This window comes from Pseudomonas sp. S2_A02 (assembly GCF_054668495.1).
Genome location: NZ_CP162776.1, coordinates 1,947,247 through 2,004,498, shown reverse-complemented (window position 1 = coordinate 2,004,498; position 57,252 = coordinate 1,947,247). Strand labels below are relative to the sequence as shown.

The window sequence follows — 57,252 nt, the reverse complement described above, 5'->3', positions numbered from 1 at the left end:
CGGCGCGCGAGCAAATGGGTGAGTTGCTGGCCGAAGCGGCGAAGCTGCAACACAATGATGTGTCCGAGGCCTTGCTGGACAAGGCGCGCAACGGCCCGTTGCGTGCGCCGCTGGTAGTTGTGGTGATTGCGCGTTTGCAGGAGCACGACAAGTATCCCAAGTCCGAGCAACTATTGGCGGCAGGCTGTGCAGCTCACGGGATTTTGCTGGCGGCCTATGCGCAAGGCATTGGCGCGGTGTGGCGCACCGGTGAGCTGGCTTATTCAGCGCATGTGGCTAAAGGCTTGGGGTTGGCGGAAGGGGAAGAGGTGATTGCGTTTCTTTACCTTGGCACGCCGCAGAAAGAACCACGGGTTGCGGAGAAGGTTGATCTGACCGAATTTGTCAGCGCCTGGCCTGGCAAGTCCTGAAGACGCCGATTTAATGTGGGAGCGAGCCTGCTCGCGAAAGCGTCGTATCATTCAATATCTCTGTTGAATGTTAAACCGCCTTCGCGAGCAGGCTCGCTCCCACAGGGTTCAGGGTTGGACGACGGCCCCCGGCACCAACGGCAATTCCAGGCTGGCAATAAACCCGCCCTCCGGATGATTGGCCAGCACCAGACTCCCTCCATGCCGTTCCGCCGCACGGCGCGCAATGGCCAGCCCCAGGCCATGCCCGGCCGCTGTTTGCCCCGGTGCCCGATAGAACGGTTCAGCCAGCTGATTCAAATGCTCGGCCTCTACGCCGGGGCCGTGGTCGCGCACGCTGACCACAATCCTGTCGCCCTGACGCAACGCCTGCATTTCGATCGGTTGCCCGACCGGGTTAAAGCGCTGGGCATTGCGCAGCAGGTTATCCACGGCGCGCTCGATCATGGTCGGCCAGCCTTTGAGGTTCAGTTGCGGCTCGGCCTCAAGGCGCACGTTCTGCTCGGGCGAGCCCAGCTGCGCATCTTTTTGCAGGGTATTGAGCAGCGCGTTTAGATCGACTTCTTCGGCGCTGGCATTGTCGGCATCGACGCGCGCCAGTACCAGGATTTCGCTGATCAGCGCTTCCAGTCGATCGCATTCACGGGTCAGGCGTGGCCAGAGTTTTTCCCGCTCCTCAGGATTGGCCCGTTCGGCCAGCGCCAAGGCAATGCGTAGTCGGGCCAAGGGTGAACGCAACTCGTGAGACACGTCCCGCAGTAGTTGCCGCTGGCTGCCGATCAGGCTTTGCAGGCGCGCGCCCATGCGGTTGAAGTCGTTGGCCAGCACGCCGAACTCATCGCGGCGGTTGGCCAGCTGCGCCAGGCTGTTCTGTTGATACGTCGTCTGCCCCAGGTCATGCACCGCACCGCGCAAACGGCTCAGCGGTCGGGTGATGGAAAAGGTCACCAGCAGGCTGAACAGGGTCAGCACCACCAGCGCGATACCCAGCGCACTCAACGGCCAGAGCAGGCTTTCACGGTGCCAGGCATCCAGTTCCGGATGCGGAATGCGGTAGATCAGCAGGTAGGTGTCGCCTGTCTTGGCGCTGGTGTATTCATCGGTCAGACGCCGCCATGGCAGGCGTCGATCATTATCGTTCTGTCTCGCTTCGAAGGCCGCCGCCCGCCGGGGGAAGGTGCCGCGTACCACCGGGTCACCGGCCTCGTTGAGCACCTGAACATCGATGTGATACTGGCGCTTGCGCTGCTCCAGAATGTCCTGGGCAGCGTCTTCGCCCTGGCTTTCGTAGGTTTGCGTCCACTGTTCGGCCAGCGTGTTCAGGCCCGGATGGCGGCTGAGAATCCACGCGTCCTGGTTGAGCATGTGCCCGAGCAGAATGGAAAGGCCCGCAACCAGAGCAATGGCCAGCCAGAAGCTGGCCAGGATACGCCAGAACAATGAGCGCACAGAAAATCCTCAACTAGCGCAAATCCATGTGGGAGCGAGCTTGCTCGCGATAGCGTCGGCACATTCAACATCAACGTGACTGAAAGGACGCCATCGCGAGCAGGCTCGCTCCCACATTAAAATCGAGTGGCAACAGACCCAACGGGGTTTAGCCGTTGGGTCCAGGGTTAGCGCATTATTGCGCTTTTTGCGCTTGCTGCGCTTTCCAGGCCTTGAACTCGGCCCATTCGGCGCGACGCTCAGCCTGTTTCTTCTGGATCTCGTCGAATTGTTTCTGTTGATCCGGTTTCAGCAGTGCGCGAACGTCGGCTTCGGCTTTCTTGTGTTTGGCCTCCATCTCGTCTTTCAGGGCTTTCTGATCGGCTGGCGAGAGTTTTTCCAGGTACTTGTCGACCAATTGCTGACGCTCATGCATCTGCTCGCCCATGATCTTGCGGATCTGCTCGCGCTGTTCGCGGCTCAGGTCCAGCTGGCTGTAAGGGCCTTTACCGTGCATGCCGTGCATCTGACCGCCGTGGCGTGAGCCATCCATGTGGTCACCCATCGGACCTGCGCCTTCAGGCATGGCCATCGCAACGGTCGGCAGGGCGGCAGCAAACATCAAAGCGATAAGAGTCTTGCGCATGGTGTATCTCCTTGTCTCGTTCCCGGTACGTTCCGGATGTGTGCAGATTACGGAGATCAAGGTCAGCGGCAGTCAGCGGAGCGTAAAGCTTGGGTAAAGACGATTTTCTACCTTGCTGACAATTCCACGATGTATCACGGTCCCGCGTAGATACCGTCTTAAACCTCACCGAGCAAGCGCAAGTTTCGGGTCATAAGGCTGGCCCGATTTGAGCACGCCATAAACGAAGTGCAGCAGCTTGCGCATCGCGGCACAAATGATCTGCTTGGGGGCCTTGCCGTTGGCCTTCAAGCGATCCTTCATGGCCATGATCGCCTTGTTGTGCTGCAGCGCCACCAGGCCGGGCATGTAAAGGCCTGCCCGCACGCGCGCTGAGCCGATTTTTGAGATCACAGTACGGCCTTTGAGCAGTCCCGAATCCTGCAGCTTGGGGTTCAACCCAGCAGCAGCAACCAGCTTGCGAGGATCGTCATATTTACGCAGGTCGCCCAGCTCGGCCAGCAGCCGCTCAAGCGTTTTCTGCCCGATACCGTCGATGGTCACGATCAAGTCGCGCATTTGACGCATATCCGGGTCGTCATCGATGTGTTTTTTGATCGCTTTGTGCGTTTCAGCGATCTCTTTTTCGATATGGTGCAGCACGGAGTTAATTGAGGCTTTGACCTTTTCGTCAGATACCCCCAGACGATTGAGCTCCATTTGCTGCATTTCCTGAAGGTCATCCAGGCGGCGAACCAAGGCTTTCAACTGGCGATACTTCAGAGGCTCCGGCGCCCATGGCTGAAGCTTTTCATCCTTTTCCCGGGCGAAGTCCGCGATCAGCTTGGCGTCGCTTTTATCGGTTTTGATCCGGCGTAACTCACTGCCGGCGTAGGCATGGGTCGTGGCCGGATTCACCACGCAAACCCGGTAACCCTTGTTGTAGACGAACTCGGCGAGCGCCAGGTGATAGACACTGGTGGCCTCCATCACGATCAGTGCCGAAGGTTCGACCTGCTTGTGCAGCCAGGCTTCAAACTCTTTGAATCCTTTGGCGTCGTTCGCCAGTTTGGCTTTGGTTTTATGCTTGCCATTCGGCAGGTGTGTAGCGATATCAAAGGTGTTTTTAGCGACATCGACGCCGACGAAACTGGACATGTCTTCTCCCAATCAGATCAGTTGCGATCATCACTACACTCTGTCCAACCTTGTGAATGCGGGCTCTCGCCAGAGACGGGCCCAAGATACCGTTCGAACTGTACGAGTGAGTGTGGAGGGTTGGAGCACGATCTACGTCACAGGCAAAAAGCCTAAGGAGCTGCACGGCTTCCAGGTCCCTCCCTCGATGATCAGTCGAGAACTATCGCTCCTGATGGAGCAATAGTCGAGATACAAGGAGCTGCCGAAGGCCGCGATCTTTTGATCTTGGCCGGTAAAAGCAAGATCAAAAGATCGGGCCTTCGACAGCTCCTACAGGGCGTGCGTTTGGCAGACCCCATGGGGCGATCGTGTTCGGATTCAGAGGCTGTAGTAGTAACCGCGACTGCGCAGAGCAACGATGCGTGGGCGACCGTCGGGGTGCGGGCCGATTTTTTTGCGCAGGTTGCTCACGTGCATGTCCAGGCTACGGTCGTACAGGGTCAGTTTGCGACCGAGGGCGATTTGCGCCAGTTCCTGTTTATCCAGCGGTTCACCGGGCTGCTTGAGCAGGGCTTCGAGCAGACGGCTTTCGGAGACGGTGAGGGTGAACTCCTGTTCATTGATGCTGACCACACCACGCACCGGGCTGAAGCACAAGTCGCCCAATTCGAGCTGGCTGGAGACTGCCGTCGGATGACTGCGGCGCAATACCGCGCGCAGACGCGCTGTCAGTTCTCGTGGATCGCACGGTTTGGCCAGGTAATCATCGGCACCGAGTTCCAGGCCGAGGATGCGGTCCAGCGGTTCGCCACGGGCCGAAAGCATCAGCACCGGCAAATCCGGATGGTCACTGCGCAGTTGCTTGAGCAGTTCCAGGCCGCTGCCATCCGGCAGCATCACGTCCAGCACCACGGCCGCGGGGGATGTTTCAGCCAGCGCGCGACGAGCACTCTGGCCGTCGTGGCAGGCGCGGACCTGAAAGCCTTCCTGGCTCAGCCAACTGCTCAGGAGCTCACACAGCTCCTGGTCATCATCAATTAATAACAGCTCGCTCATGACTCACTCAATTTAGCCATTGCCGACGTTTTCTGGTTGCACCACTGGCGAAGATACCGCAGAGCAGGGCCGATAGCGCTACTGCGGCACCGATAACAAACCACTGTTGCTGATCTGTCAGCAGGCGCGGCAACGGGCTGCTGGCCTGGGCTTCTTTGAGTTGCAGCTTCAGGCGCTGATTCTCTTGGCGCAACCGGCTCAGCTGGGCGCTTTCGCGTTCGCCATCGGTATTTTGCAGTTGTTTGCTCAATTCTTCTCGTTGCTGTTCGCTTGCCTTCAAGCGCTGCTGCAACTCGGTGATCTGGCTGCCGGCGCTCAAGGACAGCGGCGTCGAACTACCGCCATTGGCGCTTTCTTCACCATGGGCGGGCGCCATGATCGACAACGTCACCAACATCAGACACAACGGACCTTTGCGCATCGCAACTCCTGATTCCAATACGAGTATTGGGCAGGTTGTCGGCCGATAAACGAGAATAATGAGCGATTGAACGCGCGATGAACCGACAAGACTCATCGCGCGGGAGAACTTTACGGGAGGACTTGCTTGAACGGCTTGACCGAAACGTTGGCGTAGACGCCTGCGGCAATGTACGGATCGGCGTCGGCCCAGGCCTGTGCGGCGCTCAGCGAATCGAATTCGGCGACGATCAGGCTGCCGGTGAAACCCGCAGCGCCCGGATCATTGCTGTCGACCGCCGGGTGCGGACCGGCCAATACGATACGACCTTCACCTTTAAGCACTTGCAGGCGCTCAAGGTGCGCAGGCCGTGCGGCCAGGCGGGCTTCCAGGGAGTTGGCGACGTCTGTGGCAATGATTGCGTAAAGCATGTCAGTCCTCGGTTTTTGGCGTTGTGGTGTCGGCATCGTGCAGGTGGCGGGACAGGTAAATGCCCTGGGCGACCAGGAACAGCAACGTCATCCCCAGGCTGCCGAAGACTTTGAAGTCGACCCAGTAGTTCTGGAACGTGAATGCAACGAACAGGTTGGCGGCGCCGCAAAACAGGAAAAACCCGATCCAGGCGATGTTCAGACGGGTCCAGACCGGCTCCGGCAGAGTCAGTGCGTGGCCCATGATGCGTTTGATCAGCAACTGGTCACCGACGAAGTGGCTGCCGATGAATGCGAGGGCGAACAGCCAGTTGACCACCGGAGCTTTCCATTTCAGGAAGGTCTCGCTGTGGAACGCCAGGGTCAGGCTGCCGAAGACCAGGCAGGCGATAAGGGTCAGCCACTGGCTCTTCTCCAGCTTGCGCTGCTTGATGAACAGCGTGCCGTAAACCACCAGGGAACTGATGATCAGCATCGCGGTGGCACTGTAAATACCACCGACAGTCAGTTGATGACCGCCAATGTCGACGACCCGTGGATCGATTTTGAAGACGATGAAAAACAGTAGAAGCGGGATGAAGTCGATGAATTGTTTCACAGTGGCAGCCAGAAGCAGGATGTGGCGGCATAATAACAAACATATTGACGCGCGATAGCGTCAGCTGATTTGAGGTTACACAGTCCTGTGAATGTTGATTTGCACTGCCATAGCACGGCTTCCGATGGCGCCCTGGCGCCTGCGGTACTGGTTGCGCGTGCGTTCGAGAAAGGCGTGCGAGTCCTGGCCTTGACCGATCACGACACCCTTGAAGGCCTCGACGAGGCCCGCAGCGCAGCGACGGCGCTGGGGATGCAACTGGTTAATGGCGTGGAATTGTCCTGCACCTGGGGCGGGGCGACCATTCACGTTTTGGGCTACGGTTTCGACGTCAATGCGCCGCCGTTGGTCGAGGCCATCGCAAAATTGCACGATGGCCGCTGGTTACGGTCCGAAGAAATAAGCCGCAAGTTGGCGTTGAAAGGCATGCCGGGGGCGCTTGACGGCGCCCGGGCCATTCAACAGGAGCTGGGCGACAGCGGTAATGCGCCGGCCCGTCCGCATTTCGCCGACTGGATGGTGCGCGAAGGTTTCGTCAAGGATCGCGCCGAAGCGTTCCGCAAATGGCTGGGCGCCGGCAAACTGGGAGACGTCAAACAACACTGGCCGACCCTGGAAGACACCGTCGAAACCCTGCGCGCCGCAGGTGCCTGGGTCAGCCTGGCGCACCCTTGGCACTACGATTTCACTCGCAGCAAGCGTCGTCGCCTGATTGCCGACTATATTCAAGCAGGGGGCCACGCGATAGAAGTGGTCAATGGCCATCAACCCGCCGAACAGGTGGGCAGCCTGGCGATTCTAGCCCGCGAGTTTGGTCTGCTGGTCAGCGCCGGCAGTGATTTTCATGGCCCTGGAGGCTGGTCCGAGATCGGTGAATACCGCCCGCTCCCGGAGGATCTGCCACCACTGTGGTGTCGATTCAAACATGACCCAATTATTGCCGTCGTCTGAACAGGTAGAGAATGTGAGTCAATTTTTCCAGATTCATCCGGAAAACCCGCAAGCGCGCCTGATCAAACAGGCTGTCGAGATCATCCGCAACGGCGGGGTGGTGATTTATCCCACAGACTCTTCCTACGCCATTGGTTGCCAAATTGGCGACAAGAACGCCGTGGAGCGCGTGCGTCGGCTGCGTCAGCTGGATGAGAAGCACAACTTCGCGCTGATTTGCAGCGACCTGTCGCAGTTGGGGCTGTTTGCCAAGATCGACACCGGCACTTTCCGTGTGCTCAAGGCTCATTTGCCTGGCCCTTACACCTTCATTCTCAACGCCACCCGCGAAGTCCCGCGGCTGTTGCTGCACCCGAAAAAACGCACCATCGGCCTGCGTGTGCCAAGCCATCCGATTGCCCTGGCATTGCTGGAAGAACTCGGCGAGCCGCTGATGAGTGTGACCCTGATCATGCCTGGCGATACCGACCCGCTGACCGATCCTTACGAAATGCGCCAGTTGCTCGAGCATCAGGTCGACCTGATCATCGACGGCGGTTTCGGTGGGATCAAGGCATCCACCGTGATCAGCCTCGCCGACGGCGAACCGGAAGTCATCCGCGTCGGTTGCGGCGACCCTACGCCTTTCATGGCCGAGGCCTAGATGTCTGCAGTAGAACCCGTCGACAGCCAGGCCGGCGCCCAGCAAGAACTGCCTTTCGCCATGGTCTATGGCCAGGCGGTCATGGAAATGCCGCTGGACCTGTACATCCCGCCGGATGCGCTCGAGGTTTTTCTTGAGGCCTTCGAAGGCCCGCTCGACTTGCTGCTGTACCTGATCCGCAAACAGAACATCAACATCCTCGACATCCCGGTGGCGGAAATCACCCGTCAGTACATGGGCTATGTCGAGTTGATGCAGTCGGTGCGCCTGGAGCTGGCCGCCGAGTACCTGGTGATGGCCGCAATGCTGGCCGAGATCAAGTCGCGGATGCTGTTGCCCCGTGCCGAAACGATCGAAGACGAAGAAGACGATCCTCGCGCCGAGTTGATTCGTCGCTTGCAGGAGTACGAGCGCTTCAAGGCTGCTGCCGAAGGCATCGATGGCCTGAGCCGCGTCGGCCGCGACGTGGTAGTGCCCAAGCTCGATGCCCCGGAAGCCCGGGCGCGCAAACTGTTGCCGGATGTGAGGCTGGAAGAGTTGCTGATGTCCATGGCCGAGGTCTTGCGCCGTGGCGACATGTTCGAAAGCCATCAGGTCAGCCGTGAAGCGCTGTCCACCCGCGAGCGCATGAGCGATGTGCTGGAACGGCTCAAGGGCGGTGGTTTTGTGCCCTTTGTCGAGTTGTTCACCGCTGAAGAAGGGCGCCTGGGGGTGGTGGTGACCTTTATGGCGATCCTCGAACTGGTCAAGGAATCCTTGGTCGAGCTGGTGCAGAATGAGCCGTTCGCGGCGATCCATGTCCGGGCCCGAGCCGAATAACGAGTTGAATCATGAACCTGACTGAACCCCGCGAGCTGGCGCCACTGCTTGAAGCCTTTCTGCTGGCCTCGGGAAAACCGCAATCGCTTGAACGCCTGTTCGAACTCTTCGAAGAAGGCGAGCGGCCCGAGCCCCCTGTTTTCAAGAAAGCGCTGACGATTCTGGCCAAGTCCTGCGACGGCCGTGCTTTCGAGTTGAAGGAAGTCGCCTCCGGGTATCGCCTGCAGATCCGCGAAAAGTTCGCGCCGTGGGTCGGACGTTTGTGGGAAGAGCGGCCGCAACGCTATTCCCGCGCCATGCTCGAAACCATGGCGCTGATCGCCTATCGCCAGCCGATCACCCGGGGCGAGATCGAAGACGTGCGCGGCGTGGCAGTCAACAGCCATATCGTGAAAACCCTGCTGGAACGTGAGTGGATCCGCATCGTCGGTTACCGCGACGTCCCCGGCAAACCCGCGATGTTCGCCACCACCAAGGCGTTTCTCGATCACTTCAACCTGAAAAACCTCGACGACCTGCCGCCGCTCGCCGAGTTGCGTGAGCTGGAGCCTGATCCCGTCCTCGATTTCGACGACGCGCCGGTTCCGCAAGGCTTGCAGGAACTGGCCGATGCCAGCGCTGAACCGGAGGAGCCCAAGGAAGAAACCAGTTTCCACACACTGTTGCTGGAACTGGACACCATGGAAGAAGGGCTCAAGACCGATTTCGACGATTTGTTGCGGGATGGGGCGGTGACCGAGACTGAAGGGGAGTTGGCGGAGCCTGAGCCTGAAACCGAAGTTGAACCTCAGGTCGAGGCTGAAGCTGAATCCGAACCAGAACCAGAACCAGAACCAGAACCAGAACCAGAACCAGAACCAGAACAGGAAGATGACATTCTTGGCGTTGCCGAAGCTCGCGAAAAACTCTTGGCCGCCGTCGCTGCCCTTGAACAGCCAAAACCCGAGCCCGAGTTGACCGACGAAGAAGCCGAAGCCCAAGCCCTCGCCGAAGCGATCGAAAGCGAACGCCGCCAGTTCGACGATTGACACAAATCCTGTGGGAGCGAGCCTGCTCGCGATGAGGGAGTGTCAGTCGACATCAATGTTGTCTGATACACCGCTATCGCGGTCAGGCTCGCTCCCACATTGGTTCAGTGTCGTGGTTGAGCAAACCCGGCACCACCGGTCGGCGGAAAATCAAGTAAGTCTTCATTGATCAGCTAGTCTCTGATGCGCGAACGTCTCCATGAGCGTATGATTCGCGACCCTTCGGCGATCGCTTCGCCCAAGCGCTTCAAAAAAGTACCCAGATTTACATCGCTTCAGGCAAAAGCCTGAACAGACCACACCGGGAGGTGCCCAGATGAGTATCAACGACCAGAAAGACGACCAGGAAATCGGCCCCGCAGGCGAAAAGCTGCAGAAAGTCCTCGCCCGTATCGGCGTCGGCTCGCGCCGTGACGTAGAAGCCTGGATCAGCCACGGCCGCATCAAGGTCAATGGCAAAGATGCCACCCTCGGCCAGCGTGTCGACATGCACGACGCCATCACTATCGATGGCCGGGTGATCAAGCGCGAAGAAGCCGCCGAGTCGGTACGCCGCGTGATCATGTACAACAAACCCGACGGTGAAATCTGCACCCGTGTCGACCCGGAAGGCCGTCCGACCGTGTTCGACAAGATGCCGCGCCCGAAAGAAGGTCGCTGGATCAACATCGGTCGTCTGGACATCAACACCACCGGTTTGCTGATGTTCACCACCGACGGTGAATTGGCCAACCGCCTGATGCACCCATCCTACGAAATGGACCGTGAATATGCGGTACGTGTACGTGGCGAAGTCGACGACGAGATGATTGAACGCCTGAAAGCAGGCGTGGTGCTCGAAGACGGCCCGGCCAAGTTCACCGACATCAAACAGGCTCCGGGTGGCGAAGGTTTCAACCACTGGTACCACTGCGTGGTGATGGAAGGTCGTAACCGCGAAGTCCGTCGTCTGTGGGAATCCCAGGGTCTGGTGGTTAGCCGCTTGAAGCGCGTGCGTTTCGGTCCGGTATTCCTCAACTCCGACCTGCCGATGGGCCGCTGGCGCGAAATGAGCCAGTACGAAGTCGACATTCTCAGTGCTGAAGTCGGCCTGACGCCGGTGGCGATGCCGCAGATGAACGCCAAGAGCAAAGACAAGCTCGATCGGATGCAGCGTAAATCGTCGCGTCCGATGGGCAAGACCGAGCGCGTGCGTACGTTGCGTCCAGCTGCTGGCAACCAGACAGCGGCTACTCCACGTGATACTCGTGAACCGCATATCGAAGGCGAGCGTCCAGCCCGCAAACCAGCAGCACCTCGTGCTGACGGCGAGCGCGGTCCACGTACGCCACGTCCGGCCAACGGTCGCACTGAACGTGGCGAAGGCCGTGGTGCTCCGTCCGGTGGTCGTAGCGATCGCGGCGCGCCTGCCGGTCGTGGTACGCCCGTGGCAGATCGCCCGGCCGATACCAAGCGCCCGGCCAAGCCAGCGCCGAAGAAACGCCCTGGCATCGTGCTGGTCGACCGTGACGCGCCATCGGGCAAACGCCGCGGCGCACCAGCCGGCTCCGGCCAGCGTCCGGGCTTCGGTCGTCGCAAGCCTGAGTAATCGGTAAGCGCTGCATGAAAAACGCCATCCCTCGGGATGGCGTTTTTTTTGGGTCTGCTTTTGATCGTTCCCACGCTCCGCGTGGGAATGCAGCCCGTGACGCTCCGCGTCACCTCTCGAAAGCGGACGCGGAGCGTCCATTGATGCATTCCCACGCGGAGCATGGGAACGATCAGCTAGAAGACAAACCGCCCGTTAAACACCGGGTCATCATCCAGCGCCAACACGCCACCGGAGAAGATCAGGTCCAAATGATGGCTGCCCTTGGCGCCACCGCCCAGCCCAAGGTGCAAGCCGCAATGGCGCTCCTCGAACCCGGCATTGCGCGCATACAAATCTTTCACGCCTTCATTGGTGCCGATCCCCAACTCCTCGATTCGCCGATTGGACGGATTGGCGTCCAGGTACTTGTTGAAGTCATGTTCCAGCCCCGGCACATCGGTCGCGATTTTGCTGATGGTCGAGTTCTCGATCCACAACTCCAGGGGTGACGCCAATACGCCGTACTTGCGGGCAAATGGAATCGTACTGAGGAAAGTCCCCATAAACTTTACCCGGCCATTAATGGCCTCGCTATGAGTAGCGATCTCGCCGGGCGCCAGGTCGAAGTTGCCGATACCGTTGATGTCGGTCCACTTCTTGATACTGCTCAAGGGTGTTTCGAACCACGACCCGTGATCATCTTTGAAGCTCAGGGTGGTGGCGTGGGACATACGCTGGATCAAGTGGCTGTTCAACCCGGCAATTCGCTGCGGGGTGACACTGAAGGTGTCGTAGAAGTAATCGCCGTAATCCTTGAACAACAATGACTTCTTCCAGTTCTCCGCCATCACGCCTTGCAGCGCACGGACAAAGTCCGGGCCGTCGGGACGCGGGTTGGGCAGGGTGGAAGAATCGTAGAAGAAAATGTACAGATCGCTGTCGGTAATCGCCTGGGTCAGCAATTGCGTGGGTTCGAGGTCCAGACGCATCGCGCTGAAGCTGAACTGTGGGCTGTTACCGACCTGTTCGGCGATGGCGCCGGTCAGTGCCTCGTAATCAGCGGTATGGCCGAGCAAGACCTTCGCCGGGTTGATACCGGCAACGGCAGGGTGATGTTCGAGGTAGTAAAGGAAATGCGAGATGGCGCGTTGCTTATCCATGTAGTCCTCCCTGACAAACCGAGAATGTGGCAGGCACGACCGGCCGGATCGTGCCTGACGGGATGTCTTACAGAGGCCACATCGCCGTGCCGAACGGAACAACCGCGTCGGCTTGCATCATTTCGACGGCGGCATCATGGGTCGGTGCTTCAAACCAATCGTCCAGTTGCAGTTCAGTGTCCAAGTCTTTGTCCAGTGCTTGCATGGTGAATCTCCTAGATGATTTCTTCGGTAAGAACAGCTTCGGTAAGAACACTTTTGATAAGAGCAGTGGCGTGCTTTTCACTCGTTGAAGAGCGCGTCAACGTGCCGGTCGATGCGGCTCGGCAAGTCGCTGAAAACCTAGTTCACAGGTTTTTAAAATGCAAAAAAATAATTAAACAATTTTAATTTGAACTATTTATTCCATTTTTAGAAAGCCAGTTTTCTTAATAAAAAACAGAAAACTAAGCAGGACATTTCCTTAGGAAGCTTCCTATCGTCAATTTACAGTCAGTGGTCTTCTGAATCTGATTTGGAAAACTTGCGTTACGCCTTGTAAATAAAACGTTACGAAAACCCGTCTCAAACCCCATGGAATGCTGCCGAGGAAAGGTCTGTAAGGAAAAGCTTCCGCCAACCGCCGGGTTTGTAGTCTTCAAGGGCTCTGGCACGCTTGTTTCAGCAGCGTATGAAGGGTGAGATGCGCCCCATGCCTGTCGTGCAGGTGCATAACAAGAAGGAGGCGCAATGAACGCCGTGACTCATCTCCATCTCTCCCCAAAGGGCGATTTTTCCGCTGCCCTTATCAATGACCTGCAAAGGTCTGACTCAATTTTTGCAGTCGCCCGAGACCCTCGAGGCGGACACAGGCAATCCCGGCAACCGACGCGCTGATCCAGCGGTGTCTGGCAGCAGGGGGTTACAGGTGTACAATGCGCCGCGTTTTAACTGTGACCTTCTGCGCAATCGCGCAAACCTCAAGGCTATCCGCCTTGTTCACTCCGCCGCGTCACGAGCGTGTCGGGTTCGATTTCGTCACAGATAAAAACAAACAGGTGACGCATGACTGTCGTAAAAACGCTGAACTCCTGGTGCCTGCGCTGGGGTTTGATCGGCGCTGCTTGAAATCGCAACTGAGCAGCAACGTCTACTGAACATCATCAAACCTTGCGTGAGACCTTTTTCATGAGTGGACAAAACTCGCATTCAGGCGAGCTGAAACGCGGCCTGAAAAATCGCCATATTCAACTGATCGCCCTCGGTGGCGCGATCGGTACCGGGTTGTTCCTCGGCTCGGCCGGCGTGCTCAAATCCGCCGGCCCGTCGATGATCCTCGGCTACGCCATCTGCGGCTTCATCGCTTTCATGATCATGCGCCAACTCGGCGAAATGATTGTCGAAGAGCCGGTCGCTGGTTCATTCAGCCACTTCGCCCACAAGTACTGGGGCGGTTTTGCCGGCTTCCTGTCGGGTTGGAACTGCTGGATTCTGTACATTCTGGTGGGCATGTCGGAGCTGACCGCGGTCGGCAAATACATCCACTACTGGGCGCCGGATATCCCGACTTGGGTATCGGCAGCCGGGTTCTTCGTATTGATCAACCTGATCAACCTGGCCAACGTCAAAGTCTTCGGTGAGGCTGAGTTCTGGTTCGCGATCATCAAGGTTGTGGCGATTGTCGGCATGATTGCCCTGGGCAGCTATCTGCTGGTCAGCGGCCATGGCGGCCCGCAAGCCTCGGTGACCAACCTGTGGTCTCACGGTGGCTTCTTCCCGAACGGTGTCAGCGGACTGGTGATGGCCATGGCGATCATCATGTTCTCCTTCGGCGGCCTGGAAATGCTCGGTTTCACCGCCGCTGAAGCCGACAAGCCGAAAACCGTGATCCCGAAAGCCATCAATCAGGTGATCTACCGGATCCTGATTTTCTACATCGGTGCGCTGGTGGTCCTGCTGTCGCTGACCCCTTGGGACAGTCTGTTGGCAACCCTGAATGCTTCCGGCGACGCGTATAGCGGCAGCCCGTTCGTGCAGGTGTTCTCGATGCTCGGCAGCAACACCGCCGCGCACATCCTCAACTTTGTGGTCCTGACCGCGGCGCTGTCGGTGTACAACAGCGGCACCTACTGCAACAGCCGTATGCTGCTGGGCATGGCCGAGCAGGGCGATGCGCCGAAGGTTTTGTCGAAGATCGACAAGCGTGGTGTGCCAGTGCGTTCGATCCTGGCGTCGGCCGCTGTGACTTTGATCGCGGTATTGCTGAACTACCTGATCCCGCAAAACGCGCTGGAACTGTTGATGTCGCTGGTGGTGGCCACCCTGGTGATCAACTGGGCGATGATCAGCTTCTCGCACTTCAAGTTCCGTCAACACATGAACAAGACCAAACAGACGCCGCTGTTCAAGGCCCTGTGGTACCCGTACGGCAACTATGTTTGCCTGGCGTTCGTGGTGTTCATCCTTGGCGTGATGCTGCTGATTCCGGGCATCCAGATCTCGGTGTATGCGATTCCGGTGTGGGTCGCGTTCATGTGGATCTGCTACGGCATCAAGAACAAGCGCAGCGCCCAGCAGGCGTTGCAGGCTGCGGGTTCCGCTGCCAAGTAAGTGCCAAGCGCAGAAACAACAAACCCGGCCATGTGCCGGGTTTGTCATTTATGGGTTCCCTACAAACTCCTGTGGGAGCGTGGCTTGCCCGCGATGAACGATAACGCGGTATGCCTGATGAACCGCGGCGCCTGAATCGCGGGCAAGCCACGCTCCCACAGGGGCCGCATTCCTTCTGTCTATTCGCGGTATCCTGCTTGCTCTGAATACGGACTTTTTTCCATGCTGGTGATTTCCAACAATGTGCATCTGCCGGATGCGGAGATCGAGTTGACGGCCATTCGTGCGCAAGGCGCCGGTGGGCAGAACGTCAACAAGGTCTCCAGCGCCGTGCACTTGCGCTTCGATATTCCGGCCTCGTCCTTGCCCGAGTTCTACAAGGAACGGCTGCTGGCGCTGCGTGACAGCCGCATCACCAGTGAAGGTGTGTTGATTATCAAGGCCCAGCAATACCGTACGCAGGAAGCCAATCGCGCCGATGCGCTGGAGCGGTTGACCGAGTTGATCCTCAGCGCCACCAAGGTTGAAAAGAAACGCCGCCCGACCAAGCCGACCCTCGGTTCGAAGAAGCGTCGGCTGGAATCCAAGACCAAACGCGGCAGCATCAAGGCAGGGCGTGGCAAGGTGGATTTCTAACGGGCGTCGTGTTCTTCGCGGTGTTTTTCATTAAGGTGCTTTGGCGCTTGTCGGTACAAATAGATGCTCAGTGCCAAACCGCTTAGAGCGGCCAACGCGGCAAACAGGAAGATCGAGGCAAAGCCAAATCCAGCCGCAATCGCACCCGCCAGCGGACCGGTAATCCCCAGCGACAAATCGATGAACAGCGAGTACGCCCCAACCGCCGCGCCACGGCTGGAGGCGGGCACCAGGTTGACCGCTTCCACGCCCAATGCCGGGAACACCAGTGAGAAGCCGAAACCGCTCAGCGCCGCGCCGGCCAGTGCCCAATGGGCATCGGGTGCCAGCCACAGTAGCAGTAACCCGAGGGTTTCAACCGAGAGGCAGGCAATCGCCACGCGAAAGCCGCCGAGGCGGTTGATCAGGTTACCGAACAGCAATCGCGCACCGATGAAACTGGCGCCGAACAGGCTCAGGCACAGCACCGCGTTGGACCAGTGCTGAGTGGCGTAATACAGGGTAATGAATGTGGCGATGGTGCCAAAGCCGATGGAGCCCAAGGCCAGACCGCAGCCGTGAGGCAGCACGCGCCCCAGCACATGCATGAACGGCAGGCGTTCGCCGACAACGATCGGTGCAGCGGTCTTTGGCCAGGCCAGCGCCAGGCCCAGAACGGCCAGCAGCACGATGCTCACGCCCATGCTCCACAAACCCAGTTGACTCACCAGCAGCACCCCCAACGGCGCGCCGACCGCCAGCGCGCCGTAACTGGCGATGCCGTTCCAGGAGATGACCTTGGCGGTGTTCGCTGCACCGACCCGGCCGATCCCCCAGCCGATCGATCCGGAACCGACCAGGCTTTCTGCGCTGCCGAGTACCAGTCGGCCGATCAACAGGCTGATCAGGCTCAACATCGGCAGGCTTTGCGTCCAGGCCGAAATCAACATGAACACACCGCTCAAACCACAGCCGGCGAGACCGTACATCACCGCCAGTTTGCTGCCCTTGTTATCGATGATGCGCCCGGCGTAAGGGCGGCTGAGCAGGGTGGCCAGGTATTGCACACTGATTACCAGCCCGGCGATCACGGCGCCGAAACCGAGGTCGCTGTGGACATAGCCCGGCAATACGGCCAGGGGAATGCCGATATTCAAGTAACCGATGAACGTGAACAGGACGATGGAAACGACTTGCAGCGTGACCGCCATGGGGCGCTGGGTTTCTGACATGGGTAAAGGTCCACGGGGCAGCAGGATAGATAGGCTGCTTATGATAACGGCGTGGGCGGTCGCGGGTCGTGAAAAAGTAAAACTATTTGCCGGATGGGGAAAATCAGGATTTTGCGGGGGCAACCAGTTGCGTCGTGACCAGGGCGGCCAAGGCGTTTTCTTCACTGCCGAAGCGTGCCAGCAACGCGGCTCGTTTCTCGGGGGAAAGGCGGTTCCAGATCTCGATCATCTTCTCGGCGGTGCCGATCAGGACGCTGGCCTGAGCTTCGTTGAATGTGACGCTGGATTCATCGGTCATGGGAAAGCTCAAGGTTCAGGCGGTGTGGAAAGCGCATATTAGCGCTTTCCACACGGTCTGGTCGTGCAGGTATCAGTCTTCGCTGTCGGCCTGGCGGCGTTCAGGTGCTTCTTTCGTCTCGGGCTGTTGGGCACCGGCTTGTTGCGTGGTTGTCTGCTCAGTTTCGTGCAGGCTTGGGAAGGGGAGATTAGGGATCTCGTGCATGTCGCGCTCCTCGCTAAGTCTGTTGATAGATCTGGTAGATCCGCGCTTTTAAAAAGCCTGGGCAGGATACAGCAGGAGAAATGACAAAAAGACTTTTATATCCAATTGTTGCGACGGATGGGATTGTCTAGACAGGTCAGCAAGAGAGGGCGACACCATTGAAATGTGGGAGCGGGCTTGCTCGCGAAAGCGGTGTGTCAGGCAACGATGATGTCGACTGACACTCCGCTTTCGCGAGCAAGCCCACTCCCACAAAGTGACTTGCAGTGCTTGATGGTTACTTGCAGACGTCAGCGATAGCTTCGGCCAGCAAGTCCAGACGTGTCGCATCAATCCCCGCCACGTTAGCCCGGCCCGAGCTGACCATGTACACGCTGTGATGCTCGCGCAGTTGCTTGACCTGTTCCGGCGACAAACCGGTGTAGGAAAACATCCCGCGTTGCACACCAATGTGCGCAAATCGCTCGCGCAAGCCATGGGGTTCAAGCGCTTCGACCAGACCGCTGCGCAACTGGGCGATACGCAAGCGCATGGCTTCCACTTCGTCGGCCCAGCGGCTTTTCAGCTCTGGATCGCCGAGGATGGTCGCAACCACGGCGGCGCCATGATCCGGTGGCGTCGACCACAGGTTACGGGCGATGTTGGCCAGTTGGCTGCGGATATCCACCAGTTTGTCGGCGGTTTGTGCGCAGACAATCAGTGCGCCGGTGCGGTCGCAGTACAGGCCGAAGTTCTTCGAGCAGGAACTGGTGATCAGCACTTCCGGCAACTCGGCGGCGAACAGCCGGGTCGACCAGGCATCTTGCTCCAGGCCGTCGCCGAAGCCTTGATAGGCGAAGTCGATCAGTGGCAGCAAATCGCGACTGCGCACCACGTCCAGCACTCGACGCCAATCGTCATGGGACAGATCGAAACCGGTCGGGTTGTGGCAGCAGGCATGCAGCAGAACCACATCGCCTTTGGGGGCTTCATTGAGCACCGCCAGCATCGCTTCCACATCGAGACGGTTATCGCTGCCCACGTACGGGTAATGACTGACCTTGACCCCGGCCGCCGCGAAAATGGTTTCGTGAATCGGCCAGGTCGGGTTGCTCAACCACACGCCACGGCCCGGCAAGCATTGGGCGATGAAGTCGGCGCTCAAACGCAGCGCACCGGTACCGCCCGGCGTTTGAGTAGCGCCGGCCCGTTGTTCAGCGATCAGCGCCGAGTCAGCGCCAAGCACCAACTCGTTGATGACCTTGCCGAACGCTACATTGCCGTGGCCGCCGATGTAGGTCTTGGTGGATTGACGCTCCACCAAGTGCTGCTCGGCGAGCTTCACCGCTTCAGGGATTGGCGTCAGGCCCTGGGCGTCTTTATAGACACCCACGCCGAGGTCGAATTTGCGCGGGTTAGGGTCCAGCGCATAGGCCTCCATCAGGCCGAGAATCGGGTCGCCGGGTACTCGACCGATGGCGTCGAAATGCATTATTTGCGGCCCTCGGCGTTCTTCGCCACTTCGTCAGTGCGCGCGGCCATGATGAAGTCGTTGCGGTGCAGGCCTTTGATGGAGTGGCTCCACCAAGTCACGGTGACTTTGCCCCATTCGGTCAGCAGGCCCGGGTGGTGACCTTCGGCCTCGGAGATTTCACCGACGGCGTTGGTGAATGCCAGCGCGTGTTTGAAATTCTTGAACAGGAAAACTTTTTCCAGCTGCATCACGCTGTCGCGGACTTCGATGTTCCAGTCAGGGATTTGCTTGATCAGGATCGGCAATTCTTCGTCGCTGACCTGAGGGGCATCGGCGCGGCAGGCTTCGCAATGGGCTTGGTTCAGAGCGTTCATGGTGTATTCCTGAATTCGATTCTTGTTGGAAATTACTATCTTTGCGCGCAAGTCGCGAGCGGGATCTGCTCAGGCCGCTTTGGGCTTTGGCGGAAATTTCGGCGTGTGCAACCCCAGCTGCATACCTTGCTTGACCATGCCCATGATGTCTTCGTGGGCCAGATCGAACAGGCGCTTGAGGTTCGGCAGAACAAAGTACAACGGTTGCAAGATGTCGATGCGGTACGGCGTGCGCATGCATTCCAGCGGGTCGAACGCCTGATGCTCAGGCTCGTCCGACAGGCAGTAAACGGTTTCTTTTGGCGAGGACAAAATACCGCCACCGTAGATGCGCAGGCCTTGCGGGGTGTCGACCAGACCGAACTCGATGGTCATCCAGTACAGGCGCGCCAGGTACACGCGTTCTTCCTTGGAAGCCTGTAGGCCAAGTTTGCCGTAGGTGTGGGTGAATTCGGCGAACCAGGGGTTGGTCAGCAACGGACAGTGGCCAAAGATCTCGTGGAAAATGTCCGGTTCTTGCAGGTAATCCAGCTCTTCACGGGTACGAATAAACGTCGCCACCGGGAACTGCTTGTTTGCCAGCAATTCGAAAAAGGTCTGGAAGGGAATCAGCGCGGGGACTCGGGCAACCTGCCAACCGGTGGTTTCACCGAGGACCTTGTTGATTTCACCGAGTTGCGGAATGCGGTCGTGGGGCAGACCGAGTTTTTCGATACCGTCCAGGTATTCCTGGCACGCACGGCCCTCGACCACTTTCAGCTGGCGAGTGATCAGCGTGTTCCACACCGCGTGTTCTTCGGCGGGGTAGTCGATAAAACCTTGCGCATCGGGCTCACGAGCCACGTATTGCGTCTGCTTCATGCTGCTCTCCTGCTAGGGGATTCGTTCTTGTTGTGTGTACAGCTATAGACCTAGAAATACCCGAAGGAGTGCGGTGTTGCAGCAGGTGATTGTCGTTGCATGTAGGAAAAATCTGCGCTTTTCGTAAAGTATTCGTTACGGATTGATCGCTATGGCGCAAGTATTGAGTTTTCCGGGTTTGAAAAGCGTTCTGCCTGTCACATAATCTTGACGACTAACTGAGCCGCTCGGCAAAAAAATACCTCCGAGTGCACTGCGAATACCCTGTTGTGCGACATCAACCTCACTCACCGCTGTTACGGGCCTTTATATGCGTATCAAAGTTCACTGCCAGAACCGCATCGGTATCCTGCGCGACATTCTCAATCTGCTGGTCGAGTACGGGATCAACGTCGCCCGCGGCGAAGTGGGTGGTGAGCACGGCAATGCGATCTATCTGCACTGCCCGAACCTGATCAATATTCAGTTCCAGGCGTTGCGTCCGAAGTTCGAGGCGATTGGCGGGGTATTCGGCGTCAAGCGCGTAGGGCTGATGCCCAGCGAGCGTCGGCACATGGAACTCAATGCCTTGCTCGGTGCCTTGGAGTTTCCGGTGCTGTCGATCGACATGGGCGGCTCCATCGTCGCGGCCAACCGTGCGGCGGCGCAGTTGCTCGGGGTGCGGGTGGACGAGGTGCCGGGGATTCCACTGTCGCGGTACGCCGAGGATTTCGATTTGCCGGAGCTGGTGCGCGCCAACAAGTCGCGGATCAACGGCTTGCGGGTAAAGGTCAAGGGTGACGTGTTTCTCGCCGACATCGCGCCGCTGCAATCGGAGCATGACGAAAGCGAGGCCATGGCCGGCGCGGTGTTGACGTTGCACCGGGCGGATCGGGTGGGCGAGCGCATCTATAACGTGCGCAAGCAGGAGTTGCGCGGCTTCGACAGCATTTTCCAGAGCTCGAAAGTGATGGCGGCGGTGGTGCGCGAAGCGCGGCGCATGGCACCACTGGATGCGCCGCTATTGATAGAAGGCGAAACCGGCACCGGCAAAGAGTTGTTGGCGCGGGCCTGTCACTTGGCGAGCCCGCGTGGGCAATCACCGCTGATGGCGCTCAACTGCGCCGGTCTGCCGGAGTCCATGGCCGAGACCGAACTGTTCGGCTACGGTCCCGGTGCTTTCGAAGGGGCGCGGGCCGAAGGCAAGCTTGGGCTGTTGGAGCTGACGGCGGGCGGTACGTTGTTCCTCGACGGCGTCGGCGAAATGAGCCCGCGCTTGCAGGTGAAATTGCTGCGCTTTCTGCAGGACGGTTGCTTCCGTCGTGTTGGCAGTGATGAAGAGGTTTATCTGGATGTGCGGGTGATCTGCGCAACGCAAGTGGACTTGTCCGAGCTGTGCGCTCGCGGTGAGTTTCGCCAGGACTTGTACCACCGCTTGAATGTGCTTTCGTTGCACATCCCGCCGCTGCGCGAATGCCTCGACGGACTGGCGCCGCTGGTAGAACACTTCCTCGATCAGGCCAGTCGGCAGATCGGTTGTCCGTTGCCGAAACTGGCGCCGGCGGCGATGGAGCGGCTCAGTCACTATCACTGGCCGGGTAATGTGCGGCAGTTGGAAAACGTACTGTTCCAGGCAGTTTCCCTATGCGACGGCGGCACCGTCAAAGCTGAGCACATTCGTCTGCCGGACTACGGGGTGCGTCAGCCACTTGGCGATTTTTCCCTTGAGGGCGGCTTGGACGAGATTGTCGGGCGCTTTGAGAAGGCGGTGCTGGAGCGGTTGTATTCCGAGCATCCGAGCAGTCGGCAACTGGGCAAGCGGCTGGGGGTTTCGCATACGACCATTGCCAATAAGTTGCGTGACTATGAAGTTGGCAAAACGTGAGCGTTAACGTTGTTCAATAGCGAATTAATACAATAAGAATGGTTGTTGGCTGGTAGTTATTATCTAGTGCTTCTAAATCGTATTTGAAACGTTTTCTCTTTACCGTTGATCCGATTCGTGGAAGTTACCAGGTTGGTCATCTAGGCTGAACTCAACGTTTGGCAGGAGCGATAACCATGCCATCAATGGATGACCCTACCCAGCGAGTGCGCAAAGAAACTCGTCTGTTCCTTTTTCTGATTGTTGTTCTTTTTCCATTGCTGTCGGTGGCGATAGTGGGTGGTTACGGTTTCTTTGTCTGGTTTCTGCAAATGCTGCTTGGCCCTCCTGGCCCACCTCATTGATTGTTGTCCATCTTTGCAACAAGACGGGGAGTACTGGTCATGGAAATGACGCTGCATATTGTCAGTCTGGTGGTGCTTGCCCGTCCTGAGTTGTTCGAGGCGGTGAAAGCCAACTTGCGATTGCTCAATGGCGTTGAACTGCATCAGGAAAGTCCTGCCGGCAAACTGGTGGTTGTGCTGGAGATGGAAGAAGAAAGCGAGATTTCTCAGTGCATCGGTCAGATCAACAGCTTGCCCGGTGTGCTCAATGCCTCCCTCGTTTATCACGAAATTCTCGATGTGACGGGAGAAAACACATGCCTATGACTCGGCGAGAGTTTGTCAAAGCCCACGCTGCCGGGATCGCCGCAGCGGCGGCGGGGCTCCCGGTGTTTACGTCTGCCAGCAACCTGATCACCGAAGAAGACCGGGTGGCGCTGGATTGGAATAAAGCACCTTGCCGCTTTTGCGGTACCGGGTGCAGCGTCATGGTGGCGACCAAGGACAATCGGGTGGTCGCCACTCATGGTGATGTGAAAGCCGAGGTCAATCGCGGGTTGAACTGCGTCAAAGGCTACTTTTTATCGAAGATTATGTACGGCGTTGATCGCCTGACTCAGCCTTTGTTGCGCATGACCAACGGGCACTATGACAAACAAGGCGAGTTTCAACCGGTGTCCTGGAATCAGGCTTTTGATGTCATGGAGTTGAAGTTTAAGGAGGCGCTGAAAAACAAGGGGGCCGAGTCCGTCGCAATGTTCGGTTCAGGTCAGTGGACCATTTGGGAAGGTTATGCGGCCAACAAGTTGATGAAGGCGGGATTTCGCACGAATAACATTGACCCCAATGCGCGTCATTGCATGGCCTCTGCGGTCATGGGGTTTATGCGTACGTTTGGTATCGATGAGCCGATGGGGTGTTATGACGATATCGAAGTTACCGATGCGTTCGTTTTGTGGGGTTCAAACATGGCGGAGATGCATCCGATTCTTTGGAGCCGGGTGGCGGATCGCCGATTAAGTCAGCCCAGCGTCAAGGTTGCGGTACTGTCGACATTCGAGCATCGCAGTTTTGAGTTGGCCGACATTCCCATGGTGTTCAAGCCACAGACTGACCTGTTTATTCTCAATTACATTGCCAACCACATCATTGAAAGCGGCTCGGTCAACAAAGATTTTGTCAGCAAACACACCAGGTTCGCCAAAGGTACGGATGACATCGGATACGGCCTGCGTGCCGATAACCCGCTGGAGATGAAGGCCCGCAATGCCGCCAAGGCGAACACCTGGACCGACATCGACTTTGAGCAATTTGCAGCTTTCGTGAAACCTTACACCCTTGAGCGTACCGCCAGGGAAACCGGCGTGCCGGCCGAGCGTCTCAAGGCATTAGCCGAACTGTATGCCGACCCGAAGCGCAAGGTGGTCTCATTCTGGACCATGGGTTTTAACCAGCACACGCGGGGCGTCTGGGCTAATAACCTGATTTACAACATCCACCTGCTGACCGGAAAAATCAGCGAGCCGGGCAACAGCCCGTTCTCCCTGACGGGCCAGCCTTCGGCCTGCGGGACGGCGCGTGAAGTGGGAACGTTCTCCCATCGCTTGCCGGCCGACCTGGTGGTCACCAACCCGACGCATCGCGCCAAGGCAGAGCAAATCTGGAAAGTGCCGCCGGGCACCATCAATGAAAAGGTCGGTTTTCATGCCGTGCAGCAGAGCCGCATGCTCAAAGATGGTGTGCTCAATGTGTATTGGACGATGGCCAGCAACAACATGCAGGCCGGCCCGAACATCATGCAGGAAGTGCTGCCGGGGTGGCGCAATCCTGAGAACTTTGTGGTGGTCTCGGATGTGTATCCCACCGTGTCCGCCCAGGCGGCCGATCTGATTCTGCCCACCGCGATGTGGGTCGAGAAAGAAGGTGCTTACGGCAATGCCGAACGTCGTACGCAGTTCTGGCATCAATTGGTCTCGGCGCCGGGTGACGCCAAATCGGATCTCTGGCAACTGGTCGAGTTTTCCAAGCGCTTTAAAACGGACGAGGTCTGGCCCGAGGAATTGTTGTCCGCCTCACCGCAGTACAAGGGTAAAACCCTGTATGAGGTGTTGTTCAAGAACGGTCAGGTCGATCAATTCCCGCTTGATCAGATGGAGGCGGGCTATCAAAACGACGAGGCCCGGGAGTTTGGTTTTTACCTGCAAAAAGGGTTGTTCGAAGAGTATGCCCAATTCGGCCGTGGGCACGGTCATGACCTGGCCCCATTTGATCGCTACCACACCGAGCGCGGGTTGCGATGGCCCGTCGTCGAGGGCAAGGAAACACGTTGGCGTTTCCGGGAAGGGTATGACCCCTATGTGGAGAAGGGGAGTGGTGTGCAGTTTTACGGCTATCCCGACAAGAAGGCGATCATCTTCGCGCTCCCCTACGAGCCACCTGCGGAATCCCCCGACGCGGACTTTCCATTCTGGTTGAGTACCGGCCGGGTACTTGAACATTGGCACACCGGGACTATGACTCAGCGGGTCGAGGAACTTTATAAGGCGGTTCCCGACGCGTTGGTCTACATGCACCCGGCCGATGCCCAAGCCTTGAATGCCCGTCGAGGCAGTGAAGTGAAGCTGATCAGTCGACGCGGTGAGATGCGTGCGCGCATCGAAACCCGAGGGCGCAACAAACCACCACAAGGCCTGGTCTTTGTACCGTTTTTCGATGCCAACAAGCTGATCAACAAGGTCACGCTTGATGCGACGGACCCCATCTCCAAACAAACTGATTACAAAAAATGTGCGATCAGGATTGAGTTGATCAAGACGGCATAAGGAGAGCTCAGATGAAGAGTCGTTCGCTGTCCTTGCTTGCCGCTCTGTTGGCTTGGATGCCCGCGGCATTCGCGACGGAGCCCGCTTACCCGCTGAATGCTCCTGCACCGGATGGCCGGCGAGCCGGAGGGACCTTGACCCAGGAGTTGCCGGCTCCGCCGATTGTTGATGACGAGAACAAGGACCTCAAGCGCGAGCGCAATTATCCCGAACAGCCGCCCACTATCCCGCACAGTATTCGGGGGTATCACATCGACAAGAACAGTAACAAGTGTCTGTCCTGTCACAGCCGCGCAAACAGCGCACGTACTCAGGCGCCGATGATCAGTATCACCCACTACATGGACCGTGATGGTCAGGCGCTGGCAGCCGTTTCGCCACGTCGGTATTTCTGCAATCAGTGTCACGTGCCACAGAAAGACGTTAAGCCACTGGTGGGCAATAGCTTCAAGAACATTGACCAGGTGCTGCAAGACGAAATCAACGGCCAACAGAAACCTTGAGGAGAGGCCATGAAATCCTTGCTTGTCCTGCTCAAAGACTATTGGGGGATTCTGCGTCGACCCAGTGTGCATTACAGCCTGGGTTTTCTGACGCTCGGCGGGTTTGTTGCCGGGGTGATTTTCTGGGGTGGTTTCAACACCGCGCTGGAAGCGACCAATACCGAGAAGTTCTGCATTTCCTGCCATGAAATGCGCGACAACGTTTTTGTCGAACTGCAGGAAACCATTCACTACACCAATCGCTCTGGCGTACGAGCTACCTGTCCGGACTGTCACGTCCCCCATGAGTGGACTCATAAGATTGCCCGCAAGATGCAGGCTTCCAAAGAGGTATGGGGAAAGGTGTTCGGAACGATTGATAGCCGCGAAAAGTTTGTCGGTATGCGGCGTGAGCTGGCCGAGCACGAGTGGGGACGGCTCAAGGCAAACGACTCCCGAGAGTGCCGCAATTGCCATAACTTCGAATTCATGGATTTCACCCGTCAGGGCAAACGCGCCGCCAATATGCATTCCACGTCACTGGCCTCGGGTCAAGCCACCTGTATCGACTGTCATAAGGGCATTGCTCACAAGTTACCCGACATGAGCGGGGTCAAAGGCTGGTAGCCGATTCGGCCCCAGCGTTCTCTGTGTTGCCGCCAAACGGCATGATCGCGCCGGTTTTTCGTCTTCGACACATTCCCCCAATCCTCTCTGAATCCCTCAAGTCCTTTGTTTGCCGGGCCCTGTGCCGCCAGAAAAAAGTTGGTCTGCAAATTGCTTATGGCTCAGCAGTACAGCGGTGGGCGGCAAACGTCCGGCATGCAGAGGAAAGAGTGTGGACAAGTACCTTTATGTGGCAATGACCGGCGCCAGCCAGAATGCACTGGCGCAGAAGGCTCATGCGAACAACCTGGCGAACATCTCTACAAACGGTTTTCAGAAGGACCTGGAACAGGCCCGTTCGATGCCGGTGTTTGGTGACAGCTTTCCGGCGCGTGCATTTGCCATGAGCGAACGTCCTGCCACCGACTTCTCTGCGGGCTCGCTGGTGCAAACCGGTCGCGACCTCGATGTCGCGGTGCAAGGCAACGGCTGGATCGCCGTGCAGAACCCCGATGGCGGTGAAAGCTACGTGCGCACCGGCAGCCTCAACGTTGACGCGCTGGGCGTGCTACGTGCCGGCAACGGTATGCCGGTGGTAGGCAATGGCGGGCCGATTGCCGTGCCGCCAGAGCAGCAAATCGAAGTCGGCGAAGACGGCACCATCAGCATCCGTGCGATGGGTGAAGGTCCCCGCGTGATGGCCGAAGTCGACCGTATCAAACTGGTCAACCCAGACTTCAAGAACATGACTAAAGGCCTGGACGGTTCGATCCATACCAAGGACGGCAAGCCGGCGCAGGCCGATGCCAACGTCAAACTGGTGTCCGGGTTCCTTGAGTCGAGCAACGTCAATGCCGTGGAAGAAATGACCTCGGTGCTGGCGCTGGCCAAGCAGTTCGAGCTGCACATCAAGATGATGAACACCGCCAAAGACGATGACCAGGCCATGGCTCGGGTCTTGCAGATCAGCTAATTATCAGAACGTCGCGCCGTAAAACAGGCGCACGAGGAGAATCGAATGCTTCCGGCTCTATGGGTTGCCAAAACAGGTCTGTCCGCACAGGACACCAACCTCACCACCATTTCCAACAACCTGGCGAACGTATCGACCACGGGTTTCAAACGTGACCGCGCCGAGTTCCAGGATTTGCTGTATCAGATCAAGCGTCAGCCAGGCGCCCAGTCGACCCAGGACAGCGAATTGCCGTCGGGTCTGCAAGTGGGTACCGGTGTGCGCATCGTCGGCACCCAGAAAAACTTCACCGCCGGTAGCCTGCAAACCACCGAGCAGCCGTTGGACATGGCCATCGACGGTCGCGGTTTCTTTCAGATTTTGCAGCCGGACGGCACCACGTCCTACACCCGTGACGGTACGTTCCACCTGGATTCCAATGGCCAGATCGTCAACGCCAGCGGCTTCGCCCTGGAGCCAGCGATTGTCATTCCGAACGATGCCCAGACCTTCACTGTCGGCCGTGACGGCACCGTCTCCATCACCGTTGCCGGCAACCCGGCCTCCCAGGTGATCGGCAACCTGCAAACCGCCGACTTCATCAACCCGGCCGGTCTGCAAGCGGTGGGTAACAACCTGTTCCTGGAAACCGCTGCCAGTGGCGCGCCGCAAGTCGGCACCCCGGGCCTCGCCGGTTTCGGCACCACGCTGCAGAACACCCTGGAAACGTCCAACGTCAGCACCGTTGAAGAGATGGTCAACATGATCACCACTCAGCGCGCCTACGAGATGAACTCCAAGGTGATCTCCACCGCCGACCAGATGCTCTCGTTCGTAACGCAGAATCTGTAATCAAGTCTATGAGGCGGCCATGAGGTCGCCTGCAACACCGTGAGGTAGGGTCATGAATCGCTTTGTATCTGTTCTGGCACTGAGTGGGGTCGTCGTGCTCGCGGGCTGCGTCGCTCCGCCGCCCAAGCCCAATGACCCTTACTACGCCCCGGTGTTGCCGCGCACGCCGCTGCCGGCTGCCGCCAATAACGGCTCGATCTACCAGGCCGGTTTCGAACAGAACCTGTACAGCGACCGCAAGGCGTTCCGGGTCGGTGACATCATCACCATTACCCTGAACGAGCGCACCCAGGCGAGCAAGAACGCCAACTCGCAGATGGACAAGAACAGCGATAACAAGATCGGCCTGACCTCGTTGTTCGGCTCCAGCCTGACCACCAATAACCCGATCGGTGGCAACGACCTGAGTCTGAACGCCGGCTATAGCGCCGACCGCTCAACGAAGGGCGACAGCAAGTCCGGCCAGAGCAACAGCCTGACCGGTTCGATTACCGTGACCGTCGCCGACGTGTTGCCCAACGGCATCATCGCCGTGCGCGGCGAGAAGTGGCTGACCCTCAACACCGGCGATGAGCTGGTGCGGATTGCCGGCCTCGTTCGCGCCGATGACATCGCCACCGACAACACCGTGTCGTCGACCCGCGTCGCCGATGCACGCATCACCTATTCGGGTACCGGCGCGTTTGCCGATGCGAGTCAGCCAGGCTGGTTCGACCGTTTCTTCCTCAGCCCGCTGTTCCCTTTCTAGGTGGCTTCTCTGGTGAGCATGTTGAACTTCAAACACCTGATGGTGGGCGCCCTGTTGCTGACGGCAGCCTTCGATGCTCAAGCCGAGCGACTGAAGGACATCGCCAGTATTTCCGGCGTGCGTTCCAACCAATTGATCGGCTACGGCCTGGTGGTCGGGCTTAACGGCACCGGTGACCAGACGACCCAGACCCCGTTCACCCTGCAGACTTTCAACAACATGCTTTCGCAGTTCGGCATCAAGGTGCCGGCAGGTTCGGGCAACGTGCAGTTGAAGAACGTCGCGGCGGTATCGATCAGTGCCGACTTGCCGGCGTTCGCCAAGCCGGGTCAGCAGGTGGATATCACCGTTGCCTCCATCGGTAACTCCAAGAGCCTGCGCGGCGGTACCTTGCTGCTGACGCCGCTCAAAGGTATCGATGGAAACGTCTACGCCATCGCTCAGGGCAACCTGGTGGTTGGCGGTTTCGATGCCGAAGGTCGTGACGGTTCGAAGATCACCGTCAACGTTCCGTCAGCCGGTCGCATCCCTGGCGGTGCATCGGTCGAGCGTGCAGTGCCAAGCGGTTTCAATCAGGGCAACAGCCTGACCCTGAACCTCAACCGTTCGGACTTCACCACGGCCAAACGTATCGTCGACAAGATCAACGACATGCTCGGCCCTGGCGTTGCCCAGGCCATCGACGGTGGTTCTATTCGCGTGACTGCGCCACTCGATCCGAGCCAGCGGGTCGATTATTTGTCGATCCTCGAAAACCTCGAAGTCGACCCGGGTCAGGCGGTGGCGAAAGTCATCATCAACTCGCGCACCGGCACCATTGTGATCGGCCAGAACGTCAAGGTTTCCCCGGCCGCCGTGACCCACGGTAGCCTGACCGTGACCATCACCGAAGACCCGATCGTCAGCCAGCCCGGCCCTCTGTCCAACGGGCAGACGGCGGTCGTGCCGCGCTCGCGGGTCAACGCTCAGCAAGAAGCCAAGCCGATGTTCAAGTTCGGCCCGGGCACCACCCTCGACGAGATCGTCCGTGCGGTGAACCAGGTCGGCGCGGCACCGGGTGACTTGATGGCGATCCTCGAAGCGCTGAAGCAGGCCGGCGCGTTGCAAGCCGACCTGATCGTGATCTGAGGACGGCGACCATGGATATGCGCAAAAGCGGTCTGGTCAGCAGCAGCGACTCAGGTTCCTATTCGGACCTGAACCGTCTGAACCAGCTCAAGGTCGGCGACAAGAACAGCGATGCGAACATGCGCAAAGTGGCGCAGGAATTCGAGTCGCTGTTCCTTGGTGAAATGCTCAAGTCCATGCGCTCGGCCACCGAAGCACTGGGCGAGGACAATCCGCTCAATACGCCGGCGGCCAAGCAATACCAGGAAATGTACGACCAGCAGTTGGCCGTTTCCATGTCCCGCGAAGGCGGCGGTATTGGCCTGGCGGACGTACTGATGCGCCAGATGTCGAAGAACAAGCCAATGGCGCCGGGTGAGGCTGCGGCAGCGTCTGCCGCCAAGCAGGCTGCCGCGAAAGCCGCCGTGGAAACACCGATTGCCGCGGGGACGGTCGCCACCCACGGGCCGCTGTCGCGTCTCAATGGTGAACGTCCGTTGTGGGCTTCGCGCTCGGTGAAGACGCCGGCAAACGCGAGCGAGGGCACCCATCGCAATGACATGGCGCTGATCAATCAGCGGCGTCTGGCACTGCCGCCGAAACTGGCCGACCGCTTGCTCGCAGGGTTGGTGCCATCTGCATCTGCATCGGTATCGACCACCGCCACCACAGAGCAGAACAACATCCAGTTGCCGCAGAGCACCAAAGCCGGTTCCGGCCCGCTGTACAACGGCGATTGGCTGGCTTCGCAAACGGATACGTCCTCCAGCGGGCGCCTGCAGATTTATGGTCGTGCCATGGCTCAAATACCCTTGGCGCCGGCGAAGAAAGCCTTCAGTTCCGCCGACGAATTCGTCAACACCATGCTGCCGCTGGCCAAGGAAGCCGCCGACCGCATCGGCGTCGATCCGCGTTATCTGGTGGCTCAGGCTGCCCTGGAAACCGGTTGGGGCAAATCGGTCATGCGCGCCCAGGATGGCAGTAGCAGCCACAACCTGTTCGGCATCAAGGCCAGCAGTAACTGGCAGGGTGATTCGGCGCGGGCGATCACCAGCGAATTCAGAAATGGCGCGATGGTCAAGGAGACGGCCGAGTTCCGTTCCTATGCCTCTTACAAGGACAGCTTCCATGACCTTGTGACGCTGCTGCAAAGCAATAATCGCTATCAAGATGTGCTGAAGTCGGCCGATAACCCAGAACAGTTTGTACGCGAGTTGCAAAAAGCCGGGTATGCAACCGACCCGGATTACGCAAGCAAGATCTCGCAGATAGCCAAGCAGATGACGAGTTACCAAAACTACGCTGCGGCGGGCGCTTCCACCACGCCTTTATAGGCACAAGGTATAAGGTTTGAACCATGAGTTTGCTCAATATCGGGATGTCGGGTTTATCCGCTAGTCAAACCGCGCTGATGACTACCGGCAATAACATTGCCAACGCCGACACCTCCGGGTACTCACGCCAGCAAACCGTGCAGGGCACCAAGGCCTCGAACCAGTTCGGCAATGTCTACATCGGCACCGGTACGACCCTGGCCGATGTGCGTCGGGTGTACAACAGCTACATTGATGCGCAGCTGCAGACCAGCACGTCGCTCAATAGTGACTCGGCGGCCTACGCCGGGCAGATCAGCCCGCTCGATAAGTTGCTGTCGGACAGCGGCACCGGCCTCAATGGCGCCCTGACCAAGTTCTTCGCCTCGGTACAGAACGTCAACGCCAAACCGGGCGACGATGCTTCCCGCCAACTGCTGCTCAGCGATGCGCAAGCCCTGAGCAACCGGTTCAACTCGATTTCCAGCCAGTTGACGCAGCAGAACGCCAACGTCAACGGCAACCTGGCGGACATGGCCGATCAGGTCAATAAACTGGCCGCCACCGTGGCCCAGTTGAACCAGAAAATCTCCGAAATTTCCAACGCTGGCGGCCAGCCCAACGACTTGCTCGATGCGCGCAACGAGACCGTGCGCCAGTTGTCCACCTTCACCGGTGCGCAAGTGATCGAGCGTGACGGTAACCTCGATATTTACCTGGGCAGCGGTCAGCCGCTGGTCATGGGCAGCACCGCCAGCAAGCTGGAAGTGGTGCCGAGCAAAGACGACCCGTCGCGTTCGGCCATTCAGCTCAATCGCGGTTCGAGCACCATCGACATCACTTCGGTGGTGACCGGTGGCGAGATGGGCGGCTTGCTGCGTTATCGCAGCACCGTGCTGGACCCGGCCATGAACGAGCTGGGGCGTGTGGCGCTGGTCGTTGCCGATCAGATGAACACCGTCCAGGCTCAGGGCATCGACAAGAACGGTGACTTCGGTTCGAACCTGTTCAACAGCATCAACAGTGCCGCGCAAATGGCTCAGCGTAGCGTTGCCACGGTCGGCAACAGCGCCGGCTCAGGCAACTTCGACGTGAGCATCGAGGACAGCGGCAAGCTGACCATCAACGATTACAAGGTCACCTTCACCAGCGCCACGAACTACACCGTGCAGCGCCTGCCTGAAGGCACCGCCATGGGCGCGTTCAGCACGCTGACCACGCCGCCACCGGTGATCGACGGTTTCTCCATGACACTTTCCGGTGGCACCGCAGCCGCCGGTGACACGTTCAAGATCACCCCGACCCGCAACGCAGCGACCAACATCAAGACCGAGATGACCGACTCCAAACGTCTGGCCATCGCGGCACCGTTGGGCGCGGCCATTGCGCCGGGCGGCAGCGGCACGTTGACGATTCCGGCCAGCGGCCAACCGACCCTGACCACGAAGTTCGATATCTATGACTCAGCCACCACCCTGGCCATTCAGAACGGGCTGAAGAATTCGACTCCGGTCAAAGTGGTTTTCGGTGCCGCCGGTGGCACCACCCAGACTTACCAGTTGCTCGATGCCAAAGGTAATGCACTCAGCAGCGGCACCATTGTGCCGGGCCAGAACAATACGCTCAGCTTGAGCATTCCACTGGTCGACGCCAGCGGCGCCGCGATCATGGATCCGGGGCCGCCAGCCGTGCAGCGTACCGCGACCTTCGACATGACCGTGGCCGGTTCGCCAGGTCAAGGCAGTGCGATCAACATCACGCTCAGTCAACCGGGTACGCTGGACAACCGTAACGGTACCGCACTGGCCGGCTTGCAGACCAAGCAGACTGTGGATACCGGTTCGGCCAGTAAAGGCATTTCCCTGACCGACGCCTACGGCAAACTGGTCGAGGGCGTCGGCGCCAAGGCCGCGCAAGGCAAGCTCGACAGCGCTGCCACTGACGCGATTCTGGCCAACGCCAAGGGCGCTCGCGATTCACTGTCCGGTGTCGATCTCGATGAGGAAACCGGCAATCTGGTCAAGTATCAGCAGTACTACACCGCGTCTTCGCAGATCATCAAGGCTGCGCAGGAAATCTTCAGCACACTGATCAACAGTCTTTAAGGAGTCGTAGCCCATGCGCATTTCTACCGCCCAGTTTTACGAGTCCTCTGCTGCCAACTATCAGAAGAATTTCGCCAACGTGGTCAAGAGCAGCGAAGAGGCCAGCAGCCTCGTTCGCGTCAACACCGCGGCCGATGATCCGGTCGGCGCTTCGCGTTTGCTGCAATTGGGTCAACAGGCTTCGATGCTCGATCAATATGAGGCTAACGCCACTACCATCAAGGCGACCCTGGGCACCACCGAAGCGGTGATGACCAGCATCAATAACGTGCTGCAGCGCGCCAAGGAATTGGCTGTGGGTGCCGGCAACGCCGGTTACACCGATGCCGATCGCCAGGCCAACGCATCGGAGCTGGGGCAGATCGAAGAGCAGTTGCTGAGCCTGATGAACAGCAAGGACGAGAACGGCAAATACATCTTCGCCGGTTCCAAGGGCGATACCATACCGTTCACGCGTAACAACGATGGCACCTACAGCTACAACGGCGACCAGGTGACGCTTGACCTGGCGATCGGCGACACCATGTCGATGGCCACCAATAGCACCGGTTGGGATGCGTTCCAGCAGGCGATCAACACCAGTCGCAGCGAGGTCACCCGGACTGCGCCGGTCGTGGATGACGGCCGCGTGACCCTGTCCAACGGCCAAGTGTCGTCGAACGTCACCTACAACGCCAAATTCCGCAGCGGCGAGCCGTATACCGTGGACTTCGTCAGCGGCACTCAGCTGAAAATCACTGACTCGGGCGGCAACGACGTGACTGCCGAAGCCAGTCAGGGCGGCGCGTTCGACCCTGCCAACAAGGCCGGCCAGGCCGTCACTTTCCGTGGCGTCGAACTGACCCTGAACATCAACTTGAGCGCCGGCGACACTGCGGCGACCGTGTTGCCTGGCCACACGTTTACCCTGGCGGCCAAGCCCGACACCTTCAGCGCAACCGGCAGCCCTGGTAACGCTTCGGCGGCGCAGGTCACCACCAGCAACATCACCAACCCGGTGAATTACCACGCCAGTTTCCCTACCGGTTCGGCGATCCTCAAGTTCACCAGCGCCACCGCTTTCGAACTGTACGCAGCGCCTTTGACGGCCAACAGTAAGCCAGTGTCTACCGGAACCATGGCCGGCAGCGTCGCCACCGCATCGGGTGTGAGCTTCACCCTGACCGGTACGCCGGCTGCCAACGATCAGTTCAGCATCGCGGTCAACACTCACGAAACCCAGAACATCCTGGACACCGTGAGCCAGTTGAAAACCGCTCTGAATACGCCAACCAATGGCAACGCAATCGCTACTCAGAAACTGCAAGCATCATTGGCTTCCGGTATTGCCAACCTGGCCAGCGGCACCGATCAGCTGTCCAGCGCGTTGAGCTCTGTCGGTGGTCGCGGTGCTGCTCTGGATACCCAGAGCGATACCAACCAGAGCTTGAAACTGGCCAATGCCCAGACCCAATCGTCGATCCGTGATTCTGATCCGGCTGAAGTGATGACCCGTCTGACCTTGCAACAAACCATGTTGCAGGCCTCGCAACTGGCCTTCAGCAAGATTGCTCAGCTGGGCCTGTTCAACAAGGTCTGAGCCTGCATCTGCCGAGCTGCCAACCGTCTTTTTGTAAGCGGTTCCGAGGCCTCTGCCTGAAAGGGTAGAGGCCCGCCGCTCGAGAGTTCCCTGCCGTGAATCAACGCCCCCTCGTCAGTATCGTCATCCCAGCCTTCAACCCGCGCTTCTTCAGTCAGGCATTGGAAAGTGCGCTCGCCCAGACCTACGAGCACGTCGAGATCGTCATCTGTGACGATTCGTCCAGCGACGAGATCCGCGACATTGTCGATGCCTGCATCGAACCGGCTCACCCGGTTCGCTACTTGCGTAACCCGCAGCGTCTGGGCTTGCAGAAGAACGTATTGCGTTGCGTCGAAGAAGCCCGGGGCGAGTTCATCAAAGTGCTGTGCGATGACGACCGTCTATTTTCACCCAGCGTAGCCTTGCAGGCGCAGGTGTTGATCGACCACGCGGACGTGAATGTGGTCTTTGCCCTGCGGATGCTCAGCGATGCCGGTAATTTCATCCTGCCGCCACGGGTCGACAACTGCCGGTTCTCACCGAACGACGCCTTGCTCAAGGGCGATGACATGCTGGCGATCTTCGAAGGTACGCCGAAGAATTTCCTCGGCAACTTCAGTTCGACCCTGATGCGTCGCGTCGATGTACTGGAATTGTTGCCGGCGCTGATTCAGGAAGGCGCCGGTTTCGTCGCCATGCTCGATTTCGCCTTGTTCGTGTGCTTGATGCGTCGCGGCAATCTGGTGTCGCTGAGCACTGTGCTGAGTACCGAGCGTTTGTACCCGGAGCGTCTGAGCAAAACCCCGGAAATGGTCAAGGCCGCAGCGGTGGAGTGGAGCTGGCTTTCGCAGATGCTCGCGGCGCGCAGCGGTGAATCGGCACCGGCATCGGGTTGGGTGCGCTACATCGAGCTGGTCAAAATCACTGAGCAGCCCCATGCCTGGGAAGAGTTGTGTGTGGTGCGCATCCTGGGCAACCGCAACACGGTGGTGAATGGCCGGGTGGGCGGCGAGAGCGAAAGCTACGCCGATTTCTATCGCGAATGGCTGGCGATTCGCAGGTTCTCCGATGTCGAGCAGCGGCTCATGACGCATCGCCTCGACAGCTGGGCGTACCGTCCGCAGATCGTGCCGATCGTGATCGACAGCACAGCTGACGGTGCGGCGCTCAAGACGACGTTGCAGAGCATTAGCCAGCAACTGTACGCGTCTCAGGCAGTACTGGTGTTGTCCGATGCCGTGTGTGCGGTCGACGATTGTGTGGTGCAGTTGCCGTTCCAGGCGGATTGGGCACAACAGCTCAACGCGGTGGTGCCGCAGCTGGAAGGCGCTCACTGGTTTTATCTGCTGCAGGCTGGCGACACCTTGCGCGAGTCGGCTCTGCTGATCCTCGCCGAACGCATTGCGGGTACAGCGGGCATTCTCTGTGCCTACAGCGACGAGGGTGCGCTGGTCGATGACGAGTCGATCGACCCGGTGTTCAAGCCCGATTTCAACCTCGATCTGATGCGCGCCTATCCCTACGTCGGTCGTACCCTGGCCTTCGAGCGGCAGCGCTTCATGGCGCTGGGTGGTTTCGATTCGGCTCACGGTGAGTTGGCGCCGCACGATTTGTTATGGCGTCTGGTGGAAGAGGCCGGGCCGCAAACCATCGAGCACATCGCCGAAATCCAGGTTGAGTCGAGTCAGTCTTTCGCCGCCTGGTTGTCGTTGCCCGAAGTGATCGAGAACAATGCCGGGATGGTCAGCGCGCACCTGGATCGTATCGGCGTGGCGCACACGATCCGGCAGGAAGAGTTGCCGTTGATCAACCGCATCGACTACCTCCATGGGGCGCGTCCTCTGGTGTCGATCATCATCCAGACCGGCGATTCGCTGTACGCCTTGCAGCGTTGCATCGAAGGCTTGATCGAGCGCACGGCTTATACCCAATACGAAATCCTGATCGTCGACAGCGGCACGGATGACCCGGCGATGCTCGACTGGCTGGAGGCGATGGCGCAGCTGGGCGCCGCGATGCTGCGAGTACTGCGCTACGCCGGTGACGCCAACGACGCGGCGATTCGCAACTTCGCCGCGAGCCTGGCTCATGGCGAGTACGTGCTGCTGCTTAGTGCGCAAACGGTAATCTGCGACAGCGACTGGCTGGACGAATTGCTTAATCATGCCCAGCGGCCGGAAGTGGGTGTGGTCGGTGCCCGCATCCTCAGTCCCGAGGGCTCGATCGTCAGTGCCGGGTTGATTCTTGGCCTGGCCGGGCCGGTCGGTTCGCCATTTCATGGCGAGGCGGCCGGCTCTCGTGGCTACATGCAGCGTTTGCACGTGACCCAGAACTGGAGCGCGGTGAGCAATCACTGCCTGATGGTGCGCAAGCAAGTGTTCGATGAACTCGAGCAGTTCGATGAGGTGACCTTCACCCAGGGCCTCAGCGACGTCGACTTGTGTTTGCGGGCGAACAAAGACGGCTATCTGGTGGTCTGGACGCCTTACGCCAGTGTGGTGTGGGTGCCGCAAGATGTATCGCCGACGCCGCCTTCGACATGGGTGCTGCGCGAGCATGAGCAGGAAATCTTCTATCGCAAATGGCTGCCGAAGATCGCCAAGGATCCGGCCTACAGTCCGGCGCTGAGCCTTGGAGTTTCCAGCTTCAGCCTGGAACCGTCGCTGCGCAATAACTGGAACCCGTTCTGCACCCGCGCATTGCCGTTGATTCTCGGTCTGCCGGTCAACAGCACCGCCGTCGGTCACTACCGGGTGACCGCGCCATTGGCCGAACTCGAAGCAGCCGGGCGAGTGATCGCGCGGGTAGCCTACGAGTCGCCGTCGACCGTGGAGATCGAGCGTCTGTCTCCAGACACGATCATTCTGCAAGGACGTTACAGTGAAGGTGCCGCGGGTGACATTCTGCGGATGAAAAAGTACTCCAGTGCGCTACGAATTTTTGAACTCGACGACTACATCGTCAGTGCGCCGAAGAAAAATACCCACGCCCGCAACAAGCCAGTGAACACTGAGCAGCTGTTGCGCGAAGGCATTGGCCTGTGCGATCGGGTAGTGGTCACCACTCAACCGCTGGCCGATGCCTTGTCGAGCATGCACAGCGAGATCCGCGTGGTACCGAACATGCTATCTCCAGACCCATGGGCGACGCTGACCAGCCATCGTCGCACGTCCGGCAAGCCGCGAGTCGGCTGGGGTGGCGGCACCAGTCACACCGGTGATCTGGAGATCATTGCCGAGGTTGTGCGTGAACTGGCAGACGAGGTCGAGTGGGTGTTCTTCGGCATGTGCCCTGACGCCTTGCGTCCTTATATCCACGAGTTTCACTCCACCATCGGCTTGCAGAGCTACCCGTTCAAACTGGCCAGCCTGAATCTCGACCTGGCGCTGGCACCGCTGGAATTCCATATTTTCAACGACTGCAAGAGCAACCTGCGCTTGCTGGAGTATGGTGCCTGCGGATACCCGGTAATTTGCACCGACACCGAGGCCTATCGCGGCCACTTGCCGTGCACCAAGGTCTACAGCAACAGCACGGACGAATGGCTGCAAGCGATCCGTATGCACCTGGCCGACCCGGACGCCAGCTACCGTATGGGCGATGAATTGCGTGAAGCGGTTCACCGCGATTTCATGCTGCGTGGCGACAACCTCAATCACTGGTTGTGGGGTTGGTTGCCTGACTGATTCCGTAATTACCTTCTAAGCGTCAAAAGATCGCAGCCTTTGGCAGCTACAGGGATGTATTGACACCTGTAGCAGTTGCCCAAGGCTGCGATTTTTTTTGTCCTGCGCAATTGGCTCACTTCCTGCAAGTCACCCATATATCGCCATAAAACCTTCACCCCATGGGCGTGAACGGCTCAATGGCTGCGGGTAAATGATGTGCATCTGACGGTTCGCGACTCTTGCGGGGGTTGCCGGAACGCGCGAAGAGCAAGAGGACAGCGATGAAGGCAGTAATTCTGGCAGGTGGTCTCGGCACGCGCATCAGCGAAGAGTCGCACCTCAAGCCCAAGCCAATGATCGAGATCGGCGGCAAGCCAATTCTTTGGCACATCATGAAACAGTACTCCGCCCACGGAATTCATGACTTCGTGATTTGCCTTGGCTACAAGGGCTATGCGATCAAGGACTTCTTCGCCAATTACTTCCTGCACACTTCCGACGTCACCTTCGACATGCGCAACAACCGCATGGACGTGCATCAGAACTACAGCGAGCCGTGGAGCGTCACCCTCATCGACACCGGCGAGGAAACCATGACCGGTGGCCGCTTGCTGCGCGCCGGCCGTTACCTCAAGGATGAAGACGCCTTCTGCTTTACCTACGGCGACGGCGTCTCCGATATCAATATCCGTCAACTGGTGGACTACCACAGCGCCCACGGTCGTCTGGCGACCGTCACTGCCGTACAACCGCCGGGCCGTTATGGTGCCCTGGAGCGTCACGGCGATCAGGTGCTCGGTTTCACCGAGAAGCCTCGTGGCGACGGTGGCTGGATCAATGGCGGTTTCTTTGTGCTTTCGCCGAAAGTGCTGTCGTACATCGGCGGTGATGACACCACTTGGGAAGCCGAGCCCTTGGCGCGTCTGGCACAGGAAGAACAGTTGAAGGCCTTCGAGCACGAAGGCTTCTGGCATCCGATGGACACCCTGCGCGACAAGAACCACCTCGAAGCGTTGTGGCAGAGCGGGGAGGCCCCATGGAAGCAATGGGCCTGAGTCCGGAGTTCTGGCGCGGCAAACGGGTTCTGCTGACCGGCCATACCGGTTTCAAGGGCAGCTGGCTGACGTTGTGGCTGCAAAGTCTCGGTGCCGAGGTCAGCGGGTTTTCGCTCGATCCGTCCACCGAACCGAGCCTGTTCGAACTGGCGCGGGTGCATGAGGGCATCAACGATGAGCGCGGCGACCTGCGTGATCTCGGCGCCTTACTGGAATTGATTACCGAAGTGCAGCCGGAAATCGTCCTGCACCTGGCGGCCCAACCGCTGGTGCGCGAAGGCTATCGCGATCCGCTTGGCACCTATTCCAGCAATGTCATGGGCACTCTCAACCTGCTCGAAGCGATCCGCCAGGTCGGCGGTGTGCGCGCCTGCGTATTGGTGACCACCGACAAGGTTTATGCGAACAAGGAATGGCTGTGGCCATACCGCGAGGACGAAGCCCTCGGCGGTCACGACCCTTACAGCAGCAGCAAGGCTTGCTGTGAATTGTTGGCGCAGTCTTATGCCGCGTCGTTTTTTCCGGCTGACAAGTACGCCGAACACGGTCTGGCGTTGGCCACCGCGCGCGCCGGTAACGTGCTGGGCGGCGGTGACTTCGCACCTGAACGCTTGATTCCTGACGTGCTCAAGGCCTGGTCCGCAGACGAGCCCGTGACCTTGCGCTATCCGCAAGCGGTGCGCCCGTGGCAGCACGCCCTGGAGCCGCTGGCCGGTTATCTGCAATTGGCTGCTGGCCTCTATGAGCAAGGTCCGGCGTTTGCCGGCGCGTGGAACTTCGGCCCGAGCGAAGCAGACATGTGCAGCGTCGGCGAAGTGGTCGAGCTGCTCGCCAGCTACTGGCCGCAAGCGCGTGGATTGCGCATCGAACCGAGTGATTTGCATGAGGCCGGTCTGTTGCGCCTGGACAGCAGTCGCGCCCGTCAACTGTTGGCCTGGCAACCGCGCTGGTCGTTACAGCAGTGTCTGACCCAGACCCTCGATTGGCACCTGGCATGGCAGAACGGCGATGACATGCGTGAAGTCACCTTGGGTCAGTTGAACCTGTACCGAGGCGCGCTGTGAGCGAATTTCTGTTGAAAGCCTTGCCACTGGCCGGTCTGTTCAGCGTGCAGCACAAACGCTTCGAAGATGATCGCGGGCACTTCGCACGGCTGTTTTGCGAAGGCAGCCTGAGCGCTTTCGGCCAGCCGTTTCATATCTGCCAGATCAACCATTCCTGCACCCGCGAGCGGGGGAGTGTGCGCGGTCTGCATTATCAAAACGCCAATGCGGCGGAAGCCAAGTTGATTACCTGCCTGCGCGGTGAGGTCTGGGATGTGGCAGTGGATTTGCGCCCTGACTCCGAAACCTTTCTGCACTGGCACGCCGAGCACCTTAAGGCCGGTGACGGTCGCAGCCTGCTGATTTCGGCCGGGTTCGCCCACGGTTTCCAGACCCTCACCGATGACGCCGAATTGCTCTATCTGCACAGCGCCGATTACACGCCTGCGCATGAGGGTGGTTTGAGCGTGAACGATCCACGGCTGGCCATCGCCTGGCCGTTGCCTGTCAATAATCTGTCGGCCAGGGATTCCAGCCATCCCGCGCTCGATCAACACTTCGCTGGAGTGCGTCTATGAACTGCCGTGGGTGCGCCGCACCGCTGAGCCTGCCGCTGATCGACCTCGGCACGTCGCCGCCGTCCAACGCCTATGTGCACGCGGATCGCCTGGAACAAGCCGAGCAATGGGTGCCATTGAAGGTTGCAGTGTGTCAGCAGTGCTGGTTGGTGCAGACCGAGGATTACACCCGCGCCGACAGCCTGTTCGACGCCGAGTACGCCTATTTCAGCTCGTTCTCCAGCACCTGGCTGGCCCATGCCGAGCGCTATGTGGCCGAGATGGTCGAGCGCTTCGGCCTGACCGCCGACAGCCGCGTGGTGGAAATCGCCGCCAATGACGGTTACCTGTTGCAGTACGTTGCCGGGCGCGGCATCTCTTGCCTGGGCGTCGAACCGACCCGCAGCACTGCGCAAGCGGCGCGGGAAAAAGGTCTGGAGATTCGCGAACTGTTCTTCGGTCGCGACACCGCCGCGCAGCTGAAAAACGAAGGCTGGGCCGCCGACCTGATGGCCGCCAACAACGTGTTGGCCCACGTCCCGGACATCAATGATTTCCTCGGTGGTTTTGCCTCCTTGCTCAAGCCGACCGGTGTGGCGACATTCGAGTTTCCACAATTGCTGACGCTGATGGCGGGGCAGCAGTTCGACACGCTGTATCACGAGCATTATTCCTACCTGTCCCTGACCGCCGTGCAGAGCTTGTGCGAGCGCAATGGCCTGGAGGTGTTCGATGTCAGCCAGCTGACGACTCACGGTGGATCGTTGCGGGTGTTTGTGCAGCGCAAGGACGGTGAATGCCGCGCCATACAACCGACCGTGCAGCAACAGTTGCAGGCCGAGCTGGACGCCGGGGTGAAGACGCCCGAGTACTACGCGACCCTCGCGCCCGCCGCTGAACGTATCAAGCACGAACTGCTGCGTTTCCTGCTGCAGGCCAAGGACGATGGCAAGCGCGTGGTCGGTTATGGCGCGGCGGCCAAGGGCAACACGTTGCTCAACTATGCGGGAGTCAAACCGGACCTGTTGGCCTGGGTTGCCGACGCCAATCCGCACAAGCAGGGCAAGTACTTGCCGGGCAGTCGCATTCCGATCGTGTCGCCGGCGCAGATCGATCTGGAGAAACCGGATTACATCCTGGTGTTGCCGTGGAACCTGTTGCACGAAGTCAGTCAGCAACTGGCGCAAGTACGTCAGTGGGGCGGTCGTTTTGTGATCGCGGTGCCTGAGTTGACCGTACTGTGAAAGTGTTGGTGACCGGTGCCACCGGGTTTGTCGGCCGACATCTGGTCGCGGCTTTGCTCGCCCGTGGCTGCGAGGTCCGGGCCGTGGCGCGTAACGCCGAGACCGCTGCGCAACTTCCGTGGATCAATGCCGTGGAGTTCGTGGCAGCGGATATTCACGCCGACGATCTGAACATCGCACCGCTGACCGAGGGCGTCGATGCCTTGGCGCATCTCGCCTGGCCAGGATTACCAAACTATCAGGCACTGTTTCACTTCGAGCACAACCTGATGGCCGATTACCGGTTCATCAAGGGCGCGGTCGAGTCGGGCGTGTCGCAGGTGTTGGTGACGGGCACCTGTTTCGAATATGGCCTGCAAAGCGGGCCACTCAGCGAGCAGACCGAGACGCGGCCGAGTAACCCCTATGGGCTGGCCAAGAATACCTTGCGTCTGTTCCTTGAAAACCTGCAGCGCCAACAACCCTTCACCCTGCAATGGGCGCGACTGTTTTACCTGCACGGCGCCGGGCAAAACCCCAACAGTTTACTGGCGGCACTGGACCGGGCAATCGAGGCCGGGGACGACAGTTTCAATATGTCGGCCGGCGAGCAGTTGCGCGATTACCTGGCGATCGACACGGCCGCCAGTTACCTCGCCGCGATCCTGCAACAGCGCGAATTTGACGGCGTAATCAACTGTTCCAGTGGCCGGCCGATATCGGTCAGAGCGCTGGTCGAACAACGGCTGCGTGAACGTGACGCGTCGATTCGTTTGAACCTGGGCCATTACCCATACCCGACCCATGAGCCGATGGCGTTCTGGGGTGTGGCGGACCGCTTGCAACAGCTACTGGGAGCAGAGCATGAGGCATGAGTTGTATCGGGTCGCCGACCTGCCGGTGTTGCAGAACCGTACCTTTGCCGATGCGCAATCGGCGAAAGCTTCGGCCTGCGCCGACATGGTGTTGGTGCAAGACGAAACGAGCGGACTGATCTTCAATCAAGCCTTCGATGCCGACAAGCTCAGCTACGACGCCGACTATCAGAATGAGCAGGCGCATTCCGGCCAGTTCCAGAAGCACCTGAGCGATGTCGAAGGGATCATTGCCCGTCACTTCAAGGGCCAGGAGCTGATCGAAGTCGGCTGCGGCAAAGGCTACTTTCTGGAACTCCTCAAAGGCCTGGGTTACGCCATCACTGGCATCGACCCGGCTTACGAAGGCGACAATCGCGATGTGATCAAGGCTCCGTTTACTCGCGGCCTGGGAATGTCGGCGGACGCTATCGTGCTGCGTCATGTGCTGGAACATATCCAGAACCCGGTGAGTTTTCTTGCCGAGATCGCCGAGGCCAATCAGGGCGGGCAGATCTACATCGAAGTGCCATGCCTGGACTGGATCCTTGAGCATCGTGCCTGGTTCGACCTGTTCTACGAACACGTCAATTATTTCCGCCTCGATGACCTGCGCCGGATGTTCGGCACCGTGCACGAGGCCGGTCACCTGTTCGGTGGCCAATACCTGTACATCGTTGCGGACCTTTCGACGTTGCGCCTGACCCCGGAACAACCGGTGCCGCGCCTGACGCTGCCCGAGGGTTTCACCACCAGCCTCGACCGCGCCGTGCAGATCATTCAGGCCGCGCCCGAGCAGGGTTCGGCGATCTGGGGGGCCTCGTCCAAAGGCGTGATTTATTCGCTGTTCTTGCAACGCGCGGGCGTGGTGGTGGATCGCGTGGTGGATATCAACCCGGCCAAACAGGGCCGTTATCTGCCCCTGAGCGGCGCGCGGGTGTCCTCCCCGCAAGAGGCCATGGATGCCTTGCCCGAAGGCGCCAACCTGTTTGTGATGAACTCCAATTACCTCGAAGAAATCAAGCGGATGACCGGTGGACGCTACGTCTATCACGCCGTCGATAGCGCTTCGTTCCAGTGACCATTGAGAATTTTGAAATGACCGACAACAGCATCAACAAAGCCTTCGAAGCCGAATGCCGGGAACAGATCGCCCAGCAAGGTGATGACCAGAAACTCACTGGCCTTGCCCGGGACTTCTTCAACGAATCGGCGAAGCACAAATACAGCTACCACTTCTCGTGGATGGGGCGTCCGATCATCCAGCTGCCGCAAGACATGATGGCGATGCAAGAGATCATCTGGCAGGTCAAGCCGGACCTGGTGATCGAATGCGGCATCGCCCACGGCGGTTCGATCATCTACTACGCATCGTTGCTGGAGCTGCAAGGCCACGGTGAAGTGCTGGGCATCGACCTCGACATTCGCCCGCACAACCGCGAAGCCATCGAAAGCCACCCGATGAGCAAGCGTATTTCGATGATCGAAGGTTCGAGCATCGACCCGGCCATCGCCGCCCAAGTGCGCACAGCAGCCGAAGGCAAGAAAGTCATTCTGGTGCTGGATTCCAACCACACTCACGATCACGTGCTCGAAGAGCTGCGTCTGTACGCACCGCTGGTGTCAGTGGACAGCTACTGCGTGGTCATGGACACCGTGGTCGAAGACATGCCAGCCGACTTCTTCCCGGATCGCCCATGGGGCCCGGGCGACAACCCGAAAACTGCCGTGTGGAAGTACCTGGAAGAAAACAAGGACTTCGAGATTGACCAGCAGTTGCAAAACAAACTGCTGATCACCGTGGCACCGGACGGCTATCTGCGTCGCGTTCGTTAATCAAAAGTGGTTCCAGGTTCTTGGCGATTGGCCGGTTGTGGGGATAGAAAGATGCAGGTTCAAAACAGTGCTCAAAACAACGTTGCACCGCTGAACGAACGGTTTACGGTGGTGGTGATTTCCCACAACCGGAACGCGTTCCTGCGGCGCACCTTGCAGTACTACAGCAGCTATCCCTGCACGGTTCTGGTTCTGGACTCGTCCGCTGAGGGGGACGAGAACATGGCCCGGGACTTCCCGTCGGTCGACTATCGCCACTTGCCGCAATACACCTACAAGGGGCTGCAGGAAAAACTCACCTACGGCGTCAATCAAGTCACCACGCCTTACATGGTGTTCGCCGCCGATGACGACTTCCTGCTGCACCGCGCACTGACCGAGTCGGTGGAGTTTCTCGAAGCCAATCCCGACTACGGCCTGTGCCATGGCTACGGGATCATGTACCTGGCCCGTGCCACTGAAGTGAACTACTTCCGCCGCGACCGCAAGGTTCATGAGGATTACAACTCGGAGCTGGCCGAAGACCGAGTTGTGCGGTTCATGGATAATTTCCTGCCGCCGTTCTATGCGGTCACCCGTACCGATCTGTTGCAACAGTGGTACAGCCTGCTGCCACCAGGCACCGGTTTCGAATGGCAGGAAATCGGCCACACCTTCTACCTGCTGGCCTGCGCGAAGGCGCGGATCCTGCCGATTCCGTTCGCCGTGCGGGAAATGAACTATGGCGCCTCGGACCACAACACCAACGTATTGACGGTGCTGACCTTCAAAGACGCCAAAAGCGTTGCCGAGCGCGAGCAGTTTGCCGAATTCCTGGCCTCGATCCCGACGCCACTCAGCGACAAGGGGCCGGTCCAGGCCAAGCAGATCGCCCTGGACAGTTTTACCGCCATGGCCGATTGCCTGATTGAAGGTCGCTCGCTCAAAGGCACCATGATTATTCGCTCGGCCTGGCGCGAGGCGGGGGAAGAGCCGATTCGCTCGTTCGGCCCCGAGCAATTCGTCGAAATGCCGTTTTACAACAAACCGGTGTTCGACCTGCTGACGGAGTTTGAATTCCTGCTGCATGCCATGCCCGCCGGTCGCCTGCAGCTTCAGGAACTGGAAGGCATCCTGCTCAAGCAGCATGAGTTGATGCAAGTTCACCCCAATGACACTGACCGCACTGTGCGTAGCCGGTTGTGGGAGGCCTTGAGCCTGAACGTGTTCAACCGGGCCGTGGTCAAGCGCCTGGCGGAGTCGTTGAAGGACAGCGAAGAGCCGGAAGAAGGCCTCAAGCTGCAAGCCTGGGCCGAGCGACTGAACGCTTTACCGGGTCAGCAAGACCGCCGACTGTTCGAGAACATGCCGTCCGGCCGGTTGCTGAACTGGCTCGATGCGCGCAACCCGGAGGCAGCGCAGCTCAAGGCTATCGCTGCACAGTTGGCCAAGCATAATGGCGGTCCACAGTTCGGCATTCTGTTGCTGGATCTGGATGCCGACATGGTCAAGTTGCAGGCGACCTTCGACAGTTTGGTCGGTGGCCACTGCAAGGCATTCAACCTGGTGGTATTCACCACAGGTGATTTACCGGCGACGACAACCGTGCGCGACACCGTGCACTTCGTCAAAGTCACCACGACCAATTACGTCGAGCGCATCAACCAGATCGTCGCCCAGTCAACCGCTGATTGGCTGTTGCTGGCCGAGGCAGGTGATCAGTTCACTGCCAGCGGTTTGCTGCGCGCCAGCCTTGAGCTGACCGGCGCCGAAGGTGTGCGTGCAGTGGCAATGGACGAGATTCAGCGTCAGGCCAACGGCGCTCTGGCGGATGTATTCCGCCCCGGGGTCAACCTCGACCTGCTGCAAACCGTGCCGTCGTTGATGGCGCGCCACTGGTTGATTCAGCGTAATGTGTTGGCTCAGGCTAAAGGTTTCTCGACCGAGTACCCCCAAGCCCTGGAGTTCGATCTGTTGCTGCGCCTGATCGAGGACGGTGGCCTGGCAGGGCTGGCGCATCTGGCCGAACCCTTGCTGATTTGCAATGCCCCGGCAGAAGAATCCAGCGCTCAGGAACGTCAGGTGCTGACCCGCTCTCTGGCGGTGCGCGGTTATCGCGCTCAGGTCAGCTCGGCACTGCCGTTGACTTACCAGATCGACTATCAACACGCCGAACGGCCGCTGGTGTCGATCATCCTCCAGAGCCAGGACAACCTTGAGTCGCTGCAACGGGCGCTGGTCAGTGTGCTGCAGCGCACCCGTTATCAGCGTCACGAAGTGCTGATTGCCGACAATCACAGCCAATCCGAAGAACTGGCAACCTGGCTGAGCAGCCTTGAAGGCAAGGGCGATCGCCTTCGTGTAGTGCGCAGCGGTCAGCGCCTGAGTGCCTCGGCGCTGAACAATTTTGCCTGTGCCGAGGCCAAGGGGAACTATCTGGTGTTGCTGTCGGCGGAATCCGAAGTGGTCAATGCCAATTGGCTCGACGCTATGCTCAACCAGGCCCAGCGTCCGGAAGTCGGCATCGTTGGCGCCAAACTGATGGACTTGCGTGGCGTCACCACGCAGGCCGGTCTGGTCCTTGGTTTGAATGGCGATATCGGCTCGGTCTTTGTCGATGAACGTAAGGACGCCAAGGGCTACATGAACGGCCATCAGGTCGAGCAGAACTACTCGGCGGTGTCCGGTGCCTGTCTGATGATTCGCAAGGACGTGTTCGAAGCGGTGGGTGGTCTGGACGAAGAGCATTTCGACGAAGCTTTTGGCGATATCGACCTGTGCCTGAAAGTCGCCGATGCCGGTTACCTGACTGTCTGGACGCCACAAGCGCAACTGTTGCATCCGGGCGTGCTGCCTGAGGCAACCCAGGCTCGTGCCGCTCTGCGCGACAAGTGGCAATCGCGCTTCGAACAGGATTCAGCCTACAACCAGAACCTGGCCTTGACCGGCAAGGGCTTTACTCTCAGCGAACCGACCCGCGTGAACTGGGCGCAGTTGCTCGCATAAGCCTGGCTGACAGGTAAAAGGACTCAAGGCATGTTCAACGGTAAATCGATTTTCATCTCTGGCGGCACCGGCTCGTTCGGGCGCAATTTCATCCGCCGGCTGCTGGAGCAATATCAGCCCAAGCGCGTGGTGGTGTTTTCCCGCGATGAGCTCAAGCAATATGAGATGCAGCAGACGTTCAACGCACCGTGCATGCGGTACTTCATCGGTGATGTGCGCGATGCCGAGCGTTTGCGTCAGGCTATGCGTGGCATTGATTACGTGGTGCATGCTGCAGCCCTGAAACAAGTGCCGGCGGCGGAATACAACCCCACCGAATGCATCCGCACCAACGTCAACGGCGCGGAAAACATCATTGCCGCTGCCATCGACAACGGCGTGAAAAAAGTCGTCGCGCTGTCCACCGACAAGGCAGCCAGCCCGATCAATCTGTACGGCGCGACCAAGCTGCTGTCGGACAAACTGTTCGTGGCTGCCAACAACATTGCCGGCGAACAACAAACCCGGTTTGCCGTGGTGCGCTATGGCAACGTCGCCGGCTCGCGGGGTTCGGTGGTGCCGTTCTTCAGCAAACTGATTGCCGAGGGCGCCAAAGAACTGCCGATCACCGACGAACGCATGACGCGGTTCTGGATCACCCTCGATCACGGTGTGAAGTTTGTGCTCGACAGCTTCGCCCGCATGCACGGCGGTGAAGTGTTTGTGCCGAAGATCCCGTCGATTCGCATCGTCGATCTGGCGCTGGGCATGGCTGAACATTTGCCGCACAAGAACGTCGGCATTCGTCCGGGGGAAAAACTCCATGAACTGATGGTGCCGCTGGACGACGCGCGCATGACCCTGGAGTTCGAAGATCACTACACCATTCAGCCGTCGATCCGTTTCACCAGCGTCGACGTGGATTTTGCCGTCGACAAACTGGGCGAGCAGGGCCGGCCGGTGAGTGAAGATTTCGAGTACCGCTCCGACACCAACCCGCACTTCCTCTCGGTCGGCCAGATCGCCGACCTGCACGCGGAGCTGTCGGCATGATTCCCTACGGTCGGCAAAGCCTCGATCAGGCCGACATCGACGCGGTGGTTGCCGTGTTGCAGTCCGACTGGCTGACGCAAGGGCCGACCATCGAGCGTTTCGAACAGGCCATGGCCGAGCGTTGCCAGGCCGATTTCGCGGTGGCGGTGTGCAATGCCACGGCGGCGTTGCACATTGCCTGTCTCGCCGCCGGCCTCGGGCCGGGAGATCGGTTATGGACCACGCCGAACACTTTCCTGGCCTCGGCCAACTGCGGTCGCTATTGCGGCGCCGAGGTCGATTTCGTCGACATCGATCCGCTGACCTGGAACCTCGACGCCTGCACCTTGGCGTCGAAGCTTGAGATCGCCGAGCGCGACGGCAAACTGCCAAAAGTGCTGGTGGCGGTGGCGTTCTCCGGACAGAGCTGCGATATGCGCATGATCGCTGAACTGGCTGAGCGTTACGGTTTCACGGTGATCGAGGATGCCTCCCACGCGGTCGGCGCGTCCTACGCCGGGCGTGCGGTGGGTTGCGGCGAATTCGCGGCGATGACGGTGTTCAGTTTCCACCCAGTGAAGATCATCACCAGCGCCGAAGGCGGCATGGTGCTGACCAATCGTCCGGAACTGGCCGAACGCTTGCAGCGCCTGCGCAGCCACGGCATGACCCGTGACCCTGCGCAGATGACCGAACCCAGCCACGGCCCCTGGTATTACCAGCAAGTGGAACTGGGCTTCAATTACCGGATCACCGATTTGCAAGCAGCCCTCGGTCTGTCGCAGTTGAACAAGCTCGATGGTTTCATCGAGCGTCGGCGTGAACTGGCGGCGCGTTATCAGCAGTTGCTGGCGTACTTGCCGCTGACCTTGCCCAGTGCTCAGCCCGAGGCCGAGTCGGCGTGGCATCTATACGTGGTGCGCTTGCAGACGGAGCGGATCAACCTCAGTCATCGTCAGGTGTTCGAAGGCTTGCGAGCGGCCGGTGTCGGGGTGAACCTGCACTATATTCCACTGCACTTGCAGCCGTATTATCGCGACCTGGGTTTTGCCGAGGGGGATTTCCCAGAGGCCGAACGTTATTACGCCGAGGCCATCAGCCTGCCGCTGTTTCCTCTGCTGAGCGATGAACAACAGGACTATGTGGTCGAGCAATTGCGACGACTGATCCTTGAGGAGTAGTGACTCTTGAGCTGTGTTGCGATCATTCCGGCCCGTGGTGGCAGCAAACGAATCCCGCGCAAGAACCTCAAGCCGTTCGACGGCGTGCCGATGATCGTTCGCTCGATTCGCACGGCGCTGGAATCGAATCTGTTCGACCAAGTGATCGTCAGTACCGACGATGAAGAAATCGCCGAGGTTGCACGGGCCCATGGTGCTCAGGTGCCGTTCATGCGGCCTGCGATGCTTGCCGACGATTTCACCGGGACCGCAGCGGTGATCGTGCATGCCTTGAAGCAATTGCCGCCGTTCGACTATGCCTGCTGCATCTACGCGACGGCGCCTCTGTTGCGGGCGCGTTATCTGCGACAGGGGCATGAGTTGCTGGTGCAGCATCCGGACAAGTCTTTCGCGTTTTCAGTCGCCGGTTTTGGCTTCCCGGTACAACGGGCCTTGACCCTCGACGAGCAGGGCGCCTTGACCTCGCTCTACCCGGAATTTCGCGACACCCGTTCGCAAGATTTGGCCGAAGCCTTTCAAGATGCCGGCCAGTTCTACTGGGGACGCAGCGAGGCCTGGTTGCGTGGTGATGTGCTGTTCTCGCCGGCAAGCCTGCCGGTGATTCTGCCGCGGCATCTGGTGCAGGACATCGACACGCTTGAGGACTGGACGCGTGCCGAATACCTTTATGCCGCGTTGAAGGCTGGGGGTGAACTGCAATGAGGGTGCTGATCCGCGCTGATGCATCGCCGACCATTGGCAGTGGCCATATCGCCCGCTGCCTGACCCTGGCCAGGGTATTACGCAAGCAGGGCGCGCACGTTGCTTTCGCGTGTCGTGTGTTGCCGGGGCATCGGCTAGACAGTCTGCAGGCCGAGGATTTCGAGACTTTCGCGCTGCCGGAGCGCTATCCCGATGAAGACCCACAGCAGGCCATCGAGTCGATGCTGCCGTGGCAAGCGGACATCGCTGCGCTGGGGCAAGCATTGGAAAGTCATCCGGCTTTCGACTGGATCATTGTCGACCACTATGGCCTCGATCATCACTGGCAGACCGCTGCGCGTCGCTGGGCTGCGCGAATTGCGGCGGTGGACGATTTGGCCACTCGGCAATACAGCGTCGATCTGCTGCTCAATCAAAATCTGTCGGGCACCCCAGAGGCTTATGCCTCACTGCTGACGCCCGATTGCCAGACCCTGCTGGGCCCACGGTTTGCGCTGCTGCGCGATGAGTTCTGTTGCCCGGCGATCGAGATCAAACCTCGGGCCAGGCGCGTACTGGTGAATTTCGGCGGCTTCGATGCGGCCGTGCAGACCCATCACGCGATGCTGGCACTGGCGAACCTCCATGAGCTGGAAGTCGATTTCGTGGCGGGTGCCGACAATCCAGCCTGGGAGCAGATGCAGGCTCTGGCGGCGTATCGTCCGAACTGGCGCTTGCACAGTTTTGTCAGCGACTTCTACCGGCTGATGACTGAGGCCGATCTGTTCATCGGTGCCGGTGGCGGTACCAGCTGGGAGCGGGCGGCCATGGGGCTGCCGACGATCTGCATTGCGGTCTCGAATAATCAGCAGGCCAACGGCGAGGTGATGGCGACCTCGGGTGCTCATGTGTTCCTGGGCAATCGCGAGCGGGTCAGCGTCGAGCAGTTGCATCAGACCATCGGTTTTGTCGTGGGCAATCAGGGGATTCGTCAGAGTCTGGCCGACCGCTCGCGGCAATTGGTCGATGGCCGTGGGGCGCAGCGGGTGGCGGCAGCGCTGGCGGGGGCGGTGTTGCAGGTTCGTCAGGCCACTCAGGATGATGCGCAATTGTTGTTCGAGGGGCGCAATGCCGAGGCGGTTCGGCGCTGGTCGCTGGACACCCGCGTCATCGACTGGCAACGCCATCAGGCCTGGCTGGCCGCGAGCCTGAGCAACCCGCGGCGGTTGCTGTTGATCGCCGAGGCGGATGATGGCCCGGTCGGTGTGCTGCGTTATGACCTCGACAATGCTCGTGCCGAAGTCTCGATTTATTTGTTCGAAAACCGAATCGGCCTGGGGTGGGGCAGGGCGTTGCTGGCGCGGGGCGAAGCCTTTGTCACCGCTTACTGGCCGTCACTGCAAGCCATCACCGCTCAGGTGCTGCCGGCCAACCAAGCGTCGCTGAAAGTTTTCCGCGAGGCAGGTTTCACTCAGAGTGCTTGCGCGTTCACACGCGTTTTAAAGGATCACCCATGACCAGTTTCAAGATCGGCAACCGCTCGATCGGTGCTGATGCGCCGCCGTTTATCATTGCCGAGATGAGTGGCAACCATAATCAGTCGCTGGACGTAGCACTGCAAATCGTCGAAGCGGCGGCCAAGGCCGGCGCGCATGCCTTGAAGCTGCAAACCTATACCGCCGAGACCATGACCCTGGACCTGTCCGAAGGCGAGTTCTTCATCAAGGACCCCAACAGCCTGTGGGCCGGTTCTTCGCTGTACGCGCTGTACGAGAAAGCCCACACACCGTGGGAATGGCACGCGCCGATTTTCGCCCGGGCCAAAGAGTTGGGCATGCTGGCGTTCTCCACACCGTTCGATGACACGGCGGTGGACTTCCTCGAAAGCCTGGATGTGCCGGCCTACAAGATCGCCAGTTTCGAGAACACCGATCTGCCGTTGATCCGGCGAGTCGCTGCCACCGGCAAGCCGCTGATCATCTCCACCGGCATGGCCAGCATCGCCGAACTCGATGAAACCGTGCGCGCCGCCCGTGAGGCCGGTTGCAAAGATCTGGTGTTGCTCAAGTGCACCAGCACTTACCCGGCGACGCCGGCCAACAGCAATGTGCGCACGATTCCTCATCTGCGGGAGTTGTTTGGCTGTGAAGTCGGTTTGTCCGACCATTCGATGGGCGTCGGAGTGTCCGTCGCCGCAGTGGCGTTGGGGGCGACGGTGGTGGAAAAACATTTCACCCTCGACCGTGCCGCCGGTGGCGTGGACGCCAGTTTCTCCCTGGAACCGGCCGAACTCGCGAGTCTGGTGATCGAAACCGAACGCGCCTGGCAGGCCATGGGCCAGGTGCATTACGGCGTGACCGAGGCCGAGCGCAAGTCTCTGGTGTACCGCCGGTCGCTGTATGTCACCCGGGACATGGTCGCCGGAGAGCCTTTCACCGTCGCCAATCTGCGGGCCATTCGGCCTGGCCTGGGGCTCGCCCCCAAACACGCTGAAACCCTTCTGGGCCGCCGCGCCCGCGAGGCCATCAAGCGCGGAACCCCGCTGGACTGGTCGCTGGTCGAATAACCCCTTGTGGGGCTGATTCGGCAAAATAGCGTGACCTGCGAGTCATAACGCGCATCTTCACTGTATTGTATAAAAAGGGGCAGATGGCGCCTGGACTGTTTTTAGCCCAGTGTTGGCCTTTTATTCTTCCCGCTGTCACCCCTTGAGGGCGACGTTATTCGTTGTTTGTCGGCGCCCCTCGATTCCTTGCGAGCGGTGGTATTGGGCTGTTTATTATTGGGAAGCCGTAATGATTGGCATAAAGAGCATTGCGAGCTACGTTCCTGTAGCCGGCGTGGACAATTACGCACAAGGTGCAAAATTCGAAAAGGATGAAGAGTTCATCCTGGGCAAGATCGGTTCCGCCTTCCTGCCGCGCAAAGACGCGGGTCAGGAAACCTCGGACCTGTGTGTCGAAGCAGTCAACGCGCTGTTCGCCAACAATCCCGAATTGAAGCGTGAAGCCATCGACGTGCTGATCGTCGTCACCCAGAACGGCGACGAAGAAGGCCTGCCGCACACCGCCGCCATCGTTCAGGACAAACTGGGCCTGCCGACGACCGTGGCCGCGTTCGATATTTCCCTGGGCTGCTCCGGTTACGTCTACGGCATCTACGCCATCAAGGGTTTCATGGAAGCCGCGGGCCTGAAAAATGGCTTGCTGGTGACTGCCGATCCGTACTCCAAGATCGTCGACCCGGAAGACCGCAACACCACCATGCTCTTTGGCGATGCCGCCACTGCCACCTGGATGGGCGAAGACGCACCATGGCAGCTGGGCAAGGCCAAGTTCGGCACCGACGGTTCCGGCGCGCCGCACCTGAAGGTTTCCGACGGGGTGTTCTTCATGAACGGCCGTCAGGTCTTCAACTTTGCATTGCTCAAAGTGCCGGCGCATTTGCATGAGTTGCTCGCTGACTCGGGGCTGACGGCTGACGATATCGATGCCTTCTGCATTCACCAAGGCAGTGCGGCGATTGTCGATGCCGTGGCACGACGCTTCGAGGGCGAGCCCGAGAAGTTCATCAAGGACATGGTCGAGACCGGCAATACCGTGTCGTCGAGCATTCCGTTGCTGCTGGAAAAACACGTGCTTGATTCCAAGTGGAAGCGTGTGGCGCTCAGCGGTTTCGGTGTTGGTTTGTCTTGGGGTTCGGCGATCATCTATCGCCCTTGAATCTCGGCTCTTTAGTCAAAGAAAGCCAGGCACAAAAAAAGCGTTCAAGGTGTAACCTTGAGCGCTATTTTTTTGCCCGAATGAAAAGCGAGGCTCCATGAGCGAGTTCTTTGAGCGCAACGCCGAGGTCATACAGCGCCGCTGGCCATTACTGTCTGCGCGTTTGCTGATTGAAGATGCAAGCCTGTTACAGGCCGATCTGGTCGAGGGCCTGGGTTCGACATTGAGCATCAACGGCATCCAGTTGACCAGTCGCCATGATCGCACCCGCGAGGCCAGGCTTCAGGCTGACAGCCTGCCTATCGACAGTCCGGTGGTGCATGTCTACGGCACCGGTCTTGGCGATCTGCAGATGGAGTTGCTGCAGAGTGGCCTTGAGCGTTTGTATGTGCATATCCTCAACGGCGCGGTATTTGCGTTGGTGCTGCAATTGCTCGATCAGCAGCAGTGGCTCAGCGATCCGCGGGTCGAGCTGTTGTATGCCGGCGATCTGGCGGAAATCCAGCTGCCGTTCTTTGCCTTGCCGTCCGAGCTGGTGCTGGCCGATGACTTCAATGCCAAGATCCGCGATCGCCTGATCAGCGAAACTCACCTGACCTTTAACAATCGTGAGTTCGACCCTCAGGCTCCCGACATCATCGAGCGCTTGCAGGCTAGTCTGGAGCTGGTGCAGGCCGATCGCGATGTGATCGAGTTGTTCGGTTCGCGTAAAGGACAGGAGGTATTCGTCATTGCCACGGGCCCGAGCCTTGAACAGCACTTCGAGACCTTGCACACGATTCGCAATCAGGCCGAACGGCCATTGTTCATCTGTGTCGATACGGCCTACCGACCACTGCTCAATCACGGGATCCGACCTGATGTGGTGGTCAGCATCGACCAGCGCATTTCGGTACGCCACCTGCCGTCCGAAGGCTCCGCCGACATTACCCTGGCCTATATGCCCATGGTTGACCCTCAGGTGCTGGCGGCCTGGCAAGGGCTGCGATATGCCGGTTATTCCGCCAGCCCGATCTACCAACAATTGCGTCGGCAATGGCCCAAGGGCGAACTGTATGTCGGCGGCAGTGTGATTCATCCGGCAGTGGACCTCGCGGTGAAGATGGGCGCGGCGCAGATCACCCTGTTCGGTGCCGACTTCGCCTTTCCCAACAATAAGACCCATGCGGGCTGGAACGATGGCGACCTGGGGCCACAACTGGGCGCCGCCAAACACTGGGTGCTGGATGGTAACGGTCAACGCATCAAGACCCAGCTCAACTTTCGCAGTTACCTATGTGAGCTGGAGCGCTTTATCGCAGGGCATCCTCAGGTGCGCTTCTATAACAGCAGTCGGGCAGGAGCGATGATCGCCGGTACGGCTTTTCATCCAGAGCTGGCGTCATGAGCAGGCTTGAATCCTTTGTCGTCGACTCAGAGCAATGCGCAGCATTGTTTCGTTTGGGGCGTGATGTAGAAGCCGGGCTGGCGATGATCGAATTGATTGGTGCCATGCAACCGTCCTTTGATCTGACGTCGCAGGTTACGCAGCAGCAGTGGGTATTGTTGCTCGGCCAGATACTCGAGTGTCAGGAAGCGCAGAACTGGCTGGCACTGGCGGACTATCTGGAATACGAACTGGTCCGGTTTCTGCGCGACAGTCTGTCCATTTAAACAATTTCTCTTCTGCCGGTGCAGGCGAGTCCTCGCCAATCTGTCGCCGGCATTTCCCTGACGTCATTTTTTCGCTGCTTGAACACAGTCAAGCCCTTGATTTACGGGGGGTGGCAACGTGATGGCAAATATTTTTCAAAATCCCCTAAAGCAAGTTCCAATCCCGACGATAACTATTACGAAGGTTCTCTAGGCCATACCCGGCGGTTGCCAGGGCCGGAAGCCGCAGTACCCAACCAACGAGGAATTCGTCATGGCTTTAACAGTAAACACCAACGTCACATCGTTGAACGTTCAGAAAAACCTGAACCGTGCTTCCGACGCTCTGTCGACGTCGATGACTCGCCTGTCTTCCGGCCTGAAAATCAACAGCGCTAAAGACGACGCCGCTGGCCTGCAAATTGCTACCCGTATGACTTCGCAGATCCGCGGTCAGACCATGGCTATCAAAAACGCCAACGACGGTATCTCGATCGCTCAGACCGCTGAAGGCGCGATGCAAGAATCGACCAACATTCTGCAGCGTATGCGTGAACTGGCTGTTCAATCGCGAAACGACTCGAACGGCACTGCTGACCGTGCTGCTCTGAACAAAGAATTCGCTTCGATGTCGGACGAGCTGACTCGTATCGCCAAGTCGACCAACCTGAACGGCAAGAACCTGATCGACGGCACCGCTGGCACCATGACCTTCCAGGTAGGTTCCAACACCGGCGCTACCAACCAGATCACTCTGACCCTGGACAGCGGCTTCGATGCAGCTACCCTGTCGGTTGACTCGGCTACCGTTCAGATCACTGGTAACAACTCGGCTACCGCTGAAGCTTCGATGAACAACGCGCTGACCAAAATCGACGCCGCTCTGGCCAAGATCAACTCCAGCCGTGCTGACCTCGGTGCTGCACAAAACCGTCTGTCCAGTACCATCTCCAACCTGCAGAACATCAACGAAAACGCCAGTGCTGCACTGGGTCGCGTACAAGATACCGACTTCGCTGCTGAAACTGCACAGCTGACCAAGCAACAAACTCTGCAACAAGCTTCCACCGCAGTTCTGGCTCAGGCCAACCAACTGCCATCCGCTGTACTGAAACTGCTTCAGTAATAGCTGATGAGTTTTGGCGGGGAGTGCGCTTGTCGCGCTCTCTCGCTTTTTACTTTAA

The 57,252-nt window shown here is 59.1% G+C and carries 54 protein-coding genes (1 of these 54 only partly in view); 39 read left to right on the top strand and 15 right to left on the bottom strand.

All coding sequences use genetic code 11. The features are described from left to right. Positions 1-410: the 3' portion of an NAD(P)H nitroreductase gene (locus AB4O41_RS09160; RefSeq protein WP_460147369.1), read on the top strand. The gene continues 157 nt to the left of window position 1, outside the view; only the last 410 of its 567 coding nucleotides appear in the window; its start codon lies beyond the left edge, outside the window; its stop codon occupies positions 408-410. 108 nt (positions 411-518) lie between these two features. Here AB4O41_RS09160 and AB4O41_RS09155 read toward each other — a convergent pair whose 3' ends face one another. From AB4O41_RS09155 to AB4O41_RS09125, 7 genes are all read right to left on the bottom strand, one after another. Continuing rightward, entirely contained in the window at positions 519-1,859 is a 1,341-nt protein-coding gene (locus AB4O41_RS09155) for a sensor histidine kinase (RefSeq protein WP_460147367.1), read from the bottom strand. A 175-nt stretch (positions 1,860-2,034) separates the two neighbouring features. Continuing rightward, positions 2,035-2,484, bottom strand: coding sequence for an LTXXQ domain protein (locus tag AB4O41_RS09150; RefSeq protein WP_460147365.1), 450 nt, complete (start codon positions 2,482-2,484; stop codon positions 2,035-2,037). A 165-nt stretch (positions 2,485-2,649) separates the two neighbouring features. Continuing rightward, positions 2,650-3,621 (bottom strand): IS110 family RNA-guided transposase, encoded by a 972-nt coding sequence (locus AB4O41_RS09145; RefSeq protein ID WP_460144197.1) that lies wholly within the window; start codon positions 3,619-3,621, stop codon positions 2,650-2,652. 360 nt (positions 3,622-3,981) lie between these two features. Beyond that, positions 3,982-4,659 (bottom strand): response regulator transcription factor, encoded by a 678-nt coding sequence (locus AB4O41_RS09140; RefSeq protein WP_460147363.1) that lies wholly within the window; start codon positions 4,657-4,659, stop codon positions 3,982-3,984. Between the two features lie 7 nt (positions 4,660-4,666). Beyond that, positions 4,667-5,080 carry a translation initiation factor 2 gene (locus AB4O41_RS09135; RefSeq protein WP_258620642.1) on the bottom strand — a complete coding sequence of 138 codons (414 nt, stop codon included), beginning with the start codon at positions 5,078-5,080 and terminating at the stop codon, positions 4,667-4,669. 110 nt (positions 5,081-5,190) lie between these two features. Beyond that, positions 5,191-5,490, bottom strand: a complete 300-nt coding sequence (locus AB4O41_RS09130; RefSeq protein WP_008156126.1) for a YciI family protein — start codon at positions 5,488-5,490, stop codon at positions 5,191-5,193. Position 5,491: 1 nt separating this feature from the next. Then, the gene (locus AB4O41_RS09125; RefSeq protein ID WP_460147361.1) at positions 5,492-6,088 is read right to left on the bottom strand and encodes a septation protein A; all 597 of its coding nucleotides are present in this window, start codon (positions 6,086-6,088) and stop codon (positions 5,492-5,494) included. A gap of 87 nt (positions 6,089-6,175) precedes the next feature. On the opposite strand from AB4O41_RS09125, the gene AB4O41_RS09120 reads away from it, so the two are divergent. The 5 genes from AB4O41_RS09120 to rluB all read left to right on the top strand — a co-directional run bounded on the left by AB4O41_RS09120 (position 6,176) and on the right by rluB (position 11,117). Then, positions 6,176-7,039, top strand: a complete 864-nt coding sequence (locus AB4O41_RS09120; protein WP_030130050.1) for a PHP domain-containing protein — start codon at positions 6,176-6,178, stop codon at positions 7,037-7,039. A gap of 13 nt (positions 7,040-7,052) precedes the next feature. Next, positions 7,053-7,682 carry an L-threonylcarbamoyladenylate synthase gene (locus tag AB4O41_RS09115; protein WP_150630275.1) on the top strand — a complete coding sequence of 210 codons (630 nt, stop codon included), beginning with the start codon at positions 7,053-7,055 and terminating at the stop codon, positions 7,680-7,682. A gap of 60 nt (positions 7,683-7,742) precedes the next feature. Further along, a complete protein-coding gene (locus tag AB4O41_RS09110; protein ID WP_258700775.1) occupies positions 7,743-8,501 on the top strand; it encodes a segregation and condensation protein A in 759 nt (252 codons plus the stop codon). Positions 8,502-8,512: 11 nt separating this feature from the next. Beyond that, entirely contained in the window at positions 8,513-9,529 is a 1,017-nt protein-coding gene (gene scpB / locus AB4O41_RS09105; protein WP_460147358.1) for an SMC-Scp complex subunit ScpB, read from the top strand. A 316-nt stretch (positions 9,530-9,845) separates the two neighbouring features. Continuing rightward, a complete protein-coding gene (gene rluB / locus AB4O41_RS09100) occupies positions 9,846-11,117 on the top strand; it encodes a 23S rRNA pseudouridine(2605) synthase RluB (RefSeq protein ID WP_460147356.1) in 1,272 nt (423 codons plus the stop codon). Between the two features lie 176 nt (positions 11,118-11,293). Here rluB and AB4O41_RS09095 read toward each other — a convergent pair whose 3' ends face one another. Both AB4O41_RS09095 and AB4O41_RS09090 read right to left on the bottom strand, forming a co-directional pair. Then, positions 11,294-12,259: a M29 family metallopeptidase gene (locus tag AB4O41_RS09095; RefSeq protein ID WP_460147354.1), complete on the bottom strand. Its 966-nt coding sequence runs from the start codon at positions 12,257-12,259 to the stop codon at positions 11,294-11,296. 67 nt (positions 12,260-12,326) lie between these two features. Then, the gene (locus AB4O41_RS09090; protein ID WP_038979531.1) at positions 12,327-12,464 is read right to left on the bottom strand and encodes a hypothetical protein; all 138 of its coding nucleotides are present in this window, start codon (positions 12,462-12,464) and stop codon (positions 12,327-12,329) included. A 962-nt stretch (positions 12,465-13,426) separates the two neighbouring features. On the opposite strand from AB4O41_RS09090, the gene AB4O41_RS09085 reads away from it, so the two are divergent. Beyond that, positions 13,427-14,848, top strand: coding sequence for an amino acid permease (locus tag AB4O41_RS09085; protein ID WP_460147352.1), 1,422 nt, complete (start codon positions 13,427-13,429; stop codon positions 14,846-14,848). A gap of 222 nt (positions 14,849-15,070) precedes the next feature. Further along, a complete protein-coding gene (arfB, locus tag AB4O41_RS09080) occupies positions 15,071-15,484 on the top strand; it encodes an alternative ribosome rescue aminoacyl-tRNA hydrolase ArfB (protein WP_008010994.1) in 414 nt (137 codons plus the stop codon). Here arfB and AB4O41_RS09075 read toward each other — a convergent pair. From AB4O41_RS09075 to phhA, 6 genes are all read right to left on the bottom strand, one after another. Further along, on the bottom strand, positions 15,481-16,695 hold the full coding sequence (locus tag AB4O41_RS09075; RefSeq protein WP_460147350.1) for an MFS transporter: 1,215 nt from the start codon (positions 16,693-16,695) through the stop codon (positions 15,481-15,483). The genes arfB and AB4O41_RS09075 overlap by 4 nt on opposite strands. Positions 16,696-16,798: 103 nt before the next feature. Next, complete coding sequence (locus AB4O41_RS09070) at positions 16,799-16,993, bottom strand: hypothetical protein (RefSeq protein ID WP_460147348.1); 195 nt, start codon at positions 16,991-16,993, stop codon at positions 16,799-16,801. A 72-nt stretch (positions 16,994-17,065) separates the two neighbouring features. Further along, positions 17,066-17,197 (bottom strand): hypothetical protein, encoded by a 132-nt coding sequence (locus AB4O41_RS09065; RefSeq protein ID WP_007902501.1) that lies wholly within the window; start codon positions 17,195-17,197, stop codon positions 17,066-17,068. A gap of 277 nt (positions 17,198-17,474) precedes the next feature. Further along, a complete protein-coding gene (locus AB4O41_RS09060; protein WP_460147346.1) occupies positions 17,475-18,668 on the bottom strand; it encodes an amino acid aminotransferase in 1,194 nt (397 codons plus the stop codon). Beyond that, positions 18,668-19,024, bottom strand: a complete 357-nt coding sequence (locus AB4O41_RS09055) for a 4a-hydroxytetrahydrobiopterin dehydratase (protein ID WP_007902503.1) — start codon at positions 19,022-19,024, stop codon at positions 18,668-18,670. The genes AB4O41_RS09060 and AB4O41_RS09055 overlap by 1 nt, the downstream gene beginning before the upstream one ends. 69 nt (positions 19,025-19,093) lie before the next feature. Next, complete coding sequence (gene phhA / locus AB4O41_RS09050; RefSeq protein WP_030131496.1) at positions 19,094-19,885, bottom strand: phenylalanine 4-monooxygenase; 792 nt, start codon at positions 19,883-19,885, stop codon at positions 19,094-19,096. A gap of 310 nt (positions 19,886-20,195) precedes the next feature. Here phhA and AB4O41_RS09045 point away from each other — a divergent pair, with 310 nt between their 5' ends. The 31 genes from AB4O41_RS09045 to AB4O41_RS08895 all read left to right on the top strand — a co-directional run bounded on the left by AB4O41_RS09045 (position 20,196) and on the right by AB4O41_RS08895 (position 57,194). Beyond that, positions 20,196-21,749 carry a sigma-54-dependent transcriptional regulator gene (locus AB4O41_RS09045; protein WP_367374685.1) on the top strand — a complete coding sequence of 518 codons (1,554 nt, stop codon included), beginning with the start codon at positions 20,196-20,198 and terminating at the stop codon, positions 21,747-21,749. Positions 21,750-21,925: 176 nt separating this feature from the next. After that, entirely contained in the window at positions 21,926-22,093 is a 168-nt protein-coding gene (locus AB4O41_RS09040) for a periplasmic nitrate reductase, NapE protein (protein ID WP_460147344.1), read from the top strand. Positions 22,094-22,132: 39 nt separating this feature from the next. Further along, the gene (locus AB4O41_RS09035; protein WP_367374687.1) at positions 22,133-22,399 is read left to right on the top strand and encodes a chaperone NapD; all 267 of its coding nucleotides are present in this window, start codon (positions 22,133-22,135) and stop codon (positions 22,397-22,399) included. Then, positions 22,390-24,894 carry a nitrate reductase catalytic subunit NapA gene (napA, locus tag AB4O41_RS09030; RefSeq protein WP_460147342.1) on the top strand — a complete coding sequence of 835 codons (2,505 nt, stop codon included), beginning with the start codon at positions 22,390-22,392 and terminating at the stop codon, positions 24,892-24,894. Before AB4O41_RS09035 ends, napA begins: the two co-directional genes overlap by 10 nt. An 11-nt stretch (positions 24,895-24,905) precedes the next feature. Further along, positions 24,906-25,397, top strand: a complete 492-nt coding sequence (locus tag AB4O41_RS09025; RefSeq protein ID WP_460147340.1) for a nitrate reductase cytochrome c-type subunit — start codon at positions 24,906-24,908, stop codon at positions 25,395-25,397. Between the two features lie 9 nt (positions 25,398-25,406). After that, positions 25,407-26,003 (top strand): cytochrome c3 family protein, encoded by a 597-nt coding sequence (locus AB4O41_RS09020; protein ID WP_367374689.1) that lies wholly within the window; start codon positions 25,407-25,409, stop codon positions 26,001-26,003. 211 nt (positions 26,004-26,214) lie between these two features. Next, a complete protein-coding gene (locus AB4O41_RS09015) occupies positions 26,215-26,955 on the top strand; it encodes a flagellar basal body rod protein FlgF (protein ID WP_460147338.1) in 741 nt (246 codons plus the stop codon). 45 nt (positions 26,956-27,000) lie between these two features. Next, complete coding sequence (flgG, locus tag AB4O41_RS09010) at positions 27,001-27,786, top strand: flagellar basal-body rod protein FlgG (protein ID WP_008011001.1); 786 nt, start codon at positions 27,001-27,003, stop codon at positions 27,784-27,786. 52 nt (positions 27,787-27,838) lie between these two features. Continuing rightward, on the top strand, positions 27,839-28,534 hold the full coding sequence (flgH, locus tag AB4O41_RS09005; protein ID WP_123360246.1) for a flagellar basal body L-ring protein FlgH: 696 nt from the start codon (positions 27,839-27,841) through the stop codon (positions 28,532-28,534). A gap of 18 nt (positions 28,535-28,552) precedes the next feature. Beyond that, complete coding sequence (locus AB4O41_RS09000) at positions 28,553-29,662, top strand: flagellar basal body P-ring protein FlgI (protein ID WP_460148316.1); 1,110 nt, start codon at positions 28,553-28,555, stop codon at positions 29,660-29,662. Positions 29,663-29,673: 11 nt separating this feature from the next. Beyond that, complete coding sequence (gene flgJ, locus AB4O41_RS08995) at positions 29,674-30,975, top strand: flagellar assembly peptidoglycan hydrolase FlgJ (protein ID WP_460147336.1); 1,302 nt, start codon at positions 29,674-29,676, stop codon at positions 30,973-30,975. 23 nt (positions 30,976-30,998) lie between these two features. Next, positions 30,999-33,059 carry a flagellar hook-associated protein FlgK gene (flgK, locus tag AB4O41_RS08990; RefSeq protein ID WP_460147334.1) on the top strand — a complete coding sequence of 687 codons (2,061 nt, stop codon included), beginning with the start codon at positions 30,999-31,001 and terminating at the stop codon, positions 33,057-33,059. 13 nt (positions 33,060-33,072) lie between these two features. Further along, complete coding sequence (locus AB4O41_RS08985; RefSeq protein ID WP_460147332.1) at positions 33,073-34,638, top strand: flagellar hook-associated protein 3; 1,566 nt, start codon at positions 33,073-33,075, stop codon at positions 34,636-34,638. A gap of 95 nt (positions 34,639-34,733) precedes the next feature. Beyond that, a complete protein-coding gene (locus tag AB4O41_RS08980; RefSeq protein ID WP_460147330.1) occupies positions 34,734-38,306 on the top strand; it encodes a glycosyltransferase in 3,573 nt (1,190 codons plus the stop codon). Between the two features lie 263 nt (positions 38,307-38,569). Further along, positions 38,570-39,343 (top strand): glucose-1-phosphate cytidylyltransferase, encoded by a 774-nt coding sequence (gene rfbF, locus AB4O41_RS08975; protein WP_460147329.1) that lies wholly within the window; start codon positions 38,570-38,572, stop codon positions 39,341-39,343. Further along, a complete protein-coding gene (gene rfbG / locus AB4O41_RS08970) occupies positions 39,325-40,407 on the top strand; it encodes a CDP-glucose 4,6-dehydratase (protein WP_460147327.1) in 1,083 nt (360 codons plus the stop codon). Before rfbF ends, rfbG begins: the two co-directional genes overlap by 19 nt. Further along, positions 40,404-40,964, top strand: coding sequence for a dTDP-4-dehydrorhamnose 3,5-epimerase family protein (locus AB4O41_RS08965; RefSeq protein WP_460147325.1), 561 nt, complete (start codon positions 40,404-40,406; stop codon positions 40,962-40,964). Before rfbG ends, AB4O41_RS08965 begins: the two co-directional genes overlap by 4 nt. Then, positions 40,961-42,187, top strand: a complete 1,227-nt coding sequence (locus tag AB4O41_RS08960) for a methyltransferase domain-containing protein (protein ID WP_460147324.1) — start codon at positions 40,961-40,963, stop codon at positions 42,185-42,187. Before AB4O41_RS08965 ends, AB4O41_RS08960 begins: the two co-directional genes overlap by 4 nt. After that, positions 42,184-43,041, top strand: a complete 858-nt coding sequence (locus tag AB4O41_RS08955; RefSeq protein WP_460147322.1) for an NAD-dependent epimerase/dehydratase family protein — start codon at positions 42,184-42,186, stop codon at positions 43,039-43,041. The genes AB4O41_RS08960 and AB4O41_RS08955 overlap by 4 nt, the downstream gene beginning before the upstream one ends. Beyond that, on the top strand, positions 43,031-44,101 hold the full coding sequence (locus tag AB4O41_RS08950; protein ID WP_460147320.1) for a class I SAM-dependent methyltransferase: 1,071 nt from the start codon (positions 43,031-43,033) through the stop codon (positions 44,099-44,101). The genes AB4O41_RS08955 and AB4O41_RS08950 overlap by 11 nt, the downstream gene beginning before the upstream one ends. A 17-nt stretch (positions 44,102-44,118) precedes the next feature. Then, positions 44,119-44,856: a cephalosporin hydroxylase family protein gene (locus AB4O41_RS08945; protein ID WP_460147318.1), complete on the top strand. Its 738-nt coding sequence runs from the start codon at positions 44,119-44,121 to the stop codon at positions 44,854-44,856. Between the two features lie 51 nt (positions 44,857-44,907). Further along, complete coding sequence (locus AB4O41_RS08940; protein WP_460147316.1) at positions 44,908-47,841, top strand: TIGR00180 family glycosyltransferase; 2,934 nt, start codon at positions 44,908-44,910, stop codon at positions 47,839-47,841. 30 nt (positions 47,842-47,871) lie between these two features. Then, positions 47,872-48,873, top strand: a complete 1,002-nt coding sequence (gene pseB, locus AB4O41_RS08935) for a UDP-N-acetylglucosamine 4,6-dehydratase (inverting) (protein ID WP_460147314.1) — start codon at positions 47,872-47,874, stop codon at positions 48,871-48,873. Further along, a complete protein-coding gene (gene pseC, locus AB4O41_RS08930) occupies positions 48,870-50,033 on the top strand; it encodes a UDP-4-amino-4,6-dideoxy-N-acetyl-beta-L-altrosamine transaminase (protein ID WP_460147312.1) in 1,164 nt (387 codons plus the stop codon). The genes pseB and pseC overlap by 4 nt, the downstream gene beginning before the upstream one ends. Positions 50,034-50,039: 6 nt before the next feature. After that, entirely contained in the window at positions 50,040-50,735 is a 696-nt protein-coding gene (gene pseF, locus AB4O41_RS08925; protein WP_460147310.1) for a pseudaminic acid cytidylyltransferase, read from the top strand. Then, positions 50,732-52,231: a UDP-2,4-diacetamido-2,4,6-trideoxy-beta-L-altropyranose hydrolase gene (pseG, locus tag AB4O41_RS08920; protein WP_460147308.1), complete on the top strand. Its 1,500-nt coding sequence runs from the start codon at positions 50,732-50,734 to the stop codon at positions 52,229-52,231. Before pseF ends, pseG begins: the two co-directional genes overlap by 4 nt. Then, positions 52,228-53,280, top strand: coding sequence for a pseudaminic acid synthase (gene pseI, locus AB4O41_RS08915; RefSeq protein ID WP_460147306.1), 1,053 nt, complete (start codon positions 52,228-52,230; stop codon positions 53,278-53,280). Before pseG ends, pseI begins: the two co-directional genes overlap by 4 nt. 229 nt (positions 53,281-53,509) lie before the next feature. After that, positions 53,510-54,436: a ketoacyl-ACP synthase III gene (locus tag AB4O41_RS08910; protein WP_007894181.1), complete on the top strand. Its 927-nt coding sequence runs from the start codon at positions 53,510-53,512 to the stop codon at positions 54,434-54,436. A 97-nt stretch (positions 54,437-54,533) separates the two neighbouring features. After that, positions 54,534-55,823, top strand: coding sequence for a motility associated factor glycosyltransferase family protein (locus AB4O41_RS08905; RefSeq protein WP_460147304.1), 1,290 nt, complete (start codon positions 54,534-54,536; stop codon positions 55,821-55,823). After that, on the top strand, positions 55,820-56,089 hold the full coding sequence (locus AB4O41_RS08900) for a hypothetical protein (RefSeq protein WP_460147302.1): 270 nt from the start codon (positions 55,820-55,822) through the stop codon (positions 56,087-56,089). Before AB4O41_RS08905 ends, AB4O41_RS08900 begins: the two co-directional genes overlap by 4 nt. A gap of 253 nt (positions 56,090-56,342) precedes the next feature. After that, positions 56,343-57,194, top strand: a complete 852-nt coding sequence (locus tag AB4O41_RS08895; protein ID WP_008072599.1) for a flagellin domain-containing protein — start codon at positions 56,343-56,345, stop codon at positions 57,192-57,194. Positions 57,195-57,252: the final 58 nt, after the last annotated feature.

What these genes read in the sequence shown, in the direction of transcription:
- AB4O41_RS09150 (WP_460147365.1), bottom strand. Translation starts at nt 2,484, where the DNA reads ATGCGCAAGACTCTTATCGCTTTGATGTTTGCTGCCGCCCTGCCGACC.
- AB4O41_RS09145 (WP_460144197.1), bottom strand. Translation starts at nt 3,621, where the DNA reads ATGTCCAGTTTCGTCGGCGTCGATGTCGCTAAAAACACCTTTGATATC.
- AB4O41_RS09140 (WP_460147363.1), bottom strand. Translation starts at nt 4,659, where the DNA reads ATGAGCGAGCTGTTATTAATTGATGATGACCAGGAGCTGTGTGAGCTC.
- AB4O41_RS09135 (WP_258620642.1), bottom strand. Translation starts at nt 5,080, where the DNA reads ATGCGCAAAGGTCCGTTGTGTCTGATGTTGGTGACGTTGTCGATCATG.
- AB4O41_RS09130 (WP_008156126.1), bottom strand. Translation starts at nt 5,490, where the DNA reads ATGCTTTACGCAATCATTGCCACAGACGTCGCCAACTCCCTGGAAGCC.
- AB4O41_RS09110 (WP_258700775.1), top strand. Translation starts at nt 7,743, where the DNA reads ATGGTCTATGGCCAGGCGGTCATGGAAATGCCGCTGGACCTGTACATC.
- scpB (WP_460147358.1), top strand. Translation starts at nt 8,513, where the DNA reads ATGAACCTGACTGAACCCCGCGAGCTGGCGCCACTGCTTGAAGCCTTT.
- rluB (WP_460147356.1), top strand. Translation starts at nt 9,846, where the DNA reads ATGAGTATCAACGACCAGAAAGACGACCAGGAAATCGGCCCCGCAGGC.
- AB4O41_RS09095 (WP_460147354.1), bottom strand. Translation starts at nt 12,259, where the DNA reads ATGGATAAGCAACGCGCCATCTCGCATTTCCTTTACTACCTCGAACAT.
- AB4O41_RS09090 (WP_038979531.1), bottom strand. Translation starts at nt 12,464, where the DNA reads ATGCAAGCACTGGACAAAGACTTGGACACTGAACTGCAACTGGACGAT.
- AB4O41_RS09085 (WP_460147352.1), top strand. Translation starts at nt 13,427, where the DNA reads ATGAGTGGACAAAACTCGCATTCAGGCGAGCTGAAACGCGGCCTGAAA.
- arfB (WP_008010994.1), top strand. Translation starts at nt 15,071, where the DNA reads ATGCTGGTGATTTCCAACAATGTGCATCTGCCGGATGCGGAGATCGAG.
- AB4O41_RS09075 (WP_460147350.1), bottom strand. Translation starts at nt 16,695, where the DNA reads ATGTCAGAAACCCAGCGCCCCATGGCGGTCACGCTGCAAGTCGTTTCC.
- AB4O41_RS09070 (WP_460147348.1), bottom strand. Translation starts at nt 16,993, where the DNA reads ATGACCGATGAATCCAGCGTCACATTCAACGAAGCTCAGGCCAGCGTC.
- AB4O41_RS09065 (WP_007902501.1), bottom strand. Translation starts at nt 17,197, where the DNA reads ATGCACGAGATCCCTAATCTCCCCTTCCCAAGCCTGCACGAAACTGAG.
- AB4O41_RS09060 (WP_460147346.1), bottom strand. Translation starts at nt 18,668, where the DNA reads ATGCATTTCGACGCCATCGGTCGAGTACCCGGCGACCCGATTCTCGGC.
- AB4O41_RS09055 (WP_007902503.1), bottom strand. Translation starts at nt 19,024, where the DNA reads ATGAACGCTCTGAACCAAGCCCATTGCGAAGCCTGCCGCGCCGATGCC.
- phhA (WP_030131496.1), bottom strand. Translation starts at nt 19,885, where the DNA reads ATGAAGCAGACGCAATACGTGGCTCGTGAGCCCGATGCGCAAGGTTTT.
- AB4O41_RS09045 (WP_367374685.1), top strand. Translation starts at nt 20,196, where the DNA reads ATGCGTATCAAAGTTCACTGCCAGAACCGCATCGGTATCCTGCGCGAC.
- AB4O41_RS09040 (WP_460147344.1), top strand. Translation starts at nt 21,926, where the DNA reads ATGCCATCAATGGATGACCCTACCCAGCGAGTGCGCAAAGAAACTCGT.
- AB4O41_RS09035 (WP_367374687.1), top strand. Translation starts at nt 22,133, where the DNA reads ATGGAAATGACGCTGCATATTGTCAGTCTGGTGGTGCTTGCCCGTCCT.
- napA (WP_460147342.1), top strand. Translation starts at nt 22,390, where the DNA reads ATGCCTATGACTCGGCGAGAGTTTGTCAAAGCCCACGCTGCCGGGATC.
- AB4O41_RS09025 (WP_460147340.1), top strand. Translation starts at nt 24,906, where the DNA reads ATGAAGAGTCGTTCGCTGTCCTTGCTTGCCGCTCTGTTGGCTTGGATG.
- AB4O41_RS09020 (WP_367374689.1), top strand. Translation starts at nt 25,407, where the DNA reads ATGAAATCCTTGCTTGTCCTGCTCAAAGACTATTGGGGGATTCTGCGT.
- flgG (WP_008011001.1), top strand. Translation starts at nt 27,001, where the DNA reads ATGCTTCCGGCTCTATGGGTTGCCAAAACAGGTCTGTCCGCACAGGAC.
- flgH (WP_123360246.1), top strand. Translation starts at nt 27,839, where the DNA reads ATGAATCGCTTTGTATCTGTTCTGGCACTGAGTGGGGTCGTCGTGCTC.
- AB4O41_RS09000 (WP_460148316.1), top strand. Translation starts at nt 28,553, where the DNA reads ATGTTGAACTTCAAACACCTGATGGTGGGCGCCCTGTTGCTGACGGCA.
- flgJ (WP_460147336.1), top strand. Translation starts at nt 29,674, where the DNA reads ATGGATATGCGCAAAAGCGGTCTGGTCAGCAGCAGCGACTCAGGTTCC.
- flgK (WP_460147334.1), top strand. Translation starts at nt 30,999, where the DNA reads ATGAGTTTGCTCAATATCGGGATGTCGGGTTTATCCGCTAGTCAAACC.
- AB4O41_RS08985 (WP_460147332.1), top strand. Translation starts at nt 33,073, where the DNA reads ATGCGCATTTCTACCGCCCAGTTTTACGAGTCCTCTGCTGCCAACTAT.
- rfbF (WP_460147329.1), top strand. Translation starts at nt 38,570, where the DNA reads ATGAAGGCAGTAATTCTGGCAGGTGGTCTCGGCACGCGCATCAGCGAA.
- rfbG (WP_460147327.1), top strand. Translation starts at nt 39,325, where the DNA reads ATGGAAGCAATGGGCCTGAGTCCGGAGTTCTGGCGCGGCAAACGGGTT.
- AB4O41_RS08960 (WP_460147324.1), top strand. Translation starts at nt 40,961, where the DNA reads ATGAACTGCCGTGGGTGCGCCGCACCGCTGAGCCTGCCGCTGATCGAC.
- AB4O41_RS08950 (WP_460147320.1), top strand. Translation starts at nt 43,031, where the DNA reads ATGAGGCATGAGTTGTATCGGGTCGCCGACCTGCCGGTGTTGCAGAAC.
- AB4O41_RS08945 (WP_460147318.1), top strand. Translation starts at nt 44,119, where the DNA reads ATGACCGACAACAGCATCAACAAAGCCTTCGAAGCCGAATGCCGGGAA.
- AB4O41_RS08940 (WP_460147316.1), top strand. Translation starts at nt 44,908, where the DNA reads ATGCAGGTTCAAAACAGTGCTCAAAACAACGTTGCACCGCTGAACGAA.
- pseB (WP_460147314.1), top strand. Translation starts at nt 47,872, where the DNA reads ATGTTCAACGGTAAATCGATTTTCATCTCTGGCGGCACCGGCTCGTTC.
- pseC (WP_460147312.1), top strand. Translation starts at nt 48,870, where the DNA reads ATGATTCCCTACGGTCGGCAAAGCCTCGATCAGGCCGACATCGACGCG.
- pseG (WP_460147308.1), top strand. Translation starts at nt 50,732, where the DNA reads ATGAGGGTGCTGATCCGCGCTGATGCATCGCCGACCATTGGCAGTGGC.
- pseI (WP_460147306.1), top strand. Translation starts at nt 52,228, where the DNA reads ATGACCAGTTTCAAGATCGGCAACCGCTCGATCGGTGCTGATGCGCCG.
- AB4O41_RS08910 (WP_007894181.1), top strand. Translation starts at nt 53,510, where the DNA reads ATGATTGGCATAAAGAGCATTGCGAGCTACGTTCCTGTAGCCGGCGTG.
- AB4O41_RS08905 (WP_460147304.1), top strand. Translation starts at nt 54,534, where the DNA reads ATGAGCGAGTTCTTTGAGCGCAACGCCGAGGTCATACAGCGCCGCTGG.
- AB4O41_RS08900 (WP_460147302.1), top strand. Translation starts at nt 55,820, where the DNA reads ATGAGCAGGCTTGAATCCTTTGTCGTCGACTCAGAGCAATGCGCAGCA.
- AB4O41_RS08895 (WP_008072599.1), top strand. Translation starts at nt 56,343, where the DNA reads ATGGCTTTAACAGTAAACACCAACGTCACATCGTTGAACGTTCAGAAA.